Here is a 56592-nt window from a genome sequence, read left to right as displayed (position 1 = left end):
ATGATGATCTGATGCTCGCCGCTAGCCAGCGCCAGGCCCAGCGCCGACAGGCACGACAGCAGCATGTACGCCAGGATCGTGTACTTGCGGCCGATCTTGTCGTTGAAGTACGCGGCCGAGAAGTAGCCCGGGATCTGCGACAGGTAGATCAGGATCGTGTACGAGAAGCTCTTGGTGATGGTGAAGCCGCGCTCGACGAGCAGGCTGGGGATCCACACCAGGAAGGCGTAGTAGCAGAACAGCACGGTGATCCAGAACACCCACACCAGCGCGGTGGTGCCCAGGTATTGCTTGGAGAACAGCGACGCCAGCTTGGCCATGGCGGTCTGCTGGTCTGCGGGCGAGGACGCAGCCTTGCGCGTGGCGACAGGCGTGGGCAGCGGGCGGCCGGTGCTTTGCTGCACTTCGGCTTCGATGGCTTCGCAGATGCGGTTGGCCTCGGAAGTCTGGCCGGTGTGTTCAAGCCAGCGGGGCGACTCGAACAGCGACTTGCGCCACCACAGCAGGAACACGACCGGCACCGAAGCGATGATCATGATGTAGCGCCAGCCGTCGTCGCTCATCGGGACGATGAAGTAGCCCAGCAGCGCCGACATCACGAAGCCGAACGAGAAAAATCCCGCCAGCGCGCCGGTGAAACGGCCGCGGTACTTGCTGCTGACGAACTCGGCCAGGTACGGCGCGATGATGGCGCCTTCCGCGCCCATGCCGATGCCGGCGATCATGCGCAGGATGTAGAACTCGTGATAGTTGCGCGCAAAGGCGTTGACGAACGTGGCGACGCAGAACAGCAGCAGCGCCCACATCATGATCTTCTTGCGGCCGTAGCGGTCGCCCAGGATGCCGGAGAACAGCGCGCCGACCAGGAAGCCGACGTACGTGCTGCTGGCGATCCAGCCGATCTGGCCAGTGGTCAGGCCCCACTGCGTGCGCAGCGAGGGAATGATGAAGGCGATGATGCCGGCGTCCAGTGCTTCGAAGGCGAGCCCGAGGCCGCCGATCATCAGCAGCCGGAAATGAAAGCTGCTGAAGGGCAACCGCTCCAGGCGGTCGGATACGGAAAACATGATGGGGAAGTTCCGGAGATAAAAGGAAGGGGACCGTCAGCAGGCGTTCTTGTGCAGCAGGCCGCGGTTCATGATGAGCTTGATCGAATCGGGCTTGGTCAGCAGTTCGATGTCGTCCAGCGGATTGCCATCGATCAGCAGCAGATCGGCGTAGGCGCCTTCGCACACTTCGCCCAAGAGGCCTTCCTGGTTCAGGATCTCGGCGCCGATCAGCGTCGCCTGCTGGATGACCTTGGCATTGCCCAGCACGCGGCTGCGCAGGACCAGTTCGTCGGACTGCATGTAATGGGTCTCGCCCAGCAGGTCGCTGCCGTAGCCCATCTTCACGCCGACTTCGTCCAGGATCTCCAGCGCGGTCAGGCCTTGCGTGCGCACGGTGGCGATCTTCTTGACCGAGTCCAGCGGCAGGCCATAGCGCTCGCCGTCGTTGGCCAGGCCTTCGTAGGTGATCAGCGTGGGCACCATGTAGGCGCCATGTTCCTTCATGACCTCGGCGGCCTCGCGGTCGACGAGGTTGCCGTGCTCGATGGTGCGCACGCCGCACCGCACGGCGCGCGTGATGGCGCGCGGGGTGTAGGCGTGGGCCATTACGTAGGTATTGGCGTTATTGGCCTCTTCGACGATGGCGATGAGCTCGGCCTCGGAGAAGCCCAGGTTCTGGATGGGGTCGTTGGGCGAGGCCACGCCGCCAGACGCCATGACCTTGATCTGCGTGGCGCCCTTCAGGATTTCCTCGCGCACGGCCAGGCGGCAGTTGTCCACGCCGTCGACCACGCGGCCGATGTTGCCGATCTTGACCGAGCAGGGGCACGGATCGAGTTCGTCGTTGCGCTGGCGGAAGTCGCCGTGGCCGCCGGTCTGGGACAAGGCCTTGCCCGAGCAGAAGAGACGAGGGCCGTCGATGGTGCCGTCCAGCACTGCCTGCGCCAGCGCCCAGTCCGCGCCGCCCGCGTCGCGCACGGACGTGAAGCCGCGGTCCAGCATGCCCTGCATGATGGGCAGCGCGCGCAGCAGCGCCAGCGCGTTGGGCAGGGACGCGACGCGGCCCAGGTTGAACGACGACGCCACGACGTGCACGTGGCAGTCGATCATGCCGGGCATCAGGGTCATGCCCTTGGCGTCCACCACCTGCGCATCCGCGGCAGCCGGTTCATCGGCGCCAATGCGGATGATCACGCCATCCTCGACCAGCACGGTCGCGGCGGCTTCAAGGGCCAAGGTTCGGGTATTGAGGATCCTGCAATTCTTGATGACAACCGGCTTCATAAATCGACCACGTAAACAGTTCAAAACGCCGGGAAATCACGGCATGCCGAACTCTACCGGTACAATTCGGGGGTCCGATACCGGGTCTCCCCCTATGCGTTCGACACAAATTTGAACAGCCTTATGAGCATTACTCATACCCCCCCTATGAGACGTCGCTGCCCCACCCTTTCCGAGTTGAACGCGTTCTCCGCGGCGGCCCGGCACCTGTCGTTTTCCAAGGCGGGCAAGGAACTGTTCGTCACGCAAAGCGCCATCAGCCGGCATATCGCCACGCTGGAAAGCTATCTTGGGCATGCGCTGTTCATCCGGGGCACCAATGGGCTGCAGCTCACCCGCATGGGCGCCACCTATCTCAGCCTGATCCGGCCGGCCCTGCACACGCTGGAAAGCGCCACGTCGCAGGTCATGGCGACGCAGCAGTCGGCAAAATCCCTCAACGTATCGGCCGCGCCCACCTTTGCGGCGCAATGGCTGTTTCCACGATTGAAGACGTTCCGCGAGGTCAACCCGGACATTTCCATCAATTTCGTGCGCTACAGCGTGGCGGATTACAAAAGCACCGAGCTCGATTTCGATGCGTCGATCCAATATGGGTATGGCGATTGGCACGACGGCGACGCCAAATACCTGACAGGCCGCGAAACGCGCCTGGTGTGTTCGCGGGAATATCTGGATCAGCACCCCATCGGCAGCCTCGAAGACATCAAGCAATGCACGCTGCTGCAGCACATCGAGATTCCGCTGTCCTGGGAATATTGGTTCTCGACCTACCTGGGGGATTATGACCGCGCACGGTTCGGCCCGGGCTTCAATCTGTTTTCGATGATTATCCAGGCCGCGTCTTCGGGCTTTGGCGTGGCGCTGATGCCGCATTGCCTGATCGAAAAGGAACTGGCCACCGGGCAACTGGTGGACATTTTCGACCGGACGTTTGAAAGCCCGCTTGGCTATTATCTTTGCGCGCCGAACTGGCGCAGCAACATGGAAAGCTACGAACGGCTAAGCCAGTGGCTGGCGCACGAGTGTTTTCATGGCGGGCACGGCGGCGACGCCGCCATGCCCACTGACGTGCGGCCCGCGCCGGGAAAGCCGGCTGCTGGACGGATGGCGCCCGCGCAGCCCGGTGAGTCCGACTGCCCGTATTGCGGGGCGGCAGCCTAATCGTCTGACGCAAACGCCCGTCCCCGCGCCTTACCCCAGCTTCGCGCAAGCGCGCTTGATGCGCGCGCAGCCCTCTTCCAACTGTTCCATCGACGCCGCGTACGAGATCCGGAAGAACGGCGACACCCCGTACGCCGCGCCTTGCAGCACCGCCAGGTTCTCCTCGTCCAGCAGGTACATGATGAAGTCCTCGTCGGTCTTCAGTTGCTTGCCGGCGGGCGTGGTCCTGCCCAGCAGCCCCTCGCACGACGGAAACACGTAGAACGCGCCTTCCGGCACATGGCAGTCGATGCCGTCGATGCGGTTCAGGCTGGCCACGATCATGTCGCGGCGTGCCTGGAAGATGCGGGTGCGTTCGGCCATGAAATCCTGCGGGCCCGACAACGCCTCCTGCGCGGCCGCCTGGCTGATCGAAGACGGGTTGGACGTGCTCTGCGACTGCAGCTTGGTCATCGCCTTGATCAGGTCGGCCGGCGCCGCCCCGTAACCGATACGCCAGCCGGTCATCGCATAGGCCTTGGACACGCCGTTGATGGTGAGGGTGCGCGCCTTCAGGTCGGGGGCCACCTGCGCCAGCGTGGCGAACTGCCGGCCGTCGTACAGGATGTGCTCGTAGATGTCGTCAGACATCAACCAGACATGCGGATGGCGCCGCAGCACTTCGGCCAGCGCCAACAGCTCTTCGCGAGAATAGGCCGCGCCGCTGGGGTTATTGGGACCATTCAGGATCACCCAGCGCGTGCGCGGCGTGATCGCCTTGTCCAGGTCGGCGGGCTGCAGCTTGAATCCCTGCGCGGGCGGGCAGGCCACGAAGACCGGCGTGCCGCCCGCCAGCAGCACGATGTCGGGATACGACACCCAGTACGGCGTGGGCACGATCACCTCGTCGCCCTCTTCGACGGTGGCGAGCAGCGCGTTGAAGATGATCTGCTTGCCGCCGTTGCCGACGATGATTTCGCTGGCAGCGTAGTCCAGGCCATTGTCGCGGCGGAATTTCTCGCGGATGGCGGCCTTGAGCTCGGGCGTGCCGCCGACATCGGTGTACTTGGTGCGCGACCGCGCCATCGCACGCACGACCGCCTGCGTGACGTTGTCGGGCGTATCGAAGTCGGGCTCGCCGGCCGTCAGCGCGACGATGTCTCGGCCGGTGGCGCGCAGTTCACGGGCCCGCTGGCCCGCCATCGAGCTGGGCGAGGGTTTGATGCGCTGGATGCGCGCGGCGGTCTGGATCATGGAAGGTCCTGGAATTGACGGGTTGCAAGCAGGTAGGGTGCGCGGGCAATCAGGCTGGCGTTACTGCCGCCACTGCCGCAGGTAGTCAAGAAAGATCCGGTCCACGCGCGCCTCGTTGCCATCCGAATGGCCCGCCGAATGCGGCGTGACGAATGCGTTGGGCAGCGTCCATAGCGGCGATTCGGCATCCAGCGGTTCGTGCTCGAACACATCCAGATACGCGCCGGCCAGTGTCTTTGCGCGCAGGGCTTCGATCAGTTCGGCTTCAGCCACGATCTCGCCACGCGCCACGTTGACGAGCCGGGCGTGCGGCGCCATGGCGGCGAGCACACGCGCGTTTACCAGCCCGCGTGTGCGATCGCTTAAAGGGCAGGCCAGCACCAGCCAGTCGGCGCGTCCGCCAATGCGTGCCAGATCCTCGAACGCGTAGGTTTCGACGCCATCGGCGGGCGGCGTGGCGGCGCTGCGCACGGCGATGACGTTCAGGCCCAACATCCGCAGATATCCGGCAAGCGTCTGGCCGATTGGCCCCCATCCCACTATCACGGCGGTCTGCCCGGCCAGGTCGCGCGGCAGCAATCCTCCGATCAGTGGCGTCCACGTGCGCGCCCGCTGGGCGTCGAACAGGCGGGGAAACTCGCGGGCCAGCGACAGGATCGCGGCCAGCGCCGTCTGCGCCACCACCTGCGCATTGGCCCCGGACGAAGTCGTGACGCGCACGCCGCGCGCCTTCAGTTCGCCGAAGATCGGCCGGTCGGCGCCGGCCGAATGCACGTGCACCCAGGCCAGCTTCGGCGACCGGCGCAGCGTGACGTAAAACGCCTCCAGTGGTTCCAGGACGCGATGCTTGGTCGACAGGCCCGTCACGTCGCGCGAGATGAATGCGACATCCACATCCGCCGGCTCATTGCCGTGCGCCTGGGCCGCAATCACGGCCTCGAAGGGGCGCCCGTCCAAGGCCTGGCTGATAGCGTCGCCGATCCGGTCCCGCGTCGATGCGGACATGAGGATGCGCAAGGGTTGTGGTGTGCTCATGTGGGCAATACGCCTGCAGCGCTCATTTCAGTTCGCTCCCTGTTGCGTGCGATGGAGACGGCGCGATGCGCCAGATCGAAGGAAATTCTAGAGCGCGGTTTTCTTCACTACAAATTGTTGGTTTTTGCTTATTATTCGGTTTCACCAATATATGAAACGGTGGGGAGCATGACGGCCAAACGCAGCATCACCCTGCGGCACTTTCGCAGCTTCGTCGCCGTGGCCAACACGGGTTCGTTCACCGTTGCCGCGTCGCAATTGTTCCTTACCCAGTCTTCGCTGACGGCAACGATCCAGCAGTTCGAAGACGCGGTAGGCGTCAAGCTGTTTGACCGCAGCACACGGCGCGTGGCGATGACGCCGGAGGCCGCGCGCTTCAAGGCCGAGGCCGAGCGCATCCTCAGCCAGTTCGACGGCGCCTTGAGCGACCTGGAAGCGTTGTCGCAAGGGCGTCAGGGGCATGTGCGGATCGCGGTGGTCGCGTCGGTCACCAACTACTTCCTGGGCGACGCCATCGCGGCGTTCCGCCAGGCTTATCCCAAGATCACGTTCTCGTTGCACGACGCCGGCTCGGAACAGGTGGAAAAGATGATCGCAAACGGCGACATCGATTTTGCGATTTCGACGTCGCATCATGGCTTTGACGAGCTGGTCTACACGCCGCTGTTCGAGGACCGCTACGGCGTGATCTGCGCGGCGTCCTATCCGTACGCGCAAGGCGCCAAGCCCTTGAAGTGGGCGGACCTGGATCCGGCGGAATATGTGGGGTTTACCGAGGACACGGGCATCGGGGCGTTCCTGCGCGCGCATGCCGGCAAGCCTGGGTTCTTCGAGCAGCAGCACGATGAAGTGTCGCGGACGTCGTCGCTACACGCCGTGCTGCGCGGCGGCGGGCGCTATTCGATTCTGCCGGCGCTGGCAGCAAGTTCGATCGCGCCGCCGCAGACGCGGGGGACCGAACCGGGGACGTTCGTGTTTCGGGAATTGAGTTCGCCCCGGTTGTCGCGCGAGGTCTGTCTGATTACGCGGCGGCTGCGGTCGCTGTCGGCAAGTTCGGAGCTGTTCCTGCAGTACATGCGGGACGTGATCAACGAAAAGCTGGTGCCGGCGGGGGTGAAGGTGTCGGGGAAAAAGACCAGGAAGGCGGCGTCTGCCGGTGTCTGACACCCACGTCAGTCGGTCTGCATCTTGAACCGCTGCCGCAGGGGTGTCAGACACCTTTTCTGCACGGGTGCCGGACACCCACGCCGGTGGCTACTGCACTGCGATCTTCGCTTCCTTCACCAGCTTGCCCCATTTGGCGCGTTCGGCTTCGATGTGCGCGGTGAAGTCCTGGGGCGAGCCGCCCGTGGCCTGCGCGCCCAGTTCGGTGAGCTTCTTGCGCACGGCCTCGTCGGCCAGGATCGCGTTGACCTCCTTGTTGAGCCGGTCCACCACGGCCTGCGGCGTGCCGGCGGGTGCGACCACGCCGGTCCAGGACAGGGACTCGTATCCCTTCAGGCCCGCCTCGGTCAACGGCGGGATCCCCGGCAGCACCGACAGCGGCGTGGTGCTGGTGACGGCCAGCGCCTTGACCTTGCCGGATTGCGCCAGCGGCACCGCCGACGGGGCGTTGTCGAAGATCATGTTGATCTGGCCGCCGACCAGGTCCACCAGCGCCTGGCCACTGCCCTTGTACGGCACGTGCATCAGGTCCACGCCCGCCATGTTCTTGAACAATTCGCCCGACAGGTGCGTGGAGCTGCCCGCGCCCGAGGACGCAAAGGAATACTTGCCGGGGTTGGCCTTGGCCAGCTTGATCAGGTCGTCCACACTGGACACCGGCATGTCGTTGTTTACGATCAGCACGTTGCTGATGGACGCGGTGTACACCACGGGCTTCAGGTCGCGGTCGGCCTTGTAGCCCGGGTTGTTGTACAGGAACTCGTTGATGGCCAGGATGCCTGTCGTGCCAAAGAGCAGCGTCTGGCCATCGGGCGGGGACTTGGCCACCATGGCCGCGCCGATGTTGCCGCCCGCGCCCGAGCGGTTTTCGACCACCACCGGCTGCTTGAGGGCCACCGCCAGCCGCTCGGCCAGGAGCCGTCCGATCACGTCCGTCGACCCGCCGGGCGCGAAAGGCACGACCAGCGTGACCGGGCCCTTCGGATAGGCGGTTTGCGCGCCCGAGGCCGTGGCCACGCAGGACAGCACGGCCAGCGCCGCGCCGGCCAGTTTCCACTTCTTCATTTTTTTTCCCCTTGATTTTTGGGTTGCTGGTGAAGCAACCCTGCCGATCATAGGGAGCGCAATCCTGCGCCACAAATGAGAAATTCCAGTGGATTAATCGGTGCAATCAATATATTCGGGAATGCCCGGATGCTTAGCCACGTTGCGGCCCGGCGCCGCGCAGCAGTTTGCCTGGGAGCTCGCCGGTGGCCTGTCCGCGTTCGAAGATCGGCCGGCCGTCGACCAGCGTGGCCGCGTAGCCATCGGCACGCTGCACCAGCCTGCGCCCGCCGCCCGGCAGGTCAAAGACCATTTCCGGGCAGTGGACCTTCAGCGCATCGGGATCGATGACGTTGATGTCGGCCTTGTAGCCGGGCTGCAGCAGCCCACGATCGTGCAAGCCATAGACCAGCGCGGTGTCGCGGGTTTGCCGGCGAACCACGTGTTCCAGCGGCAATAGCGGGCCGCGGCGGCGGTCGCGCGTCCAGTGGCTGAGCATGAAGGTCGGCATGCTGACATCGCAGATGTAGCCGCAATGCGCGCCGCCGTCGGACAGGCTGTTCACGGTGTTGGCGTGCTGCATCAGCTGGTGCAGGTGATCCAGGTTTTCATAGGCGTAGTTGAAGGACGGGTAATAGAGAATGGCCCGCCCCTCGTTCTCCAGCATCAGGTCGTACACCAGCTCCAGCGGCGGGCGCCCGGTGCGCGCCGCCATGGCCGCCACGCTGTCTTCGGGTAGCGGTTCGTAGTCGGGATCCTGGCCCAGCCGGTAGATCTTGTGAAAACTGCTGAAGAGCGTTTCGGCCCGGCGGTCCAGCAGGCCACGCTGCTCGCTCATGATTTTTTGGCGAACCTGCGAATCGCGCAGCTGCGCGAGCTTTTCCGGCAGGGGCAGCGCGTGCAGCGCCTGATAGGTCGGATGGGCAATGAAGGGGTGCAGCGAGCTCTGCCAGGAGAACAGGATGCCGAGCGGCCGGCCACTGATGCCCGCCATGAGCGGCACGCCTTCGTCGCGCGCCTTGTCCAGCGTGCGCACGATCTGCTTCCAGACGTCTGGCGCGCCGTCGGTCTGCTGAAGGTTGAACAGCACCGGCAGACGATTGTGGCGGGCAAGCTGTTCCAGCCAGGGGATCTCGCCTTCCATCGCGGGATGGTTGGCCGTCATCTGGAACACGCCGTGGCCGACCTCCCCCATGACCGATCCCAGGGCGCTGATCTCTTCGCCGGTGGCGAATGTGCCCGGGGGATACTTGCGCTCGTCGTACTTGTGCAGGAACGTCCGCGACGTCGAAAAGCCGACCGCGCCTGCCTGCAAGGCGGCCCGCACAACCTCGCGCATGGCCAGCAGGTCCGCGGGAGACGCCTCGTCGTGATGAATGGCGCGATCGCCCATCACGTACGCGCGCACCGCGCTGTGCGGAATCTGCGCGCCGATGTCCAGCGCCTTGGGCCGCCGGTCCAGCGCGTCCAGGTACTCGGGAAAGGTCTCCCAGTCCCATTCGATGCCTTCCGACAGCACCGAGCCCGGAATGTCCTCGACGCCTTCCATCACCTTGATCAGCCATTCGCGCCGGTCGGGCTTGACCGGCGCAAAGCCCACACCGCAGTTGCCCATGATGGCGGTGGTGACGCCATGCCATGTCGACGGACTGAGATACGGATCCCATGTCGCCTGGCCGTCGTAATGGGTATGGATGTCGACCCACCCCGGCGTCACCAGCGCGCCCGCCGCGTCGATTTCTCGCCGCGCCGGGCCCGCCTTGCCCCCGGCCTGGACGATCGTGCCGCCGTCGATGGCCAGGTCGCCCACCCGGGCGCTAGCGCCCGAACCGTCCACCAGCGTGCCGCCGCGTATCACTACATCGTGCATCGTTGTCTCCCGGGGCCCGCGGGCCCGTCAGCCTTATTCCAATACCAGCCCGATCCGGCGGATCACGTCGCCCCACCGCTCGCTGTCGCGCTGCACGATGGCCGAGAATTCCTTTGGCCCCGCGCCGCTGACCTCGTTGCCCTGCGACAGGATGGTCTGGGTGATTTCAGGGGTCTCCAGCGCGGCGCGAAACACCTGGGCGATGCGCTCGGCCAGTGCGGGCGGCATGTCGCCCGGGCCGAAGATGCCTTGCCAGCCCACGATGTTCAGTCCCTCGATCCCCTGCTCTTCCAGCGTGGGCAGTTCTGGCAGTACGCTCAGGCGCCGGTCCGTGGCCGGGCCCAGCAGCTTGACCTTGCCGGCACGCGCGTTCTCGACCGCCGTGGCGGTGCCGTCGAAGTAAACCTGTACGTCGCCCGCCAAGAGCGCGCGGCTGGCGTCGGCGGTGCCTTTGTAGGGCACGTGGACGATGTCGGTGCCCGTCTTCATCTTGAGAATCTCGCCATTCAAGTGCGAGGTCGATCCGGCGCTGTACGAGGCGTAGTTGAGCTTTCCGGGATTTGCCTTGGCGTAGGCGATCAGCTCGGCCGTCGTGGAGAACGGCGTGTTGTTGTTGGCGACCAGCACGGTGGCCGATCTGACCGCCTGCAACACGGGCGTGAAGTCCTTGACCGGGTCGTACGGCAGCTTTTTGTAGAGGTGCGGATTCTGCGTGTGCGTGACCACGATGGTGTACAGCAGCGTATAGCCGTCCGGCTTGGCGCGCGCCACGTCCTGCGCGCCGATCATCGTGCCCGCGCCCGGCTTGTTGTCGATGATGACGGAAGCGCCCGTCTGCTGCGATACCTTGGCCGCCAGCATGCGCGCCAGCGAATCCGACCCCGACCCCGCCGGGAATGGCACGACCATGCGTATCGGCTTGCCCGCGGCGGGCCAGGCGTCGGGTTGCGGGGATGGCGCCGCGACGGCGGCCGTACAGGCCAGCATGCTCAGCGCGGCGGCCCAGCCCGCCAGATGGAAGATCGGCTTGCGGTTCATGTTGTCTCCTCCTGCGAGGTTGGCGTGTCGCGGGGCCGCGCAGCGCTCTGTGTCGTGTTTTCCCGGGTTCTTGCAGCGTTTTCACCGACCCGTGGTCAAGCTGTTTTAGTCTTGCAATTGACCCGAATCAATTGCATATTTGGCGCAATTCCGATGAGAAAAATACATGGGCCTGACGATCCGTTCGCTCCAGCACTTTTCCGTCCTTGCCGAAGAGCGGCACTTCTCTCGGGCGGCCCAGCGGCTGCATCTGACGCAGTCGGCGCTGACGCGCAGCATCCAGTCCCTTGAAGAGACGTTGGGGCTGGTGCTGGTGGATCGCGCGTCGATCGGCGTGACGCCGACGCAGGCGGGAAAAATGGTTCTCGATCGTTCGCGCCGCATCCTGGGCGAAGTCCTCGCCCTTCGGCGCGAGGCCGAATTGATGAGGGGCCATGACACGGGACGCGTGAGCTTCGGCGTCGGGGCCTTTCCGGCGGCGGGGTTTCTGTCGCCGCTGCTGGTCCGTCTGGCGCACGATCATCCCGGCCTGAGCGTGCATGTCGAGATCGAAAGCTGGCAGCGTCTGCTCGACAAGCTGTTGCAGGACAAGCTGGACTTTGCCGTGGCGGTGACGCACAGCCTGCCGCCGCCGGCGGACTTCATCGTGCGTGCGCTGCCGCCGCAGCACGGCGGCCTTTTCGTGCGGGCCGGACATCCGCTGCAATCGGCGCGAAAACCCAAGCTGCGCGCCGCCTTGGCGCAATATCGCCTGGCCGCCACCGACCTGCCGCAGCGCGCGCGGGAGTATCTGGCCAAGCTGTATCAGGTGGCGGGCGTGGATGAACTGCCGATTGCGTTTGAATGCGACAGCGTCAGCGCGCTGCGCGACGTAGCCGTGGGAAGCGACGTGGTGCTGTTCTGCACACGCGAGGCCATCGTCGCCGAACTGGCACAAGGAACGCTCGTGCCATTACCGCTGCCGTACCCGGCGTCAGGTCCGCTGACCTACAGCGTCATCCATCGCGCCCGGCGCAGCTTGTCGCCTACCGCGGAACGCATCATCACGTTGGTGCAGGCGTATCTGGCCGGCGAAGGGGGGGATGATGCGGCGCCGCCGCGCGGGCGGCGGCGAAGTGCCGGCGCGAAATCGACCGCGAAGGGCTGACACCCGCGCCGCATCACGACATTCAAGTCCCCGCGCCGGGTTCCTGTTCGCGCCGCTCGGCCGCTTCCTGCGCGGCGACGTCTTCCAGCTTGACCTGACTGGTGCTGCCATGCGTGGCAGCGCATTGGGCGGGATTCTGGGTGCTTTTGACACACTCAGCAAAAGCCAGCGCCGCGTCGACGGTCGCGAAGTGATACGAATGACCCTCGGCGAACGCGACCTTTCCTTCAACAGAACAATCCATGAGTGCCTCCAGGTTGCGCAAACACCCATCCTATCCGAGCCGGCAGGGAAAATCGACCTCCGCGGCGTCCAGCCGGCGCAGGACGGCGGTCAATTCACCCGCTGCGGCAACACCGCCCGCATCCAGCGCGACAGCGTCGGGCGGATGCGTTGGCTGTGCAGCAGCACGGCGCCAAGCACGCCGATGAATGCCCCGAGCGCCGTGTCCACGAAGCGCGCCTCGATCACGTCGACGGGATAGCCTTGCCCCAGATGCGGCGCCTCGGCCAGAAAGATGGTCAAGGGCGTGATCAGCGCCACCGCGCTGGCGTAATGGCGCACCACCAGCGTTTCGATGCCGAACGACAGCGCCATCATCACCAGGCTCAGCGTCCAGACATTGAGCGGCAGGCTGAGCAGCGCCCAGGCCACGCACAGGCCCACGGCGGTGCCCAGGATGCGGTGCATCTGCCGGCTCCACGCCGCGCGCAGGCTGGCGCCCTGGATGATCGCCAGGCAACTGACAGGCACCCAGTACGGCCGCTGCAGTTGCAGCAGTTCGGCCACCAGCAATGAGATGCCGACGAACAGCCCGATGATGACGGAGTCGTACACCACGAAATCGAACGTGGGCTTGGGCAGTTCGACATGCGGCGGCGGCGGGGCAACGCGCGTCATGTGCAGCGAATACGCAAAGGCCACCAGGCAGGCGACCAGACAACCCAAGGCCACCATGCCCACGCGCAATGGCACGTCTTCGATGGTGCCCGGCGTGTAGGCGGCGATCGCCGTGGCCATGATGAAAAACAGGCTGCCCGGCGGGCCCAGGCGATAACAGCGGCACACCATGTTCACCACCATCGCGATCAGCGTCAGCGCCGCGATCGTGGCGGTCGGCCAGAACTGCGTCAGCGCGCCCAGCGCATAGCAGGCGACCATGCCGAAGGATGCCGCCAGCAGCATCATCATGCGGATCTGCAACGAGGCGTTGGGCAGGCTCAGGAACACCATGCCGCCCAGGCTGGACATCAGTCCGTAATCCATGCGCACGAAATACGCGCCCACCATCAGCGGTAGACCGGACGACAGCGCGGCGGCCAGCGGCATTTCCCAGCGGCGGTCGCTGGCATTGACCCGGGTCAGCTCGGTCCAGGTGCCGTGCAACTGCTCCTTGACGAAGGCGAACGGGCGCCTCGGGCGGTCGTCTGGACCTGCGGGGTCGTCATGTCGATTCATAGGCTGGCGTGGCGGTGTGGCGTTTTCCGGCCGCTGGCGGCCGAGAAGCAGGCGGCAGGCCGGGCATGCCCGATTCTATCCCCATCAAATTCCGCCTCCCGGATTTAACGGGAATTCCCTGATTCTCCCTCCCGGACCCACTGGTACTATGCGCCGCACTTCAGCCTTCGGCTGAACGATAAACATGCGCCATGCGGCGCGGAGACACCATGAAAGCACTCAAACTGGCTGCGGCAGGAACCGCCTTGTTCATTTCGTCCTGGACCGCCCACGCCGGCGCGACCTTCGAGGCGGTCAAGAGCAAGGGCTTCGTACATTGCGGCGTATCCACGGGCGTCGCGGGCTTTTCCGTGAACGACAGCAAGGGCGGCTGGATCGGCCTTGACGTCGACCTGTGCCGCGCGCTGGCCATCGCTCTGTTCGGCGACGCCTCCAAGGCCAAGATCCAGGCGATCAGCGCGGTCCAGCGCTTTACCGCCCTGCAATCCGGCGAAGTCGACGTCCTGACCCGCAACACCACGCTCACCCTGACCCGCGACACGACGCTGGGCCTGATCGGCGTGGGCGTGAACTACTACGACAGCCAGGGCATCATGGTGAACAAGTCCCTGGGCGTGAAGAGCGCCAAGGAACTGGAAGGCGCCACCGTCTGCGTGCAGCCCGGCACCACCACCGAACTGAACCTCGCGGACTGGTTCCGCTCGCAGAACGTGAACTTCAAGCCGGTCGTCGTGGAGCGCCTGGACGAGATCATCCGCGCCTTCGCCGTGGGCCGCTGCGACGCCTTCACCGGCGACAAGTCGCAATTGGCCGCCGCGCGCAGCAACCTGGAGAATCCGGAAAAGTACGACATCCTGCCGGAGAACTTCTCCAAGGAACCGCTGGGCCCGATGGTTCGCCAGGGCGACGAGCAATGGTTCAACCTGGTCCGCTGGACCATGAACGCCATGCTGGAAGCCGAGGAATACGGCGTCACGTCCAAGAACGTGGACGAGATGCTGAAAAGCACCAACCCGAACATCCAGCGCCTCTTGGGCGTGACGCCGGGCATGGGCAAGAATCTGGGCGTCGATGACAAGTGGGCCTACAACATCATCAAGACCGTCGGCAATTACGGCGAGAGCTTCGAGAAGAACCTGGGCCCGAACAGCCCGCTGAAACTCGAGCGCGGGCTGAATGCGTCGTACCGCAACGGCGGGCTGATGTACGGCTGGCCGGTGCGCTGATAATCGGGCCGCAAGGCCCAAAACGACTCCCCTAGGGTAAGCCGCAATTTGCGTGCTCTCGCGTGGCCCGTACCGTACGAGAAATATGTTTATCGTACAAAGTTCGGATCACATTTTTTGGAGCAGCACGTGAAGCAGTAGGTCTATAACCCAAGGGGAAGTCGTCATGAAACGTCGTAGTGCGTTGAAGCTGATGGGGGCCGCCGCCGGCCTGCACCTTACCGGCGCAAGCTGGGCACAGAGCGGGCCGTATCCGTCCCGCGTCATCAAGATCATCGTCTCTTCCACACCAGGCAGCGCCACCGACCTTGCAGGACGGCTGGTGGGCGACCTGCTCTACGCCAAGTACGGCCAGAGCGTGGTGATCGAAAACCGCGCCGGCGCGGGCGGGGTCATCGGCATGCAGGCGGCCGCTGCCTCACGGCCTGACGGCTACACCCTCACCACCGGGGGCCTGGGCCACAACGTGCTGCCGCCCGCCACGCTGCGCGGCCTGCCGATCGACATCCCCACCGCGCTTCTTCCCATCGCTCAGGTGGCCGAGTTCGTCAACGCCCTGGTCGTGCGCGTGGACCACCCCGCCAACACGGTGCCTGAACTGATCGAACACCTGCGCTCCACCAAGCGCAAGCCGCTGTATGGCAGCAACGGCGTCGGCAGTTCGTCGCAGATGACGGCCGAGCTCTTTGCCATGCGCACCGGGTTGAAGTTCGACCATGTGCCGTACAAGGGCGCCAGCGAGGCGCTGGTCGGGACGGCCAATGGCGACCTGGATCTCTGTTTCATGAACCTGCCGCCCACGCTGCCGATGGTGGACGGCAAGCGTCTGAAGGCATTGGCTGTGACCAGCGCCTACCGCGCGCGCCAGCTGCCCAACGTGCCGACCATGCAGGAACAGGGCATGAAGGACTTCGACGTGACGAGCTGGCTGGGCATGTATGCGCCCGCACAGGTTGATCCGGCGATCATTGCGCAGCTGTCCAACACCATCGTCACGGGACTGGCCGCGCCGGAATACCAGACCCGCATCATCAACGCCGGCTTCGAACCCAAGCTGCGCGACGCGGCGCAGTTCCAGGCGTTCTCCAAGGCGGAACTCAAGCGCTGGACCGAGGTCGCGCAGCAGGCGGGGATCGTGGTGGATTACGGCGGGAAACAGGGATAAGGGGCCGCGAAGGCGGGGCTGCCTCGGCGGCCCTACCTAGGCGGCCCCACCTTGCGGGCCTTCGTTCATTGGCCCGTTGCTTTGCCTGGCGGACGCGTCAGGCGCGCGCCTGCCAGACCTCGGGGTTGACCATCGCCTGCGGCGCCTTTCCGCCCAGTGCATCCATCAGGTTGGCCACCGCCAGGTCGATCATCGCGCGCCGCGTCTCGTGCGTGGCGCTGCCCACGTGTGCCTGCAGCACCACGTTGGGCAAGGCGCACAGCGGGCTGTCGGCCGGCAGGGGTTCCTGCTCCATCACATCCAGCCCCGCACCCGCGATGGTGCCGGCGCGCAGCGCTTCGATCAGCGCCGCCTCGTCGATGACCGGGCCGCGCGCCGTGTTGATCAGGTAGGCCGTTGGCTTCATCAAGCCCAGCTCGCGCTTGCCGATGGAATGGCGTGTTTCCGCGGACAGGGGGATGTGCACGCTCAGCACGTCCGACGACTTGAAGAGTTCGTCGCGCTCGACATAGGTGGCCAGGCCTTCGGCCTGTGGATCTTCGCGGCGGTTGTGATAGATGACCTTCATGTCGAAGGCCTGCGCCGCGCGGGCCACGACACGGCCGATGCGGCCCATGCCCAGCAGTCCCAGCGTCTTGCCGCGGATGTCCCGCGTCAGCGGGAACGCGCCCTTGGTCCAGGCGCCGCTGCGCACGAAGGCGTCGCCCGCCACCAGATTGCGCGACAGGCACAGCATCAGGCCGATCGTCACGTCGGCCACCGCGCCATCCAGCACGCCGGGCGTGTTGCAGATCAGCACTTTGCGCTGTGTGGCGGCCGCCAGATCGACGTTATCGAATCCCACGGCGAAGTTCGAGCTGACCTTCAGCGCGGGCAAGGCGTCCAGCAAGGCTTGATCGACCTTGGTGCGCACCGTGCAGACCATGCCTTCGATATTCGCGCGCGCATCCGCGCCCAGCACCTCGGCCGGATTCTGTCCGGTGGGCACTTCGACGATTTCGCAACGCGCGGCTAGCTGCTCGCGCAGATCGGGTGGCACGGGCGCGGAGACGATGACTTTGGGTTTTTGATTCATGGGGGCTCCAGAGGGTTCAGGGTTCGATTGCTTCGACGTCGGTGGCAAACACCTGCTGCTCACCGGCGTCGACCAGCGCGGGTTCGGCGGGATGGTCCAGGTACCGGACAATCAGCCAGAAGCCGTCCTGCGGGTTCTCGACGATCTCGGCCAACGCGCCGCCCGCCATGCGCACGCGCACGCCGGGTTGCAGATCGACGAGGTTGATGGATTTGTTGTCGGCCATGCGGTTGCTCCTTGGGGTTCGGACGCGCTGGCTACAGCTCGAGCTGCGATGACGGCACGCGTACGCGGATGCCGTCCAGTTCGGGCGTCATGATGACCTGACAGGACAGGCGGCTGGTCGGGCAGCGCTCGGGCACCACTTCGAGCAGCGCTTCCTCGGCCATGCCGGGCGGCTCCAGCCGCGCGTGCCAATCGGCATCCACCTGCACGTGGCAGGTGCCGCAGATGGCGCCGCCGCCGCATTCGGCGACGATGCCTTCCAGGCCATCGCGCCGCGCGGCTTCCATCAGCGACCAGTCATCGGGCACATCCAGCACCTGTTCGGCGCCATCGGGCAGTTCAAATATCGCAACGGGCATGTTGTCTCCAGAAGGTTTGATCACGCCGTGGCCGCAGCCACTTCGGGCGCGCCGATGCGCGGCACGCCCTTGATGAACTCCACCGGGCTATCGACCGCCTCGATCGCGGCCAGACGGCCGTGCTGATAGCGCTCGACGAGCCATCCCTTGGCCGTGGGCAGCAATACATCGCGGCAAGGCACGGCCGGATCGACCAGTCCGGCCATCTGCAGACGGCGACCCTGTTGTTCGGACCAGAACGTCGGCGGGCGCGACGCGGGCGGCGCCTTGCCCGCGATGGCGGCGGCCGCCGTGCGCGCCTGTGCCAGCGCGTTCTGCACGCTTTCAATCCGGGCATAGCGCTGCAGCTCGCCCCGAAAGGCGCTGGCGCAGTCCCCGATGGCGTAGACGTCGGGCGCCGACGTCCGGCAGCATTCGTCCACGACCACGCCGTCCAGGCAGATGAGTCCCGCCGCCTCGGCCAGCGACGTCTCGGCCACCGCGCCAATCGACACCAGCACCAGGTCGGCATCGATGGCCTCGCCCGTTGCCAGATGCGCGCGCCATCCGGATGCCGTGCGTTCCCAGCGCTGAACCGCAGCGCCGTGACGGATCTCGATGCCGGCCTCGCGGTGCAGGTCGCCCAGCCGCGTGGCCGTGGGCTCGGACACCTTGCCCGCCATCACGTTGCCGCCCTGCTCCAGCACCAGCACTTGCGCGCCCAGCTTGCGCGCCGAGCAGGCCGCTTCCAGTCCCAGATATCCGGCGCCGACCACCAGCAGCCGGATGCCCGGCCGCAGCGCCTCGCGCAGCCGGTGCGCGTCGTCCAGGCCGCGCACCGAGAACACCTGTTCGCCTGCCACGTCGGCAATGCCGCGAGCGCTGGCGCCCGTGGCAAGCACGCAATGCTCATACGCCACGACGCGGCCCGACGCCGTGCACAGCGTGTGCGCCGCGGTATCGATGGCGGCCACCGGGTCGCCCGCCACCACGATTACGCGCGACTTTTCGTAAGCGCTGCCCGCACGCAACGCGATGCGCTCGGCGCTGGTCGAACCGGTCAGCAGGGCCTTGGACAGCGGCGGCCGTTCGTAGGGTGCATGCGTTTCGGCGCCAAAGAGCGCCACGTCGCCTTCCACCCCAGCCGCACGCAGGGCCCACGCACACTCCACGCCCGCATGTCCCGCACCGATGATGGCGGTGTGAACCCGCTGCAGGGCCGATGTCGTTTCCATGATGCTCAGGCTCCGAATTTCAGGGAGATGCTGGCCTTGGTGGCGACCTGCTTCCAGCGCGCAAGTTCGGCGCGGTTCAGTTCCGCAAACGCATCCGCTCCCGTGGCCCTGGGCTCAAAGCCCGCGGCGCTCAAGGTTTCCACCGACTGCGGCAGCGCCATGCCTTCCTGCAGCGCCGCGCTCAGCGTCTGCACCACCTCGGGCGGCATGCCAGCCGGGCCATACAGTCCCAGCCAGCTCGTCACATCGAAATCCGCCACGCCTTGCTCGGCCATCGTCGGCACTTCCGGCAGCTGCTTGCTGCGATAGCTGCTGGTGACGGCGATCGGGCGAATCGACCCTTTGCGGATCAATCCCATCACCGGCGGCAGATTGCTGAAACTGAAGTCCAGGTTGCCGTTGACCACGTCCACCAGCATCTCGCCGCTGCCCTTGTAGGGCACGTGCAGCAGATTGGTGCCGGTGTGCTGCGCAAAGAACGCGGTGGTCAGGTGCACCGACGAACCGATGCCGTTGGAGCCGTAGTTCAGGCCATCCTTGCTGCGCTTGCGCGCCGTGGCGATCAGGTCGTCGACGCTGCGTATCGGCGAGTCGGCCCGCACGATCAGCACGTTGATGAATTCGGCCATCTGCGCGATCGGCGTGAAGGCGCGCGACGTATCGAGCGGCAGGCCGGTCACCGTGGCCATCGGCAGCACCATGCCGCCCAGCCCATTGAGCAGCAGCGTGTAACCGTCCGCCGGCGCGGAAGCCACCTGCTGGCTGCCGATCATGCCGTTCGCACCCGGCCGGTTCTCCACCACCACCGGCTGACCAAACTTGCGCGTGAGGATTTCTCCCGCCAAACGCCCCGCCACGTCCGTGACGCCGCCCGGCGGATACGGCACGATCAGGCGGATCGGCTTGCTCGGATAAGCGGCGCCGGCGCCCCACGACACTCCCGCCGCCGACATCGCGGCCGCGCTGGCCATGGCCTTCAGTACAGTACGTCTTTGCATGCTGCAACTCCAGGTATGGGCGAGCGCGTCCTGTCGGCGGTCAGGCCCCGAGTGGAAGGAAAACCATCGAATGCCGGCAGAAGGGCCGGCTCCGGCAACGGCGCTAGAAGAAGATCGTCAGCGCCTTCGACAAGAGGACGTTCTGGTCCAGGTGAATTTCGCGCGACAGAATGGTGAAGCGCCCGTCGCGCCTGCGCAGCACGTCCTCGCGCTTGCCCACGAACAGGTTCACTTCGGACTGCAGGCGGTTCTGGTAGATCAGAAAGCGTGAACGCACCCGCACCAAGTCGCCGCCGCCGTCGTCCGGCGTCACGTCCAGCACGCGGATGTTGGTCACCAGATGCGATACGCGCGAGGCCGGCTCTTCGGCCCAGTGAATACCCGTCTTGATCTGCGCCACGCGCTGGCGCAGCGTATCGATACCTTCGTCGAACCACGCCGCGTCCTGCTTGCCGGAGTATTCCTGCGCCATCGCGTCGCGGCGCACGTTGCGCGTGAGGGGCATGCGGTACGTGATGTCCTCGTCCAGCAGGCCCAGCCACTTGTCGAACTCACGATGGTCCAGCAGGTCGGCCTCGAAATGCAGGAAGCGATGCGCCTCCCACCAGAGCAGCATGTCGTCCACGCTGTCGTCCTGCGCCACGGGCGGCGCGTTTTCCACGGTTGCGTTCATGCCGCCTCCTCCAGGCGCACCGCGCCCGCCATCAGTTGGTCCCATGACAGGCCGTTCATGAACTGCGCCCAGCGCCGGTAGTAGATGCGGGCGTTTTCCTCGGTGTATTCACCGTTGACCGCACAGCCCGGGATCTCGGGCACGTCCTGCCGGTGACCCACGCCCATCTGGTAATTGAAGTACAGCTCGCGCGACATCGCGCCCATGCTGGCCTCGGTGGCGCCCGTCCAGTTCTCCATGTCGTCCGATTCCGTCATGCCGCCCGGGCCGGAGTAGCGCAGGAAGTAATGGCGCGCCGCTTCCTTGACCGCTTCGGGCGCGTCCTTGTCCACCAGGTACATGCGCCACATCTCCATCTCGGTCGAACTGATCGGATGAAACACCGCCAGCGTGCGCGGCTGACGGCCGTGGAAGGACATATTCGGGAAGATCGTGCCCACGCTGGTCTGCACGCGCATCGCCGAGCCCAACGTGCGCTCGCGGTGTTCGTGGATCTCGCGGTAGTACGCCTCGACTTCCGGATAACGCGCGTATTGCGGCGCGTACGGCCCTTCCTCGTAGAACGGCAGCCGGCCCAGCAGTCCGTGGCCCAGTTCAGGAAAGCAGATTGCCGAGCGCGTGGCGGATGCATCGCGCCGCCCCTTGCCGCCGCCCGGGCCGATGCCCACGATGTCCACGGATCGGTGGCTGATGTCGTGATACAGGTCGCCAATGAAATTCTCGGGCGCGAATTTCCAGTTGCACTTCACGCGCCACTTCTGCACGCCGCCGATCACCTCGGAGCCGCCCGGACTGCCGTTGCGATGGTCCAGCGCCGCGTCCAGATACAGCCGCATGTTGCCGATGTAGTCCAGGAACGGCGGCGCGTTGGGATCCCACGTTGCCCAGATGGCGCCCTTGTAGTTCACCACCTGCGCCACCGTTTTCAGGCCCCATTGCTTCTTGTCCAGTTCGCCCTTGTAGTGCGTGGCGTGGCCGGGCACGCCGACCAGCTCGCCGGGCCGTTCCACCAGCTTGCCGTCGGTGGAAAAGCTCCAGCCGTGGTACGGACAGGTAAACGTCCGGTTATTGCCGTGGTCGTAGCGGCACAGCTTCATGCCGCGATGCGCACAGCTGTTCAGCATGACCTGAATTTGCCCCTGCCGGTCGCGCGTCAGGATCACGGATTCCGTGCCCATGCGCGAAACAAAGTAGTCGTCCGGTTTGGGCACCAGGCTTTCGTGCCCCACGAACAACCACGCGCGCGAGAAGATCTGCTTCAGTTCCTGCTGGAAGATCTCTTCGTCCACGAAGATGGACCGGCTGACCAGTCCCTCGTCGGCGCGCACCAACTCATCGATCGTCTTCTGACCCATCACCACTTCCCCTTGGAGGATGCCCTTAGTGGGCGCCTACGGCTTGTCGGCCGTGGCCGCCGCTGTACGCAGACGTGCTTCCGTGTTGTCGACGTGCGTGCGCGCGTGCTGCCGTGCAAGTTCCACGTCGCCCTTCTCGATGGCGGCAAACAGCGCCTCGTGCTCCTTTTGCGCCTGCGCCCCGCGCCCTGCGATCTTGGCCGACCGCGAACGCGACACGCGCAGGTTCTTTTTGAGCAACACCGCCAGGAAATCGAAGAAATTCAGATAGTGTTCATTGCGCGTCGCACGCGCCACGCAGCGGTGGAACTCCATGTCGGCATCGACGCCCACCGCTACATCTCCGGACGCAATCGCGTCGGCCATCTTGCGCAGCGCCAGCCGCATGGCGGCCAGATCGTCCTCGTCACGCCGGGCCGCCGCCAACGGCGCGGCCTCGATCTCGAAGCCCCGGCGCAATTCCACGATACGCAGCACCTGATCCGCATCGCCAATGTCCGCGGCCTGCATGCGCAACACCGACGGCCGCGCCGTCTGCATGACGGTCAGCCCGCGGCCCTGCTTGCTCTGCACGATGCCATCGCCCTTCAGGCGGGAAACCGCTTCGCGCAGCACGGTGCGCGAAACGCCAAGCCGGGTGGCGATGGTCTGCTCTGGGGGCAGCACCTCACCGACCTGGTAATCGCCGCTGGTGATCTCGTCCAGCAGCATCTCGGTCACACGATCCGTCAGATTGGGCTCCGACGTAAACGGCACGACCGCGTCTTTTTTCAACAGTACTCGGGAAGCTGAATCAGGCATAGGAAGTCTCGTCCGAAAACGTGCATCTCATTGCCAGCCCGCGTTGCCTCGGCTGTGGACACGCCCGGGGTGGGGTGTGTTGAAAATACGATAATCGTATAAGGATATGAGGGGGTATTAGGGGAAGTGCGGGGGTGTGCCCCCTTCGCGCTTACCGTCTGTGACCCGGGGCCGCATCACTCCCCGTTTATGATGCCGGGGTAGCGAGTTCACGCGAATGCGTTACTCTCCCCTCCCCAAATCAGTCTGCAAGGAGTTCCCCTCATGGCACAAGCCTCCGCCCGTCACATCCTCGTTTCCACCGAAGCGAAGGCCAACGAACTCAAGACCGCCATCGAGAATGGCGCTGACTTCGCCCAGCTCGCCAAGGAAAACTCGAGCTGCCCGTCGAGCCGCGACGGTGGCAACCTGGGTACCTTCGGCCCGGGCCAGATGGTCAAGGAATTCGACACCGTCGTGTTCAGCGCCCCGGTCGGCCAGGTGCAAGGTCCGGTCAAGACGCAGTTCGGCTACCACCTGGTTGAAGTGACCAGCCGCAAGGACTAAGTCCTCGAAGCCGTTCGGCAAAAGCCGCCGCCAGGAGCGATCCTGGCGGCGGCTTTTTTTCGTGCTCCGGCCGCGTGAATGGCACGCTGCAGCGCAGCACCGGATTCCCTATCAATTGATAATTTCTGTTCAGGTGACAGGACCCGAAGCCCTGCGACAGAATGGCCCACACCCGGAGGAGACAGCCGGGGCCATAAAGATCCGTAGCGACATATTCACAGCGGCAACCTGCCGCGCGCCAGAGGCCCATGAAACAGTCCAGGAAGGTCATCATCACCTGCGCCATCACCGGTTCGGTCCATACGCCGTCGATGTCGCCCCATCTGCCCGTCACGCCTGAAGAGATCGCCCGGTCGGCGCTTGATGCCGCCAAGGCGGGTGCGGCGATCGTGCACCTGCATGCGCGTCAGCCGGACACGGGGCAACCCACCCAGGATCCGGCGCTGTACGCGCAGTTCCTGCCGCGTATCAAGGAAGCATCGAACGTGGTGGTCAACATCACGACGGGCGGATCGCCGGTGCTGCCGATTGCCGAGCGCATGGCGCCGGCGTTGCAATTCAAGCCGGAAGTGGCGTCGCTGAACATGGGGTCGATGAACTTCGGGATGTACGAGCTGCTGGAGCGGTTCAAGACGTTCAAGCAGGATTGGGAGCGGCCGTATCTGGAGGGCAGCAACGACCTGATCTTTCGCAACACGTTCAAGGACATCGAGCACATCCTGTCGTCGTGCGGCGATAACGGCACGCGCTTTGAGATCGAGTGCTACGACATCGGCCATCTTTATACCGCCGCGCATTTCGTGGACCGCAAGCTGCTCAAGCCGCCGTTTCTGATCCAGTCGGTGTTCGGCATCCGCGGCGGCATCGGCACGCACCCCGAGGACGTGATGACGATGAAGCGCACGGCGGACCGGCTGTTCGGCGACGACTACATCTGGTCGGTGCTGGCCGCCGGCCGCAAGCAGACGCCGCTTGCGACGATGGCGGCGACGATGGGCGGGAACGTTCGCGTGGGCCTGGAGGATTCATTGTGGGATGGGCCCGGAGAACTGGCGAAGTCCAACGCGGACCAGGTACGCCGCATCCGCCGCATTCTGGAAGACCTGTCCTTGCAGATCGCCACGCCGGACGACGCGCGCGAGACGCTGCAACTGAAGGGCCGCGACCACGTCGCGTTCTGAACACACACATCCACGTAGTGGGGAGACAAGACATGAAAAAGACGTTGCGCGCGACGGCATTGGCCGCGCTGTTGGGAATGGCAGGTGCGGCACAGGCCGATGACGGCGTTATCCGAATCGGGTTCATCACGGACATGTCCGGGCTGTCCGCGGACGCCGACGGACCTGGCGGCGTCGAGGCGATCAAGATGGCGATCGCGGACCTGGGCGGCACGGTGGCTGGAAAGAAGGTGGAGGTACTGGTTGCGGATCACCAGAACCGGGCCGATATCGCGTCGTCCCGCGCGCGAGAATGGCTGGACCAGCGCGGGGTGAACATGCTGATCGCGGGCGCGAATTCGGCGGCGGCGCTGGCGATGGCGAAGGTGGCCGAGGAAAAGAAAACGCCGTTCTTCGTAGTGAGCGCGGGTGCGTCCGAACTGACGAACGCGCAATGCACGCCCTACACCGTGCACTACGTGTACGACACGGTGTCGCTGGCGCGCGGTACGGCGCGCGCGATGATGAAGGAAGGCAACAAGGATTGGTATTTCCTGACGGTGGACCACGCGTTCGGCCATGCGCTGGAGCGCGATGCATCCAAGGTGGTGCAGGCCGACGGCGGCAACGTCAAGGGCCGGGTGCGGCATCCGCTCAACACCGCGGACTTCTCGTCGTTCATCCTGCAGGCGCAGGCCTCCGGCGCGCAGGTGCTGGGCTTGGCCAATTCCGCCAGCGACACCAGCAATGCGGTCAAGGCGGCCAACGAATTTGGCCTGACGCCCAAGATGAAGATCGCCGGCCTGCTGGTGCTGATCACCGACGTGCACGCGCTGGGCCTGCCGGCGGCGCAGAACATGTATTTGACGACCGCATGGTACTGGGACCAGGACGACGCGTCGCGCAAGTGGGCATCGCGCTTTGAGGCCGTGATGAAGAAAAAGCCCTCCATGCTGCAAGCCGGCGACTATTCCGCCGCGACGACATACCTGAAGGCGGTGGAAGCCACCAAGAGCACCGACGGCGACACCATCATGAAGTGGCTGAAGGCCAATCCCGTGAACGACTTCTTCGTCAAAGACGGCAAGATCCGCGCGGACGGGCTGATGGTGCACGATATGTTCCTGATGCAGGTGAAGACGCCTGCGGAATCAAAGGCGCCTTGGGACTACTACAAGCTGGTGGCGCGTGTGCCAGGCACCCAGGTGTATACGTCCCCCGAGGAATCGACCTGCCGCCTGATGAAGCCCTGAAGCCCTGACGCCATGAATCAATCCGGAAATCCCATGACGACACCCGAGGCGATCGCCGCCCTTCCTGTTGACCTGTCTGGAAAGCGCGTCATCGTGACCGCGGGCGCGTCCGGCATCGGCGCCGCGCTGGCCGACGCCTTTGCAGAACGCGGCGCCCGCGTTCACTTGTGCGACGTCGATGAACAGGCGCTGGCCAGTTGCCGGCACCCGTGGGCGCGCGCGGACGTGGGCAGCCGCGATGAGATCGACCGCTACATGCAGACCGCGCTAGCGCATCTGGGCGGGCTGGACGTGCTGGTGAACAACGCCGGCATTGCCGGGCCCACGGCAGGCATCGCCGACATTACCGCACAAGAGCTGGATGCCACGCTGGACATCAATCTGGCCTCGCAGTTCCACACCGTGCGACACGCGTTGCCCGCGCTGCGCGCGTCGGGCGGCGGCAGCATCATCAACATCAGCTCAGTGGCGGGACGGATGGGCTTGCCCATGCGCACGCCGTATGCGGCCACCAAATGGGGCGTGGTGGGGCTGACGCGTTCGCTCGCGATGGAGCTCGGGCCGCTCAACATCCGCGTCAATGCACTACTGCCGGGGCTGGTGGCCGGGCCGCGCATCGACCGGGTGATTGCCGCTCGCGCCAAGAACATGGGGTTGTCCGTCCAAGAGCAGACACGGCTGGAGCTGTCGGGCGTCAGCCTGCGGCAGTTCGTGCGCGCCGCTGACATCGCAAACATGGCGCTGTTTCTCGCAAGCCCTTACGGGGCCATGGTCAGCGGCCAGGCAATCAGCATCGACGGCGATCTGCAATCGCTGCCGTGGCAGCCGCCGGCGCAATAAGCCCTCGACGCAATTCCCGCTATTGCAGCAACGCGATTGTCTCTGCATACACGCCCTGCCGCCGCGCCTGCGCCGTGGATCGCAGGGCGTCCAGCAGGCGCGCGGTCAGCTCGTTGTTGCGGGACTCGGTGCGGGTGATCAACAGGAAATCGAACCATTGCCGCGAGGCGAGCGGCACGGCCACCAGATCCGGGAACGACGTCACGATGTCGGACGCGGACAGCGCGTTGACCAGGCTGATGCCCTTGACGGCGCGCACCGTGCCGGGCAGCAGCGACATATGCGCCTGCATGCCGGAGCGCAACAGCAACGAATCGGCGATGTCACCCTGCGCCACGACATAGTCGGACCACAACGGCTTGACGTAGGTGTCCGGCGGAATATCTAGCACCGTGATGGCGTCGCGCCCGGCCAGCGGATGTTCGCGATGCGCGATCGCCATGACGTCCGCACGCAGGAATGGCGTGAACGTCAGCCGCGTGCTGTCCCGGCCGACAGCGCCCAGGCCGAAGTCGGCGCGCATGGTTTCCACGGCGCTGATGACCTGCATGGACGACTCGACGTCGATGGAGAACGGGCGCGTGCCATTGATGTCCAGATAACGGCGCACTGCGTCGGGCGCGTAGCCCAGCGCCAGCGCGGGTGACGAGGCGATGCGCAGCCCGCGGCCGCCGAACTGTTCGATGCTATGCAGGGCTTCGTCGATGCGCACCAGTTCGTCCAGCACGAACTTGGCTTCGCTGTAGAGATACTGCCCCGCTTCCGTCGGACGCAGCGTCTTGTGCGACCGGTCGAACAATTGAACGCCCGTGGCGCTTTCCAGGCGCGATATCGCGTGGCTGATGGCGGGCTGCGTCAGGTGCATGGCCAGCGCGGCCTGACGCGTCGAGCCGGTCATGACGACGGCGTAGAAGATTCGCAGGTCGTGGATGTTGAAGTTGCGCTTCATGCGGCGCGCCTATTGTGGCGTGGGTGGCGATTTGGGCTGAGACTTTAGCGGCGGCTTCGGTGGCACCTTCGGTGGCACCTTCGGCGCCGCTTTGGGCGCGTTCATGCCGCCAAACGCAAACAGCCCCATCTGCGCCCCGGTCGCGCGTGCCAGATAGTCGTTCTTCAGCTTGTCCCGGTCGCCGAACAGCGCCCCGGCATCGGCGCCCTGCGCCGCGCGGTTCTTGTCGATGTCGTTCTGGCCATCGTGCATGCCCTCTTGCAGCGCGCGCCGCAAAGCGGGGTTGAGCGTGGCGGTGTCGTAGTCCTCGCCGGGGCGCAGGCCCAGGGTGGCCATGCGTTCGCGCAACGCGGCCTCGGACTTGTGTGCCGGTGCGAACCGCAGCAGGAAGGCCAGTTCGTCATAGAACTCGAGCGACGAATACATCTGCGCGCGCGGAACCGGCGCCTTCCATTCCACCTTGGCAGGGGCGGCGGGCGCGACCCGGTTGCGGAACGCCGATAGCGGCTGCACCTTGAAGCGCGCCTGGATGCGCTTGGCGTTTTCCTGGTCGGCGGGATTGAACCGCTGCGTGCGCGCCACCAGCGTGGCAAGCTGCGTCTCCGACCGAATCACCTTGGTGATGCCCGGGGGCACCTTGCCTTTCCAGGAGGGCCCCGCCACGAGAAAGACGCCACCGCCCAGGCCGCGCGAGCCCAGGTCGCCGATGTGGTGCATGTACAGGTCCATGACCTGCAACGAGGCGTCGCGCCGCTTTTCGACGCGGGGCACGAAGACGACGACGGGTTCGGCGCGCAGGTCCAGGGCGGCGTAGGAATACAGATAGGCGGGGTCCAGGCCAGCCGCGGCAGCGGACGCGGTGCCGACCGGATTGATGCTATTTACCGGCCCCTTGTATTGCGCCCCCTGCTTGTCCAGGCTGTAGGCATACATGGCCTGGTAGCTGGCGACCATGGGCGCGCCGTAAAGGTAGGATTCGCGCGCGATGCCACGCGCCTGTTGCGCGGTGAGGCCCTCGATGCCGACAGACTGCCCGGCAGCGGCGTCGTGCGACGGGACCGCACAGCCGGACAAGACGCCCGCCACGACGATGGCGGCAACCAGCCCCATGAACGGACGGCAGGCGGCGCGGCAAAATCCGGTGCTAATCTGGCGGTGGCGCATTCAGGGCTCCGACATGACGGGATGGCGCAGGCGCCCGAGGGCGGCGGCGGATTGCGCCAGGGCTCGAATTCCGGGGGATTCTGTCATATTTCCCCGGCATGTAGAAGTAACAGTGCACCACCACGGTGCGACAGGAAAGACACAGCAGCATGCCAACGCAAGACCCCAGCATGACCGGTCCGGACGGAGAGGCGTTCAACATTCGCGCGTCGTCGTACTTCGTGTTGCAGGCCGTGCACCGCTGCACCGCTTGCAACACGCTGTCGCGCGTGACGGCGCTGGCCGTGCCGCCCGGCCACGAAAGCACCGAGGGCGACCTGGAACTGGATGAGGACGACGCGGATAGCACGGGACTGGATCCGCTGGCGTTTCAGGACTGGCTGTTCGGACCCGCGCAATGGCAGTCGATGCCAGGTCCGGCCATGATCTCGTCGACACGGGCTCTTGCGCCCGACGTGGCGCAGACGCTGCATACGCTTGCGCCGACCTACCGCCAGAACCCCGCCCGGTCAGGGGAATGGTGCAATTTCTGCGAGCATTGCGATCACCCCATCTGGGATGGCGCGTTGTACCCGACGCCGGGACAGGCATTCTGTCCGCCCGATGCCGATGCCGCCGCACACATATCGGCGCAACGGGTCGACGCGCCGTTCGCGGCGTTTTTCGGCATGTGCTGGACGGACAGCTACCGCAACAAGTGGCCCTTGTTCGCGCGCCTGGGATTCGCGTGCAGCGAGGGGGACTGATTCCCCCGCCCTCGTGGCGCAATGTCAGGCGCTTTGCAGCAGATCCTGAGGCACTTCCAGTTGCCGCGGGGGGATGGCCGCGAAGGCGCTTTCCGTGGTGCTGGCGTCCGTGGTCAGGTGCTGGATCAGGTCGACCGTGGTGGATCGGCGGGTCAGCATCAGGCACGTAACCTCGTCGCCCGCCACGCGGGTGGCGTGCCAGCAGCCCGGCCGCATGCACACGCCCTGCCCCTGCGCCACATGAAAGGCCGCAAGCGTGGCCAGGTCGGGCGAGCCGTCCGCGGCGCTGCGCGCCACGATCTGGATGATGCTGCCCGTCAGCGGGACGATCGCCTGCTGCGTCAGCAGGTGCTTTTCCAGGCTGGCCACTTCCACGGACTGGCTTCGGTAATTGACCCAAAGCACCTCGGCGTCGCCGCCCGCGCCCGTGTTGAACAGGTGCTCGTGCCAGAAATCGGTGGCTGGGTTCGTAAACAGCGGAACGCCGTTGCCGTCCGGCATGGGCTTGCCCAGCATCCACCCGTAGGCATTGAAGGCATCAGGCGAAAGATCGTGGACTTCAAGCTGCGAATTGCTCGTCATGCGGGACCCTGTAATGGCTTAGCGCCGCGTTTGGGGAATTCGGCGTCGTAGTCGAAGTCGAAGTCGCCCCGCGCGATGGCCTCCAGGATGGCAACGCGCCGGTCGGCAGCGCGCTTGAGGTTGGCGGCGGTGGGCTTGACCCGGATACGCTCGACACAATGCCGGCCGTCATAGAAGAAGCCGATCTCGATGGACGATTCGGATGCGGGGCGCACCCCTTCGAATCCCGTGCTCATCGCGTGCTCTCCAAGTTGCCGATGGCAGACATGATAAACGCAACGATGTGACAGTCGTCGCTGGCATACACTGCCCTGATCCCCCCACCCGAGGACGCGCAACATGGCCATCGACCTGACGTCGCACTATGTGTATCTGGACGCCGCCGGCGCCGCCGCCACCGTGACGGGCGGCGACGCTTTCTGGTCCCAATCTCCGGAAGACCTTGAGCAATACGGGCGCGGCTGGCTTGTGTCCGAGTACGAATTCGCGGCCGACTGGCCGCAATGGGAGATGCACCCCGGCGCCGACGAGATCGTGCGGCTGATGTCTGGGGCCGCCGAACTGCACCTGGAATGGCCCACCGGCATCCAGATCGTGAAAATGCTGGCCGGCGATGCCTACGTGATTCCGAAGGGCGCGTGGCACACCGTCAAGGTCATTGAGCCCTGTCGCATGCTGCACATCACCATGGGTGCGGGCACGCAGCACCGGCTGGCGTAACGCCGCTTCCCGTCTGCGCCTAGCCAGCCGTGCCCACCGGCCGCGCGCGCTGGATCTCGCGGTCGTCGATGGGCCAGTGCAAGGCGGCCGACAGCACGCCCAGCGCCATCGCCCCCAGCCAGATCAGGTCATAAGAGCGGGTGGCTTCGAACACCACGCCGCCCAGCCACACGCCCAGAAACGAGCCGACCTGATGGCCAAAGAACACGAAGCCGAAGAGCGTGGTGATGTAGCGCACGCCAAATACCTGCGAGATCAGACCGTTGGTGAGCGGCACCGTGCCCAGCCACACGAAGCCCATGACCGCCGCGAACGCGTAGACCGACCACGTGGATAGCGGCACCAGGATGAAAAGCGCAATGGCCGCGGTTCGGATCAGGTAGATGCCCGCCAGCAGGTACTTGCGCCGGTGATGCGCGCCCAGGATGCCGCAGACATAGGTGCCCATGACATTGGTGAGCGCAATGATGGCCAGCGCCGCGACCGCGTCCGATGCGCGCAGGCCTTTGTCCATCAGGTAGGCGGGCAGGTGCGTGCCGATGAACGCCAGCTGGAAACCGCAGGCCAAAAATCCCAGGTTCAGCAGCCAGAAGCCGGGGCGCGTGAAGGCCTCGCGAAGGGCCTCGCGCAGCGACAGATTTGCGTCGGGCGCCCCGGCATCGCGCAGGCGGTTCGCCGGCTCGCGCAGCGGAAACGCCAACGGCAAGAGGATAGTCAGCGCCACGGCAAAGGCCAGCAAGGCCGCGACCCAGCCCCAGCCCCCGATCAGCCATTGCGCCGCGGGCACCATCGTGAACTGTCCAAGGCCGCCGACGGCTCCCGCCACGCCGAGCGCCCAGCTTCTGCGTTCGGGCGGCACCAGACGGCTGAGCGCGCCATAAATGGCCGCGAACGCCGTGCCGGACAGCGCGATGCCGATGCACACCCCCGCCGTCCACATGAAGCCCGCAGGCGTCGTGGCGTGCGCCATGCCGGCCAGGCCCACCGCATAGAAGACCAACCCGCCAGCGATCACCTTGGCCGAACCATAGCGGTCGGCAATCATGCCGGTGAAGGGCTGCACGATGCCCCAGGTCAGGTTCTGCACGGCCAGCGCGATGGCGAAGGTCTCGCGGCTCCAGCCGCGGTCCATGGTGACGGGCAGAAGAAACAGGCCCTGAACATGGCGCACGCCCAGGGCAAGGCCCATGACGACGCCACCGGCCAGCACCAGCAGCCACAACTGCGATGCATCCAGGGAAGATTTTTGGGGGGTGGACATGGCGAACCTCTTGCAAGGAAACGTCGCCCCCGTTCAGGCGGGCATCGGCTCTATTACAGGGTCGCCAGACGCGAGGCTCAACCGATTATTTTTTGCCCGCTGCATGCGTGGAGGGAATGTCACCGCCGCATTCCGCCTCGCGCTGATGACCGCGCAGGCCGCCTGAAACGGAACGTGTGCAACGCAGACAACCGACGCACGTAAAAAGAAATTGATCGATTTTTTTGAAATTTGACCGAAATTAGCGCAATTATCGGCCCACAGCCGCGACATGTTAACGCTTCGTTTTTGATGGTTACATCTCCCGATCCGTCCCCGGGCACCGCTGAGTACAGTGGCTGCCTTCCCAATCCTTCGGCAGGCATCGACTCATGTGGCACGCCCGGTCCGGCACGTTCGTTTCCGCGGTTGTTAACCGCGCCCGCAACCCATGACGGCGGCGCCCATCTTCAAGCCGCTGGCGCTTGCAGCGGCGCTGGCGGGCATCGCGCTCCTGGCGCCGGTCAATACGCACGCGCAGACCAACTGGGCGCAGCAGTGCGCGTACAACAATTTTGGCGAAGGCGCGGGCACATCGTGCCACCAGCCATTCCAGGAAGGCCTGGCGGCCGTGCTGGTGGGCACCGCCGACGGCGATTCCGCTGCCTGGGGATTTATCGACAAGCAAGGCGTCATGGCCATCGCGCCGGCGTATTCGGAAGCCCGCTCCTTCCAGAACGGGTTGGCCGCCGTCAGCCAGCAGGATCTCTGGGGTTACATCGACACCCGGGGACGCTGGGTCATCCCGCCGCGCTTTAGCGACGCGACCGGATTCAACGCGCAAGGCACGGCGCTGGCCGAAGAAGACGGACGGGATGTGCTGATCGACCGTCAGGGCAAGGTCGTGAAGACCTTTCCGCTGGGCACGCGCACCTCGGGCTTTGAGCCCGGCCAGAAGCTGGCGGCGATGGAAATTCCGACGCCGCCGCGCTTGGTGAACACCGTAACCGGCAAGCCTGCCGCGCTGCCCGAAGGGGTGATGGCGCTGGCCGCGCCGACCAGCGGCCAACTGCCCGCGCAGACGCGCGATTCGCGCTACGGCGGCTGGTGGGGTCTGCTGGATCAGAACGGCACCTGGGCAATCAGCCCGCAAGTGTTGCGCTCGCTGGCCCCGCCGGTGCGCGATGGCGATGTGGTGGCCGTGAACCGCGAACGGGCATGGGAATTCGTGGATGTGCGCGGCGAGGCGCTGTCGGCCGAGCGTTACGAACGCGTGGAGCGGGTGGCGCCGGGCATATGGCTGGTGCGGGCCGCGGATGGCGGCACGTTGCTGCTGGATGGCAAGCTCCAACCCATGCATACGTTCGAAAGCGACTATGTGGGTGTGCGGGAGCAAGACGGCTGGCGCTTTGCCGCCGAGCCCGGCATGACGCTGCTGATCGATCCCGAGGGCCGGCTGCAGCTGATCCCCTTGCGCAGCGGCGAGGTCAAGATTCATCACGGGCGCGCGTGGGTTTATGGCGCGGCGCGGCGCCCGGCCGGCGTTGCCGACGCGGCTGGCGATGCGATGAGCGCGGAAGATCAAGCCCATGCCGCCGACGCGGCGGCTGCCGTGCAGGCGGCGTCCGAAGCGGAGACTGCGGCGGCTTTCCAGGCCCCGCCGGTCGCCGCCGATGCCGCAACCGATATTGCCGAAGCGGCAACGGTGGCAGACGCGACGCCTACCGAGGCGACTCAAGCTGAGGCTGCGGCAGCCGATGCTGCGGCAGCCGATGCTGCGGCAGCCGGTGCTGCCGCAGACGACGCCATGGCGGCCGACGCAATGCAAGCCGATACCGCGGCAGATGCCGCCATGGATGCGGCCACCGCCGCGGCAGACGCCGCACAAACGACCTCCAGCGCCAACGCAGACGAATCGCTTTACCAGGTCTACGGCCGGGACGGCCTTGGCATCCTTGACGAGGCCACCCTCGCGCAGCTGCGCGCCTACGACGTCAGCGAATTCCACTACGCGCGCACGACCGCCCGCGATGCCGATGCCCCGCTGGCGCTCCTGCGTCCGCACGACTACGGTCAGCCGACAGGCATCCTCACGGCGGCGGGCAAGATCGTCACGAATCCGGATTGGGCGAACATCGACACGTACGATGTCACGCTGCCCATCGTGGCGCGCACCAGGAACTACCAAGCCGGTGCGATCGGCGTGGACGGCGCATGGGCCATCGAACCGCGATACACCGAGATCCGCCCCTTCAAAGGCCCCTACACCTGGGCCCGTACGAAGGACATGCTGCGCGGCGACGCGCTTCTGATCGATGCCCGCGGGCAGGAAGTATCGGTTCCCGCCCATGTGCTGGAAGACGCCTCGCGCCTTGACGGCGAACTGCTGCACTACTCCGCCAGGAACGAAAACCGCCAGCGCCGCTCCGGCCTGTGGAACGTGCGCAAGGGCGCGCCCGCGCTCAAGCCGGCCTACGAGCAGATACAGGAGTTCGAGGACGACTGGGCCAAGGTCCAGGAGAAGGACCGCTGGGGCGTGGTCAACCGCGAGGGCCAGTGGGTGGTGCCCGCCCGCTACAACGGCGCCTACGACCTGGAGTACTTGGGCAACGGCCTCATGCTGGCCGAAGCGCCAGAGGCAAAGCGCAATCGCGGCGGCTACACCGAACGCGCCTACCGCGTCATCCACCTGCGCACCGGCAAAACGAGTGAACCCGTGGTCGGCAAGCCGCAGAAGCTTGTCGATGGGCGATTTCTCGGCGAATTGGCCGACGCAAGCGCTGTCCTGATCGATGCAGAGGGCGCCTCCATCCGCTTGTCGGAGGGCCGGCCCAACAACAAGCAGCAATTCGGCGACTGGCTTTACATCGACTTTGACGAACGCGAAGGCGCCATCGACGCGCGCGGCAACATGAAGGTGCCCGCGCAGTATGGCGAATTCAATCCGTTCTTCACGCAGCCCGAAGGCCTGGCGCGCGCCAACATCGGCGCGGGCTATCGCGTGATCGATCAGACCGGCAAGACCCTGCTCGAAAAGTGGGGCGACGCCACGCCGCTGGCATCGATGCAGCGCGTCGTCGTCAATGACGACGAGAGCGGATCGAGCATTCTGGTGGACCTGCAAGGCCGCGAGGTCACCCGCCTGCCCGGCCGCTACGCCATCGACAGCGACAGGGCCAGCGAGGGCGTGGCGCCCTACAGCGACGGCGACAACAAGTACGGATTCATCGACGCAAACGGCAAGCGCGTCGTGGGCGCGCACTTCAACCAGCTTGGCCGCATGAAGGACGGACTGGCGCGTGCGCGCCGCCTGGAGCGCACGGGCAAGCTGTACGGCTACATCGATCTGACCGGACGCTATGCGATTGCGCCGGCGTTCACGTGGGCCGGCGACTTTTCGGAAGGCCGCGCGCTGGTGCGGCGCAATCGGCTCATCGAGTACATCGATACCCAGGGCAAGACCACCGCGCTGTTCGGCGTGCTGTGCGACACGGTGGTGATCGTGGATGCAGAGGACCGGCAGAGCTGGCCGCCCCGGAAACTCACCTGCCCCGAGGCCGCCGGCATCTCGCCGCCGGCAGTCGACAACGCCAACGCAGAATGATCATGACGTCACGCGTGCTACGAACCACCCGCCTCGCCTGCGCATTGGCCGCGCTGGGCGCATCCCTGTCCGTTCAGGCGCAGACCGGCTACGTGCAGCCGGGCCACATCTATTGCCTGGGCGAATCCGATTACCCGATCTATCCGGCTGCCGACGACATCTCCGCGCGCAACCCCTTCAGCAACGGCTGCATCCGGGATCTACAGGACGGCCGCGCCGCGGTGCTGCTGCCGTCAGCCATCGAGAACATCGACCGAGTGCCGCGCGACAACTCGCTGCGCCGCCACGCATGGGGCTTTCTGGACCGGAACGGCCGCGTCGCGATCGAGCCGATCTTTGAGGAAGTGGGCGATTTCCGCCACGGGCTTGCCGCCGTGCGGTGGCAAGGCAAGTGGGGCTACATCGACCGCAATGGCCGCATGGCCGTGCGCCCGCGCTACGACGCGGCGCAGGACTTTGTCGAGGTCGGGCTGGCGGCGGTGACGCTGGACGGCAAGCCGATGCTGATCGACCGCCAGGGCAATCCGGCGGGCGAGCCGTTCGACGAGGTGGTGCGTGCCGTGCGCCTGTTCGATGGCGTGCCCGCGCGGGCCACGGTTCAGTACAAAGAGGAATACCGGTCAACCAGCGGCGAACGCCGCTTCGGCGGGAACGGTGTCGTCATCACGCGGCCGCTGGGCGACAAGGGTCTGTACATCGCCACCAATGGCCAGGCCAAGTACGGCGTGGTGGACAAGGACTGGAACTGGGTCGTGGACCCGGAGTTCGACGACATCTCCTTGCAGGACGACGGCAACCTGGCCTCGGGCTACGGTCCGGACGGCTCCGTCCTGGTGACGGCGGACGGCAAGCTGATCGGCGCGGACCAGCAGTACGAAAGCATCCTGCCCGTGGGCAAGGCTTTCTACAGCGCGCAGCTGCCGCAGCGGGGCGGTTTTGCGGTGATGGACCGCACCGGCACGATCGTGGCCACGCTGACAACCGAAGAAGGCCAGACGTCGCAGCGCCATGCCGACACCATTGTGTATCGGTCGGGCGACAAGCTGATGGCGCTGGTGCCCGGCCATGCCGCGCCGGTCACGTTGGGCGCGGGGCTGTCGGCCGGCGACGAACTTGAGGGCTATGTCCTTTTCGTGGACGAATCCCGCCGCCCCGCCGGTTTGCTGACGCCGACCGGCGCGTGGCTGCACGGCGCCACGGCGCCCGCATGGCTCGGGGACGCCCGCCGCCTGCAGACGCGCGAAGGCAATCTGTGGCTGTCCGACGAGCAAGGCGCCCTGCTCAATGTGATGGACAAGGACGGCAAGCCGCTGCTCAAACCCGAGACGGTAGCGGCGCTTCAGAACCAGCAACTCCAGCCGCTGCCCGCCGGCGTCCCGGGCGGTCCGCTGGGCCTGCTGGGTCAAAGCCACTGCAATTGCGACGACACACAGGTGGGCTTGCTGCTTGCCGATGGCAGCATGGTCACCGATCCGTCCTGGTCTGCCGTGACGCCGCTGGACGACACCGACCATGAAAACGCCGCAGCCCTGACAGCGGACCAGTTGCGCTACGCGGCCGAAACCGACGACGGCATGGTGCTGCTGGACGCGCGCGGCAAGCGCATCGACCTGCCCGCGCAGCAGCACATCGGCATGTTCCGTCATGGCTACGCGCAGGTGTATGGCGACGGCGTGGTGCGCATGATCGACCGCGCGGGCAAGACGTTCGAGCTGCCCGAGAACTTCGATACGCAGGTCGTGGCGCCCGGCGTCGCGCGCTTTGTGCAAACGGCGGCCGACGGCGCGCCGTGGGGTCTGTACGATTTTGCGGCCGGCAAGCTGCTGGCCGCCCCCACGTTCCGCAGCATCGGCGAATTCCAGAATGGCCAGGCAATCGCATCGCTGGGCGCGGGCCGGGTCGGGGTCATCGACCTGCAAGGCAAGTGGGTCGTGCCGGCCAGCCACCACGGCGTGGAACGCGTGAACGACACGCTATGGCGGGTGACGCAGCCCGGCAAGCAAGAAGACGAGTATGACCGTCCCGCCGCAGTGTTCAATACGCGCGGCCAGGCGCTGACCGCCTTCATGCGCGGATTGCAGGTGGGCGATTTTGGGGATGGCTCGGTCAGCGCGGGCAACAGCGAGCGCCGCTGGATCATCTCGCCGGACGGCTCGGACGCTCTGGACATGAAGGATGCCGACTACCTGCGGCTGGGCGACTGGATGGAGATCCGCCGCGCCGACCGCGAAGGCTACCTGAACGGCAAGGGCGCGTGGCAGATCGCGCCGGCAGCCCGCACCGGCACCCTCTTCCAAGGCACGCCGGCGCGCGCGCTGACGTCCAACGCCAAGGGCACGCAGGTCATGGACGCCAACGGCAAGATCCTGGCCACCCTGCCCCGCGGCGAATGGACGTGGCCGCCACGCTCCGACCTGCTGATCCGCTATTACTCGGCCGACCGGGGCACCATGACGGACTACACGGACTTGTCCGGCAAGACCCGGTTGACGGTCGAAGGGTTTGGATCGGGGTTCTCGGAAGGCCGCGCCGTCACGCATCTGTCTGGCGGCGGCATGCGCTGGGTGGATGCCAAGGGCGTGCTGACGGGGCCGGCGTTCGACGCGCTGGGTACGCTGCGCGAAGGCCTGGCGCCAGCCGCCAGCGACCGGCGCTACGGCTATGTCGATAGCACGGGCAAGTTCGCCATTCCGGCGGAATACCGGGCCTTGTCCGGATTTGAGAACCAGCGTGCGGTGGTGTCCACGGAAGACGACTCGCGGATCATCGACAACGCCGGCAGCCTGGTCGCACAGGTCAGGATGCAATGCGGCATCCGCACCCTGTACGGCGCGGCCGGCCAGCGGCTGTGGCCGCTGCGCATGCCGCACGGCTGCAAGCGTAGCGAGGCGTCGCGCGCCTACTGAGCATCCAGCGCCAGATAGCGGCCGGTCTGCACGATTGCTTCGCGTTCCTTGAAGCTGGTCAGCCGGTCCGCCATTGCGCTGCTGTCGCCCGTCAGCCGGATCGCGCGAAGCGTCTCCTGCATCGCGTGGATCGCCGCGCGCTGCAGGTCCGACGGAATGATCGCCAGGCGGTAGCCCATCGCCGTCAGGTCCTGCAGCGGCACCAGCGGCGTCTTGCCGCCGTAGAACATGTTGATGAGCTTCAAGCCCGGCAACCGCTCGGCAATGGCGCGGATCTGCGCCAGCGTCTCCGGCGCCTCGACAAAGATCATGTCGGCGCCGGCCTTCAGGTACAGCTCGGCGCGGGCGATGGCCGCGTCGAACCCTTCGACCGCGATGGCGTCGGTGCGCGCGATGACCAGCGTGTCGGCGTCGGCGAGCGTCTGGCGAGCAATGTGGACCTTGCGGGCCATCTCGCCGGCATCGACCAGGCTCTTGTCGTCCAGGTGGCCGCAGCGCTTGGGAAAGGTCTGGTCTTCGATATGAAACGCCGCCACGCCCGCGCGCTCCATCAGGCGCACCGTGCGCTCCACGTTGGCCGATCCGCCAAATCCGGTGTCCGCGTCCGCCACGACAGGCAGGCCGCTGGCGTCGACGATCTTTTCCACGCGGTCCATCACTTCGGTGAAGCTGAGCAGACCGATGTCCGGGTAGCCGGCGGCACGCGCGATGGCGCCGCCGCTGGCGTAGACCGCCGAGAATCCGGCCGCGGCAACCAGGCGGGCCGACAGGCCGTCATAGGCGCCGGGCGCCACGACGATGTTTTCAGAGAGCTGCTGGCGCAACCGCGCGCCGGGGGATAAGTGGGCAGTCATGGGGATCCTTCAAGAGAAAAGGTTCATACCCGCATGATCTGCGCCGGCCATTAGAATGTCCAATATATGGAATATTGCCGATCAGTACTCTTTAGATATCAATATGGAACTGCGCCATCTTCGCTATTTCGTCGTCACAGCCGAGGCCCAGCATTTCACGCGCGCGGCCGAGCTGCTGGGCATGGCACAGCCGCCGCTCAGCCAGCAGATCCGCCAGCTTGAACAGGAAGTGGGCACGCCCCTTTTTGACCGCACGGGCCGCGGGGTGACGCTGAACGACGCCGGACGCGCATTCCTGGCGTGCGCGCAGGACATCCTGCAACGCGCCGATGCGGCCGTGCGCACGGCCCAGCGCGCCGCGCGCGGCGAGGTGGGCGAACTGACGTTGGGGTTCACCGAGTCGGCGTCTTTCAACGGCGTGGTGACCGAGCTGATCCGCCAGTACCGCGAGCGCTACCCGGAAGTTGAAATGACGCTGTCGCAGGGCGATAGCGAAACGCTGGTGGCGCAACTGCGCGACGGCGCGATCGACGCCGCGTTCGTGCGCCCGCCCTTCGCGCTGGACGGCGGATTGACGTTCACGCAACTGGTGGAGGAACCGCTGGTGGTCGCGATGCCGCTGGGCCATGCGCTGGCGCGCCGCAAGCGGCTCACGCCCGCCGACCTGCAGCAGGAGACCTTCATCCTGTACTCGCGCAAATCGGGCTATGGCCTGAGTGCAGACATCATGGCGGCGTGCCGGCAGCACGGGCTGAGCCCGCGCATCGGGCAGCAGGCGCCGCAGTTGTCGTCGGCCGTGAACCTGGTGGCGGCGGGGATGGGCGTGGCGATCGTGCCGGCTTCGCTGCGCCCCCTGCGCCCGGATGGCGTGCTCTACCGGCCGTTAGCGCTGGATTGGCCGCGCGCGGTGCTGGGCCTGGCCGTGCGCGATGCGACCGGTGCACGGGCCGCCAATCTGCTTGCGCTGGCGCGGGCTCGCCGCAAGCCCTGATGCGTTTTGCTGGCCCGCACGCTCAATCGTCGTGCGATTCGTGCACGGCAATTGCGCCGCGCTTCCAGTAGCTGGCGGCGCGGATGCGGCTCTTGTCGATGCCGTGCTGGGCCACCATGATCTCGCGCACCGCTTTCGCGGTGGCCGATTCCGCCGCCACCCACACATAGCCTTCGCCCTGCGGCAACGTCAGTTCGCGCGCGGCTTGCAGCAAGAGCGTGCTGTAGCCCGGCGCGGTCCCGTTGCGATGCAGCCAGCGCACCGACGCCTTCGCGGCCGTTTGCAGCGGGATTTCATTCTCTGCTGCCGGCACTTCGATCAGCACGAGCGCCTGCGCCGAGGCGGGCAGTTCTTCCAGCCGGCGCGCGATGGCGGGCAGCGCGGTCTCGTCGCCGATCAGCACATGCCAGTCGAACGCTGTGGGCACCACAAACGAACCGCGCGGTCCGCCGATGCCCAGTTGCTGGCCGGGCGCGGCCTGTTCGGCCCAGGTCGAGGCGGGGCCGTCGCCGTGCAGCACGAATTCGATCTCCAGTTCCTGGCGCGCGGTGTCGAACCGGCGCGGCGTGTAGTCGCGCGCGGCGGGCCGGGGCACGCCGTCTGGAAACTTGATGCCGTCCGGCCCGGCAGTGGGCAGCACGGGCGGTTGCGAGGGATCAGCGGGGAAAAAGATCTTCACGTGATCGTCGAAGGACGCGGACACGAAGTCCTGCAAGTCTTCGCCGGTGAACGTGACACGGGCCAACAGCCCGGCGATGCGCTCGACGCGCGCCACCGTCAGCGTGCGCATCTTGAGGGTATGGCGCACGCGCGCCACGGTGAGGTCGCTTTGATTCATGGGTACTCCAGTCAGTTGGGACGGGATCAGGCGCTGGACTTGCCGTTGATCTCGTCGGTCGCACGCGCCAGGATGCCGGCGATGCGTCGTTGTTCGGCGGGCAAGGCGTCGGTGCGATCCAGCAACGCGCGCTTGAGCGCCTGGCGCGCCTCGACGAATTCGGGCAGCCAGCCGGTGCGGGTGTCCTCGCCCTCGGGGCCGGTCTCGCGCGGCTGGCCGCTCCAGGCCTGGCGCATGTAGTCCATCTTGCGCGCCACGTGCTTGAGCTTGTTGAACATCAGCGTCAGGCGCTCGCGGTTGGCGTCCAGGTGCGTCTTGCCGGGTTCCGCGAGGTGATAGCGCTTCTTGGCGCCTTCCTGTTCGACGGTGGCGTAGCCCAGTTCTTCCAGATAGGTGAGCGCGGGATACACCATGCCGGGGCTGGGAGTGTAGAAGCCGTTGCTGAGCGCGCCCAGCGCCTTGATGAGTTCGTAGCCGTGGCTGGGGTTCTGCTCCAGCAGCCCGAGCAGCATCAGTTGCAAGTCGTCGCTGGACACCTTGCGGCTGCGGGTGAAGCCCCGGCCGTCGCCGCCGAAGCCGTCTGCGTCGCCGCGGCCGTGGGCGCCACCCGAGAACCAATCACCGCCCGCGCTGGCGTGACGCGGATGGTGATCATGATGATGGCCGCCGTGATGGCCGGGATGCGGGGCGTGGGGATGGGCGTGGCCGTGGCGACCATGATGCTGACAATGGCCGTGATGGCCATGGGCGCGGCGTCCGCCGGCAGCGCGCTGGACGGCGGCGATGAACGAAAAGGGGGACATGAATGCCTCTTACGATATGTCTTACGATAGCTCGTACGATATACCTGCCGCTTTGGCGGCGTCAACTCCCCCGTTTTTTCCGGCGCCGGCAGGACGTCAGCGCGTCTTATCGCAGCGGCTCGCCCGGCGCGGTGGCACCCATCAGTACCCATCGGGCGAAGTCCGCCGCCTTGGGTTCGTCCGGCGCGGGCGCATAGACCACCAGCCGCAAGTGACGGCTTTCGTCGACGCTCAAGGTGGCGTGCTCGAATGCGATGTCGCCCAGTGATTCCACATGCAGCGTGCGCAGGCCCATGCACGAACCATGCACGTCGTGTTCGCGCCACCAGGTCCGGAAATCGGGCGACACCCGTTCCAACTCATCGACCAGTTCGGCGATGTCAGGCACCCCGGCGGCGCTGGCGAAATCGCGCCGGAACGAGGACAGCATGCGAGGCGCCTGCGCCGTCCAGTCCACGAAGCGCTCGCGCATCGCGGGGTCCACGAACAGCATCCACAGCAGGTTGCGGCGGCCCGGCGCCTGCCCGGAAAAATTGAACACCTTGTCCGCGGCGGCGTTCCACACCACGACGTCCCAGCGCAGATTCAGGATGTACGCGGGGCGCGCGGGCAGGTCATCCATCAGGCGGCGGACCTGCGCGGGCACGGTGCACCACGTGCGGCCCGTCTCGGCTGGCGGGCGCTGATGCGCCAGCAGGTAAAGGTGGCGGCGCTCGGCATCGTCCAGCCGCAACACGCGCGACAGGTTTTCCAGAAACGCCGCCGACACGCTGATGTTGCGGCCCTGTTCGAACCACGTGTACCAGGCCAGCCCGACACCCGCGAGCGCCGCGACCTCCTCGCGCCGCAGCCCCGGCGTGCGGCGGCGGCGGCCGGGCGGCAGCCCAAGGTCGGCGGGGGTCAGCCGCTCGCGGCGCAGCCGCAGGAATTCGGAAAGATCGGCGCGGGTGCGGTCCAGACGGTGCGCCGTAGCCGGCGCGGACGGGGTTGAAGGCAGGGATGCGGTCATGACGCTGTTGCAGGCAGTAATAGCATAAACAGCTAAATTGTATAAGGCTGAAGGTCCGACCAGAATAGCGCCGATCCTGACTTTCCGGCCTTTTCCATGTCGACCTCCTGCCTTCCCGCCACGCCCTCCCCCGCCCTCCCCCACGCCGATTCGCCGCGCCTGGGCAATCTTGGCCTGGCGGTGCTGCTCTCCGGCGGATTCATCACGATCTTCGACCTCTTCGTCGTGAACGTGGCCATTCCCAGCATGCAAGCGACACTGTCGGCCAGCTTCGCGCAAATCAACTTCATCATCGCCGCCTACGAACTGGCGTACGGGGTGCTGCTGATCGCGGGCAGCCGGCTGGGCGACCGGCACGGCAGGCGGCGGCTGTTCATGCTGGGCATGGCGGGTTTCGCGTTGGCATCCGCGTTGTGCGGCCTGGCGCCCACGCCGGACACGCTGATCGCCGCGCGCATTGTGCAAGGCGCCGCGGCGGCCCTGCTGTTTCCGCAGGTGTATGCGCTGATCCGCGTCAGCTTCGAGGGCCACGCGCGGCGGCGGGCGTTTGCGTGGCTTGGCATGACGCTGGGCCTCGCGGCCATCGCCGCGCAGGTGCTGGGCGGATGGATCGTCCATGCGGATCTGTTCGGCCTGGCCTGGCGCACCATCTTCCTTGTCAACCTGCCGCTGGGTCTGTTGGCTTGCTGGCTGGCGCGTCACATCCCTGAATCCGCCGAACCTTCCGGCGCGGCGATGGATTGGGCTGGAGCCGCCCTCGTGGGGCTGGGATTGGCGTTGCTGCTGCTGGCGCTGATCGAGGGTCCGGCACGTCAATGGCCGGCCTGGACGCTCGCCTGCGGCGCGGCATCGGTGGCCGCGTTGACGGCATTCGTGCGGTTGCAGCGCCGGATCGCCGCGCGCGGCGGCGCGCCGCTGGTGGACATGGCCTTGCTGACGCAGCCGCGCTTTGCGGCCGGTTGCCTTGTCGTGATGCTGGTGTTCTCCACCGCCAGCGCCATGTTTCTTTGTTATGCGCTGCTGGTGCAGACTGGCTTTGGACGCGATGCGCTGACGGCCGGCCTGATCTTCGCGCCGGCCAGCGTCGGGTTCGTCGCCGGGTCGATGGCCGCGCCACGGCTGGTTGCCCGGTATGGGACGCGGGCGATCGCGCTGGCCGCGCTGCTGTACGGCGGCGCGACGGCCGCCCTGATGCTGCACACGGAACTTGCGGGCGCCGATCTGGACCCTTGGGCGCTCTTGCCCGCGCTGGTGTGGCTGGGTGCGGCCCAAGGCGCGGTCAACACGCCGCTGGTGAACCTGGCGATGGGACTGGTCCAGGACCGCCAGGCCGGCATGGCCGCCGGCGTGGTGTCGACCCTGCAGCAGGTGGGCGCGGCGCTTGGGGTATCGGCCGCGGGCATGCTGTATGGCGGTGCGCTGCAAGCCCATGCGGATGCGGGCGTGGCCGAGCGCCATGCGCAGGCATTCGCGTCAGCCATGCAGTTCAACGTCGCGGCCATTCTTTTGGCGGCCGCGCTGTTGTGGCGGCTGGGCCGTCAGCGCTGACCGCGTTCGGACTTGCGGCGCGGCCGTGCCGGCGCGCTTAGCCCGCGGACAGTTCGCGAGCGCGCTGCTGCGCCTTGTGCACCGCCTGCGTGATGGCCTCGGCCACGCCCGCCTGCTGCATGTGCGACAGCGCGGCGTAGGTGGTGCCGCCCTTGGACGTGACGCGTTCCTGCAATTCGGTTAGCGGCACGTCTTCGCTGGCGGCAAGCTCTGCCGCGCCGCGGAAGGCGGCGACCGCCAGCCGGCGGGCGTCGGCAGGCGTGAAGCCCAGCTCGACAGCGCCCTTCTCCAGCGCCGCCATGAAGTGAAACACGTAGCCGGGACCGCTACCGGTCACCGCGGTGACGGCGTCGATCATGGCTTCGCTGTCGGTCCAGATGCGCTCACCGACGGCCGCGAAAAGCGCGTCGACCTGATCGCGCTCGGCCTGGCCGCAGGCCGGGGTGGCGTACAGGCCAGTCATGCCCAGCCCCACCTTTGCGGGCGTATTGGGCATGGCACGCACGATGCGCGCGTGGCCGCCCAGCCAGTCCGACAGCGCTGCCAGTTCCACGCCCGCCGCGATGCTGACCACCGTGGCGTCGGCCGGCAGATGCTGACGGACCTGGCCACACGCCTCGCGCAGCACCTGCGGCTTGGTGGCCAGCACGCACAGGCCCGCGTCGCCGATGTCGCTGCTGACCTGCTCCAGGCACGGCAAGCCGCGCGCGACCAGCGCCTCGCGCGTGGGCGCGTAGGGCTCGATCACCAGAAAATCGGTCAGCGCCCGGCCCTGGCCGAGCAGCCCGTCGATGATGGCGGAGGCCATATTGCCGCCGCCGATGAAGACGATCTTTTCACGCATGTTGCTTCAGTTCCAAAGAGGGATTGCGGACCGGGCCGGCATGGTTGCCATGCCGGCGCGCGGGATGGGGATTCGACAGTCTACGGGCATCGCGAGGCATCACGCCTTCGTCAGCGCCACGCCTGCCTGCGACGACGAACGCGTGCCCGGCACCGGATGGCAAGACTCGGGGTGATAGGTGTGAACCACCGACAACTTCACGCGGTCGCTGCTGTTGCCCTGCGCGGCGTGCAAGGTGCGGCAGTGAAAGAACACGACGTCGCCCGCCTGCAGTTCCGGGCAGACGGCGCGCGCGATCCATTCGGCGTTCTGCGGCACGTCCTCGCGGAAGAACTTCTTTTCGTCGAATTGTTCCGGCGTATAGGCCGCCTTGTGCGAACCGGGAATGAACGACAGGCCGCCGTTGGCGCGCGTCTCTGGCCCCAGGGCCAGCCAGCAGGACACCAGATCCGTGTCCGAGAAAGACCAGTAGCGGATGTCCTGGTGCCAGCCGGTCAGGCTGCCATACGCGGGATGCTTGGTCATCACGCAGTTGTGGTGCACGGTGGACAGCACGGGCGTCTCGTTGAAGTAGCGCTGCAGCCACTGCCCGATGCGCGGGTTGGTGGCCCATTGCGCGAACAACGGGTCGCGCGCGTAGGCGTTGAGTAGCCGCCGCACCGTCAGGCCGCCTTCGGCGGTGCGGGATACCGGCGCGCCGGGGTAGCGCAGGTCGGCTTCGTATTCGATGGGTGCAACGTGATCGCGCAAATGGCGCTCGGCCAGCGCGCGCAGCGCGGCGACCTCTTCGGGGTTGGCGAACTGGCGCGCCACCACGAAGCCCTGCTCACGCAGCACGGCTATCTGATCATCTGGCAATAACCCGGACATCTCGATCCTCACAGCCCGCGTCGGAAAGCGGCGCGTCTGCGGGCGGGCAGGCGCGCACCGGCAAGGCGCCGGTCACGCGGGATGGCTAGATTACCAAAACGGCCTCAGCCCGCGGGGGTCTTCTCGGGGTGGACGGCAGGCGCGCCCAGCCGGGCGGCGTCGCGCTCCTGGACTTCGTGGTGGACCCATTCGCGCCAGACGGCCACCAGCAGCGCCATCAGCACCGGGCCCACGAACAATCCCACGATGCCCATGGTCTTCACGCCGCCCACCAGGCCGAAGAAGGTCGGCAGGAACGGCAGCTTGACCGGGCCGCCCACCAGGCGCGGGCGCAGCGTCTTGTCGACGATGAAGAGTTCGACACTGCCCCAGACCATCAGCGCGATGCCCGCGACCACATGGCCCGAGCCCACCAGATACAGGGACACCAGCGTGAACGACAGCGGCGCGCCGCCTGGGATCAGGGCCATGAACCCGGTGACCACGCCCAGCAATACGGGAGACGGCACGCCCGCGACCCAATAGGCGATGCCCAGCACGACGCCTTCGCCCAGCGCGATCAGGCCCATGCCGGTGACGGTGGAATTGATGGTGGCCGGCACCACGCGCGAAAAGCGCTGCCAGCGCGCCGGCAGGATGCGTTCGCCCAGCACATCCAGCTGCGCGACCATGCGGATGCCGTCCTTGTAGACGAAGAACAGCGTGATCAGCATGAATAGGACCGTCAGCAGCAACTGGAAGACGTTGCCCGTGGCGGCCAGCGCCATGCGGTAGATGTTGCCCAGGTGCTCGCCGCTGACCGCTTCGACCAGCGCGCCCAGCGCGTGGGGCTGGCCAATATAGGATTCCCAGTATTGCGCCAGGCGGTCGCCCACGACCGGCATCGAGGAAATCCACGCGGGCACGTCCACGCCATGCCGGTTGGCGGCGATGGCCCAGGCGACGAACGCGCTGGCTTCCTTGATGGCATAGGACAAGGCCAGCGACAACGGCACGATCAGCACCACGACGACGACCAGCAGCGCCAGCGACGCGGCCACTGTTGTACGGCCGCCGCACCGGACGACGAGGCGTTGATACAAGGGCCAGCTGGCCAGGCCGATGATCAGCGCCGCCAGGGCCGGGACCAGGAATCCGCTAAGAAAGTAAACCCCCGCCAACAGCACAAGCAGCAACAGCCATCGGGCAATGAGGTAAGCGGGTAGAACAGGCTGCATAGCGCGAATCGACTGTAAGGGCGTTGTAGGCTTTGACTGTCGGACTATACAGACGTTTCATGCGATTCGAGGGACGTAAGGGCTGTATTTACTACGGGGTTTCCCGCGCTTAACGCACATGGCGGACCCGAGGGTCCGCCATGTCGTTGCGCCGGACGCGATGGCTTACAGCAGGTATTCGGCGGCTTCTTCGCGAGCGGTGCGGCGGCGCGGGGCCATGTCGGCCAGCGCCGGGATGGCCGGCACAGGCGGTTGCGCCGGCGCGGTCTGACCCTGGTTGCGCTGATACACGGCGCAAGAAGCGGCAGCCGGATCGGTCTCGTCGCGGCCGCTGAGCAGCGGGCAGCCGGCGAACAGGTCGGCAACCCAATCGGTAAAGGCCCGCACCTTGGGCGACAACTGCCGGCTCTGCGGATACAGCACCGAAATGGCCGTGGAGCTGGGTTTCCACTGCGGCAGGATCTCGATCAGCTCGCCCGATTGCAGGTACGGCAGCGCCATGTAACGCGCGGTCTGGATCAGGCCGAAGCCTTTCAGGCCGCAATCCAGGTAGGCGCCGGCTTCGTTCACGGCCACCGTGCCCTTCATGTCCACTTCCTGGTGCTTGCCGTCCACCTTGAAGTCCCAGGCGCAATTGCGGCCGGTGCGGCTGGAAAAATAATGCACCGCATGGTGATCGCGCAGCGATTCGATGGTTTGCGGCATGCCGTGGCGCGCCACGTACGTGGGGGACGCGCAGGTCACGGTCTGCAGGGTGCCGATGCGGCGGGCGACCAGGCTGGAGTCTTCGAGGTCGCCGGCGCGGATCACGCAGTCCACGGCTTCCTGGACCATATCGACCGGACGGTCGCCCAGGCCCAGCACCAGCTCGACGTCGGGGTATTTGTCGTGGAAATCACACAATGAGGGGATCAGGATCAGCCGGCCGATGCAGGTGGGCACGTCGATGCGCAGGCGGCCCTTCAGACGCAGGGCGGCTTCCTGGAAGCACGCCTCGGTTTCTTCGACGTCGGCCAGGATGCGCACGCAATGCTGGTAATAGCCCGCGCCGTCGGGCGTCAGGCCAATGCGGCGGGTGGTGCGGTTCAGCAGGCGCACGCCCAGGAGGCGTTCCAGATTCTGAATGATGGTGGTGACGGTGGTGCGCGGAAGCGATAGGCTGTCGGCCGCCCGGGTGAAGCTATTGGCGTCCACGACGCGCACAAACACCTGCATAGCCTGAAAGCGGTCCATGGCAAGGGTGTCCTTAGGCAAATAAGTCGGGGTGAACGGAGCATAACCCGATTTCGCCGCTGATTAGTCATTCTCCACGAACAGTGTTGCCGGGAAAGACAGGTTTATCCGCCCGGACAAAACACTCAGAATGCAAACCATCTTGAAGTGCCCTTGCCGCCCGGCGCAAGAAAAGGGCATGTCAATCCTCAGATTCCGCACCGCAGCGGCCCGCCCTTACCCGGCGGCCACCGCCTCCAGATCAGCGACCCCGGTCGATGCTGCATTGCAGCATATTCATATGACCCTGGATTCTTAGGCTTGGCATCCCCGCACCGCCGTCTTCTGTGTTCCCGCATTCCGGGCAAGCGCGCTTCCGCCTCTAAAGAACCACTCAAGGAAACACCATGGTTTCGCGTAAACGTATTGCTGTGCTCGTCGTATTTGCAGCCGTGCTGGCGGCCGGTGGCGGCTACGCCCTCACCCGCGGTCCCGCGGGCGGCAATGTCGCCATGGCGCAGGGCGCCCCCGCCGCGCCCCCGGTCGAGGTGGCCGAGGTGGTCAACAAGACCATCGTCGACTGGCAGCGCTATTCCGGCCGCCTGGAGGCCATCGACCGTGTGGACATCCGGCCGCTCGTGTCCGGCACGCTGACCGCCGTCCACTTCAAGGACGGCAGCATCGTCAAGAAGGGCGACGTGCTCTTCACCATCGACCCGCGCCCCTACGCGGCCGAGGTGGACCGCGCCGCCGCCGCGCTGACGGCCGCCAAGGCCCGGGCCGCCTACACGGCGTCCGAACTGGCCCGCGGCCAGCGCCTCTTGGCCGACAACGCCATCGCCCGCCGCGACTTCGAGGAAAAGCAGAACGCCGCCCGCGAAGCCGCCGCCAACCTGCAAGGCGCGCAGGCCGCGCTGGACTACGCCAAGCTGAACCTGGGCTACACCCGCATCGAGGCGCCCGTGGACGGCCGCGTGTCGCGCGCCGAGGTCACGGTAGGCAACGTGGTGGCCGCCGGCGCCGCGTCGGTGCCGCTGACCACGCTGGTGTCGGTGTCCAAGATGTACGCATCGTTCGACGTGGACGAACAAACGTTCCTGCGTTACGTGAACCCGGTGCGCAACGGCCGCGCCGGCGCGGTGCCGGTCGAACTGGGCCTGGCCAACGAAGACGGCTACTCGCGCACGGGCGCCGTGCAATCGGTGGACAACCGCCTGGATGCCACCTCCGGCACCATCCGCGTGCGCGCCGAATTCGACAACGCCGACGGCACGCTGCTGCCCGGTCTGTACGCCCGCATCCGCCTGGGCGGCAGCGAGCCGCGCGCGGCCGTGCTGATCGACGAACGCGCCATCGGCACCGACCAGGACAAGCGCTTTGTGCTCGTCCTGGACGACAAGAACCACGCCGTCTACCGCCAGGTGAAGCTGGGCGCCAACCAGGAAGGCCTGCGCGTGGTGGATTCGGGCCTGGCCGCCGGCGAGCGCATCGTCGTCAACGGCCTGCAGCGCATCCGCCCCGGCGACGCCGTGACCCCCACTGTCGTCCCCATGGTTGCGGCCAAGCGTACCCCCGGCAACCCGGTCAAGACCGCCTCGGCACAGAACTGAGCCGACGCGTCGAACGAGAACGTTTATGAATATCTCGAAATTCTTCATCGACCGGCCGATCTTCGCCGGCGTCCTATCGATCCTGGTGCTGCTGGCGGGCCTGTTGGCCATGTTCCAGCTGCCCATCTCCGAATACCCGGAAGTCGTGCCGCCGTCGGTGGTGGTGCGCGCGCAGTACCCGGGCGCCAACCCCAAGGTCATCGCCGAAACCGTCGCCTCGCCGCTGGAAGAATCCATCAACGGCGTGGAGAACATGCTGTACATGCAGTCGCAGGCCAATAGCGACGGCAACCTGACGCTGACGGTGAACTTCAAGCTGGGCGTCGACCCGGACAAGGCGCAGCAGCTGGTGCAGAACCGCGTGTCGCAGGCGCTGCCGCGCCTGCCGCCGGACGTGCAGCGTCTGGGCGTGACCACGGCCAAGAGCTCGCCCACGCTGACGCTGGTGGTCCACCTGATCTCGCCCAACGACCGCTACGACATCACGTACCTGCGCAACTACGCGATCCTGAACGTGAAGGACCGCCTGTCGCGCATCACGGGCGTGGGCGAAGTCACGGTGTGGGGCTCGGGCAACTACTCCATGCGCGTGTGGCTCGATCCGCAGAAGGTCGCCCAGCGCGGCATGACCGCGTCCGAAGTCGTCAACGCGATCCGCGAGCAGAACGTGCAGGTCGCGGCCGGCGTGATCGGCGCCTCGCCCACGCAAGGCGACGTGCCGTTGCAGCTGAACGTGAATGCGCGCGGCCGCCTGCAGACCGAAGAGGAATTCCGCGACATCATCCTGAAGACTTCGCCGGACGGCGCGGTCACGCACCTGTCCGACGTGGCGCGGGTTGAACTGGACGCGCAGGAATACGGCCTGCGCTCGCTCTTGAACAACAAGCAGGCGGTGGGCATGGGCATCATGCAATCGCCGGGCGCCAACGCGCTGGACGTGTCCAGCCAGGTGCGCGCGGCGATGGCCGAGCTGGCCCAGGACTTCCCGCCGGGCGTGGAATACCGCATCGAATACGACCCCACGCAGTTCGTGCGTTCCAGTATCGAAGCCGTCGTGCACACGCTGCTCGAAGCCATCGCGCTGGTCGTGCTGGTCGTGATCCTGTTCCTGCAGACCTGGCGCGCGTCCATCATTCCGCTGCTCGCGGTGCCCGTGTCCATCGTGGGGACGTTCGCGCTCTTGCTGATGTTCGGCTACTCCATCAACGCGCTGTCGCTGTTCGGCATGGTGCTGGCCATCGGGATCGTGGTGGACGATGCCATCGTGGTGGTCGAAAACGTCGAGCGCAACATCGCGGCCGGCTTGAGTCCACGCGACGCGACCTATCGCGCCATGCGCGAGGTCAGCGGTCCCATCATCGCCATCGCGCTGACGCTGTGCGCCGTGTTCGTGCCCCTGGCCTTCATGACGGGCCTGACCGGCCAGTTCTACAAGCAGTTCGCCATGACCATCGCCATCTCGACGGTGATCTCGGCCTTCAACTCGCTGACCCTGTCGCCCGCCTTGTCGGCCCTGCTGCTCAAGAGCCACCACGACAAGCCCGACTGGCTGACCCGCGGCATGAATCGCGTCTTCGGCCGCTTCTTCAACTGGTTCAACAACATGTTCGGCCGCGCGTCCGAGTCCTACGGCACGGGCGTGGCCAGCGTCATCCGCCGCAAGGCCGGCGCAATGGGCGTCTATGCCGTGCTGGTCGCCGCGACCCTCGGCGTGTCGTACCTGGTGCCCGGCGGCTTCGTGCCCGCGCAGGACAAGCAGTACCTGATCGGCTTCACGCAGCTGCCCAACGGCGCCTCGCTGGATCGCACCGAAGACGTGATCCGCCGCATGAGCGACATCGCCCTGAAGGAACCCGGCGTGCAGTCGGCCATTGCCTTCCCGGGCCTGTCGATCAACGGCTTCACCAACAGTTCCAGCGCGGGCATCGTGTTCGTCACGCTCAAGCCGTTCGACGAACGCCGGGGCGCCGAACTGTCCGGCAACGCCATCGCGGCCTCGCTGAACCAGAAGTTCGCAGCCATCCAGGATTCGTTCATCGCCGTGTTCCCGCCGCCGCCCGTCATGGGCTTGGGCACGCTGGGCGGCTTCAAGCTCCAGCTGGAAGACCGCGCGGCGCTGGGCTACGCCGAACTGGACAAGGCCAAGCAGGCCTTCCTGGAAAAGGCGCGTCAGACGCCCGAACTGGGCCCCACGTTCTCCAGCTACGAGATCAACGTCCCGCAGCTTGACGTGGACCTGGACCGCGTCAAGGCCAAGCAGCTGGGCGTGCCGGTGACCGAAGTCTTCGACACCATGCAGATCTACCTGGGCTCCATGTACGTCAACGACTTCAACCGCTTTGGCCGCGTGTTCCAGGTGCGTGCGCAGGCCGACGCGCCGTTCCGCGCGCACGCCGACGACATCCTGCAACTGAAGACCCGCAATGCCGCCGGCGACATGGTGCCGCTGTCCTCGCTGGTCACAGTCAAGCAGACTTTCGGGCCGGAAATGGTCGTGCGCTACAACGGCTACACCGCCGCCGACATCAACGGCGGACCGGCCCCCGGCTTCTCGTCCGACCAGGCGCAGGCCGCGGCCGAGCGCGTCGCCGCCGAAACCCTGCCGCGTGGCGTCAAGTTCGAATGGACCGACCTCACGTATCAGCAGATCCTGGCGGGCAACGCCGGCCTCTGGGTGTTCCCGATCAGCGTGCTGCTCGTGTTCCTGGTGCTGGCCGCGCTGTACGAAAGCCTGACCCTGCCGCTGGCCGTGATCCTGATCGTGCCGATGAGCATCCTGGCGGCGCTGACCGGCGTCTACCTGACCGGCAACGACAACAACATCTTCACGCAGATCGGCCTGATGGTGCTGGTGGGGCTGTCGGCAAAGAACGCGATTCTGATCGTGGAGTTCGCCCGAGAGCTCGAGATGAACGGCCGCACGCCGCTCGAAGCCGCCATCGAGGCCAGCCGCCTGCGTCTGCGCCCCATCCTGATGACGTCCATCGCGTTCATCATGGGCGTGGTGCCGCTGGTGTTGTCGTCGGGCGCCGGCTCCGAAATGCGCCACGCCATGGGTGTCGCCGTGTTCTTCGGCATGCTGGGCGTGACCCTGTTCGGCCTGTTCCTCACGCCGGTGTTCTATGTCCTGCTGCGTTCGCTGGGCGGCAAGAAGCTGCACTCGGCCGCGCCGCACGAAGCGCCCGTCTGCGTGCCGCACATCGACCCGAACGCGCCGCCCGCCCCGCAACACCACGCGTAGGCCGGCAAACCAGAGTAGCCAGCGCGTCCTGTCCAGTGGGATGGGACGCGCGCCAAAGAGAAACGTCATGATGATGAAAAGACTGACCCGAGGATCCGCCCTGCTCGCCCTGCTGCTGGTGCTGGCCGGCTGCGCGGTGGGTCCCACCTACGAGCGGCCCTCGGCCGACACGCCGGCGGCCTTCAAGGAAGCCGCCCTGCCCGCGTCCGAAGCCGGCACGTGGAAGCCCGCCGAGCCGTCCGAAGACGCGCTGCGCGGCGCCTGGTGGAAAGTGTTCGGCGACGAAGGCCTGAACCAGCTCGAAGAGGAAGCCCAGCGCGCCAACCAGGACCTGCAGGCCGCCGCGGCGCGGCTGACGCAAGCGCGCGCCCTGCAGCGCGAAGCGCGTTCCGGCTTCTTCCCCACCCTGGACGCCGGCTTCGGCCCCAACCGCCAACGTCCGTCGGCCGTGTCGCAAGGCCTGCCCGATGGCACGTCCACGTCGCCCGTCACCACGTGGCGCGCCCAAGGCACCGTGTCCTACGAGGCCGACCTCTTCGGCCGCGTCGCATCGACCGTGGACGCCGCCACCGCCGACGCGCAGCAAAGCGAAGCGCTGTACCGCTCGGTGCTGCTGGCCCTGCAGGCCGACGTCGCCACCACCTACTTCCTGGTGCGCGAACAGGACGCCGAATCGCGTCTCTACCATCAGACCGTCAAGCTGCGCACGGACACGCTGCAACTGATCCAGCGCCGCTACGACGCGGGCGACATCAGTGAACTGGATCTCGCGCGCGCCAAGGCCGAACTCGCGTCGGCGCAATCCGAGGCCCTGGGCATCGACCGCCGCCGCGCCACCGCCGAACACGCGCTGGCCGTGCTGCTGGGCCGCGCCCCGTCGGAATTCACGATGCCGCCACAGCCCATCGAACAGATCGCGCTGACCATCCCCGCCGGCCTGCCGTCCACGCTGCTCGAACGCCGCCCCGACATCGCCGCCGCCGAACGCGCCATGGCCGCCGCCAACGCCCGCGTCGGCGCCGCCAAGTCCGCGTTCTTCCCGCGCCTGGACATCACCGGCGCCTTCGGCTACGAGTCCTCGGAGCTGGGCAACCTCTTCCAATGGTCCAGCCGCACGTTCCTGCTGGGCCCCCTGGTCGGCGCCGCCCTGTCCATGCCCATCTTCGACGGCGGCCGCCGCCAGGCCGGCCTGGACCGCGCCCGCGCCGTCTACGAGGAAGACGTCGCCGTCTACCGCCAGACCGTTCTGAACGCGTTCCGCGAAGTCGAAGACAACCTGGCCAACCTGCGCATTCTGGCCGACCAGACCAAGGCCCAGAACGCCGCCGTGGAAGCCGCCGCCCGCGCCGCAAAGCTCTCGCACACGCAGTACCGCGAAGGCTCCATCAGCTACCTCGACGTGATCGAAGCCGACCGCAGCGTCCTCCTGCAACAGCGCGTCGCGGTCCAATTGACCGGCGAACAGGCCCGCTCCACAGTGGGACTGATCCGCGCCATCGGCGGCGGCTGGGAGAATCCGGTGCCGCCGGAGAAGGTGGCGGCGAAGTAAGCGTGGCGCGGCAGCAGCACCTGCTCGTGTCAGGTGTCCGGCGCCCGTAAAGATTCAACCGAAGAGCCCGGTGTGGCGTGGGCCTGGGGTGGGCGGGGGCGTTTAGAAAAGAAAAGAGGGAGTGTCCGGATTTTTGTGTGCAGGCCTATGATGGTTTTCAAGGAGACCGACCATGGCACGCACCCCGAAGTCCGCGAAGCAGTCCAGCAAGCCGGCGCTGCCGGCCAGTGCTGAGCGGTACTCGATGAGCTTGTAACCGGACCGATGACGGCTGNGGGAGTGTCCGGATTTTTGTGTGCAGGCCTATGATGGTTTTCAAGGAGACCGACCATGGCACGCACCCCGAAGTCCGCGAAGCAGTCCAGCAAGCCGGCGCTGCCGGCCAGTGCTGAGCGGTTACTCGATGAGCTTGTAACCGGACCGATGACGGCTGAGGCGGTCCAGGACACGTTCATGCTGCTGAAGAAGGCGTTGATTGAACGGGCGCTGGGCGCCGAGCTGGGTCAGCACCTGGGATATCCGGCAGGACAGGCCCGTCCCGAGGCGTCCAGCAACCAGCGCAACGGCAAGAGCCGCAAGACGGTATTGACCGATGACGGGCCCCTGAAGCTCGATATCCCGCGTGATCGGGACGGCAGCTTCGCCCCGATCCTGATCCCCAAGCACGCCCGGCGTTTTACGGGGTTCGATGACAAGATCATCGCGATGTACGCCCGAGGCATGAGCGTGCGCGAGATCCGGGCATTTCTGGACGAGCAATACGGCACTGATGTGTCGCCGGAATTCATCAGCTCGGTGACCGATGAAGTCATGGAAGAGGTGCAGGCCTGGCAGAACCGGCCGCTGGATCCGATGCTGCCGGTGGTGTTCTTCGACGCACTACGGGTCAAGATCCGGGATGAAGGCCTGGTTCAGAACAAGGCGGTATATCTGGCGCTGGGCGTGCTGCCGGATGGCTCACGCGAGATTCTAGGCCTGTGGATCGAGACCACTGAAGGCGCCAAGTTCTGGATGCGGGTGTTCAACGACCTTAAAACGCGAGGCGTGCAGGACATCCTGATCGCGGTCACCGACGGTTTAAAAGGGATGCCGCAGGCGCTAGAGGTCGTGTTCCCGGCCACGACGCTGCAGACCTGCATCGTGCACCTGATCCGCAACAGTCTGAGCTACGCGGGCTGGAAGGAGCGGCGCACCATCGCCGCGGCACTGCGCCCGATCTACGCCGCCGTGAACGCTCAGGCCGCGCAAGAGGCGCTCGATGAGTTCGCTGCGAGCCCATGGGGACTGAAATACCCCATGATCGTCAAGGCCTGGAAGGACGCGTGGGAGCAGGTCATCCCATTCTTCGTGTTCCCGCCCGCGATCCGCCGCGTGATCTACACGACCAATGCGATAGAGAGCGTAAACGCGCAGCTTCGCAAGATCATCAAAACGCGCGGCCACTTCCCCACCGACGATGCAGCCATTAAGCTGCTCTGGCTGGCGCTCAGAAACATCGCCGTCAAATGGGGATCGGCCACACACCATTGGACCGAGGCCATGCAGCAGTTCGCCGTCCTCTATGAGGAACGATTTACCCGGCCCCGTATCGACTCACAGCCGGCGGGCTAGCTAATGATGCAACGTCAGAGCAAATGCCTAGAACACAAAAATTCTGACACTCCCAAAAGAGGGAGTGTCCGGATTTTTGTGTGCAGGCCTATGATGGTTTTCAAGGAG

At 66.2% G+C, this 56592-nt stretch carries 49 protein-coding genes (1 of these 49 only partly in view); 19 read left to right on the top strand and 30 right to left on the bottom strand.

Going from position 1 to position 56592, the window contains the following annotated elements:
* On the bottom strand, window positions 1-1067 hold the 5' portion of the coding sequence (locus ASD87_RS18335; RefSeq protein WP_056324799.1) for an MFS transporter. Its footprint begins 289 nt before the window's first position; 1067 of the gene's 1356 nt are visible here — the first part of the coding sequence; its start codon is at window positions 1065-1067; its stop codon lies off the left edge, out of view.
* A gap of 36 nt (window positions 1068-1103) precedes the next feature.
* Complete coding sequence (locus ASD87_RS18330) at window positions 1104-2333, bottom strand: amidohydrolase family protein (RefSeq protein ID WP_056324797.1); 1230 nt, start codon at window positions 2331-2333, stop codon at window positions 1104-1106.
* A gap of 177 nt (window positions 2334-2510) precedes the next feature.
* Here ASD87_RS18330 and ASD87_RS18325 point away from each other — a divergent pair, with 177 nt between their 5' ends.
* On the top strand, window positions 2511-3497 hold the full coding sequence (locus ASD87_RS18325; RefSeq protein ID WP_056324794.1) for a LysR substrate-binding domain-containing protein: 987 nt from the start codon (window positions 2511-2513) through the stop codon (window positions 3495-3497).
* Window positions 3498-3527: 30 nt separating this feature from the next.
* Here ASD87_RS18325 and ASD87_RS18320 read toward each other — a convergent pair whose 3' ends face one another.
* Window positions 3528-4730 carry a pyridoxal phosphate-dependent aminotransferase gene (locus ASD87_RS18320; RefSeq protein WP_056324791.1) on the bottom strand — a complete coding sequence of 401 codons (1203 nt, stop codon included), beginning with the start codon at window positions 4728-4730 and terminating at the stop codon, window positions 3528-3530.
* 60 nt (window positions 4731-4790) lie between these two features.
* Complete coding sequence (locus tag ASD87_RS18315; RefSeq protein ID WP_056324789.1) at window positions 4791-5765, bottom strand: D-2-hydroxyacid dehydrogenase; 975 nt, start codon at window positions 5763-5765, stop codon at window positions 4791-4793.
* A gap of 168 nt (window positions 5766-5933) precedes the next feature.
* On the opposite strand from ASD87_RS18315, the gene ASD87_RS18310 reads away from it, so the two are divergent.
* Complete coding sequence (locus ASD87_RS18310) at window positions 5934-6929, top strand: LysR family transcriptional regulator (protein WP_056324786.1); 996 nt, start codon at window positions 5934-5936, stop codon at window positions 6927-6929.
* A gap of 90 nt (window positions 6930-7019) precedes the next feature.
* Here ASD87_RS18310 and ASD87_RS18305 read toward each other — a convergent pair whose 3' ends face one another.
* From ASD87_RS18305 to ASD87_RS18295, 3 genes are all read right to left on the bottom strand, one after another.
* Window positions 7020-7994 (bottom strand): tripartite tricarboxylate transporter substrate binding protein, encoded by a 975-nt coding sequence (locus ASD87_RS18305; protein WP_056324785.1) that lies wholly within the window; start codon window positions 7992-7994, stop codon window positions 7020-7022.
* Between the two features lie 133 nt (window positions 7995-8127).
* Entirely contained in the window at window positions 8128-9843 is a 1716-nt protein-coding gene (locus ASD87_RS18300; RefSeq protein WP_056324782.1) for an amidohydrolase family protein, read from the bottom strand.
* Between the two features lie 33 nt (window positions 9844-9876).
* Window positions 9877-10881: a tripartite tricarboxylate transporter substrate binding protein gene (locus ASD87_RS18295; protein WP_056324781.1), complete on the bottom strand. Its 1005-nt coding sequence runs from the start codon at window positions 10879-10881 to the stop codon at window positions 9877-9879.
* A gap of 166 nt (window positions 10882-11047) precedes the next feature.
* Here ASD87_RS18295 and ASD87_RS18290 point away from each other — a divergent pair, with 166 nt between their 5' ends.
* Entirely contained in the window at window positions 11048-12028 is a 981-nt protein-coding gene (locus ASD87_RS18290) for a LysR family transcriptional regulator (protein ID WP_056324778.1), read from the top strand.
* Window positions 12029-12050: 22 nt separating this feature from the next.
* On the opposite strand, the gene ASD87_RS18285 is transcribed toward ASD87_RS18290, so the two are convergent.
* Both ASD87_RS18285 and ASD87_RS18280 read right to left on the bottom strand, forming a co-directional pair.
* Window positions 12051-12293: a hypothetical protein gene (locus ASD87_RS18285; protein WP_235512747.1), complete on the bottom strand. Its 243-nt coding sequence runs from the start codon at window positions 12291-12293 to the stop codon at window positions 12051-12053.
* 68 nt (window positions 12294-12361) lie between these two features.
* Window positions 12362-13486 (bottom strand): FUSC family protein, encoded by a 1125-nt coding sequence (locus tag ASD87_RS18280; protein WP_056324773.1) that lies wholly within the window; start codon window positions 13484-13486, stop codon window positions 12362-12364.
* Between the two features lie 209 nt (window positions 13487-13695).
* Between ASD87_RS18280 and ASD87_RS18275 the strand changes: the two genes are divergently transcribed.
* Both ASD87_RS18275 and ASD87_RS18270 read left to right on the top strand, forming a co-directional pair.
* On the top strand, window positions 13696-14712 hold the full coding sequence (locus ASD87_RS18275; RefSeq protein WP_056324770.1) for an amino acid ABC transporter substrate-binding protein: 1017 nt from the start codon (window positions 13696-13698) through the stop codon (window positions 14710-14712).
* A gap of 166 nt (window positions 14713-14878) precedes the next feature.
* On the top strand, window positions 14879-15877 hold the full coding sequence (locus ASD87_RS18270; protein WP_056324767.1) for a tripartite tricarboxylate transporter substrate binding protein: 999 nt from the start codon (window positions 14879-14881) through the stop codon (window positions 15875-15877).
* 97 nt (window positions 15878-15974) lie between these two features.
* Here the strand turns inward: ASD87_RS18270 and ASD87_RS18265 are convergent, their stop codons facing one another.
* The 8 genes from ASD87_RS18265 to ASD87_RS18230 all read right to left on the bottom strand — a co-directional run bounded on the left by ASD87_RS18265 (window position 15975) and on the right by ASD87_RS18230 (window position 22550).
* On the bottom strand, window positions 15975-16952 hold the full coding sequence (locus tag ASD87_RS18265; protein WP_056324764.1) for a 2-hydroxyacid dehydrogenase: 978 nt from the start codon (window positions 16950-16952) through the stop codon (window positions 15975-15977).
* 16 nt (window positions 16953-16968) lie between these two features.
* Window positions 16969-17178: a hypothetical protein gene (locus ASD87_RS18260; RefSeq protein ID WP_056324762.1), complete on the bottom strand. Its 210-nt coding sequence runs from the start codon at window positions 17176-17178 to the stop codon at window positions 16969-16971.
* A gap of 31 nt (window positions 17179-17209) precedes the next feature.
* Window positions 17210-17536: a 2Fe-2S iron-sulfur cluster-binding protein gene (locus ASD87_RS18255; protein ID WP_056324760.1), complete on the bottom strand. Its 327-nt coding sequence runs from the start codon at window positions 17534-17536 to the stop codon at window positions 17210-17212.
* Window positions 17537-17556: 20 nt separating this feature from the next.
* Window positions 17557-18750, bottom strand: coding sequence for an FAD-dependent oxidoreductase (locus ASD87_RS18250; RefSeq protein ID WP_235512746.1), 1194 nt, complete (start codon window positions 18748-18750; stop codon window positions 17557-17559).
* A 5-nt stretch (window positions 18751-18755) separates the two neighbouring features.
* Window positions 18756-19748, bottom strand: a complete 993-nt coding sequence (locus ASD87_RS18245) for a tripartite tricarboxylate transporter substrate binding protein (RefSeq protein ID WP_056324758.1) — start codon at window positions 19746-19748, stop codon at window positions 18756-18758.
* A 103-nt stretch (window positions 19749-19851) separates the two neighbouring features.
* Entirely contained in the window at window positions 19852-20421 is a 570-nt protein-coding gene (locus ASD87_RS18240; RefSeq protein WP_056324755.1) for a 3-phenylpropionate/cinnamic acid dioxygenase subunit beta, read from the bottom strand.
* Window positions 20418-21776: an aromatic ring-hydroxylating dioxygenase subunit alpha gene (locus tag ASD87_RS18235; protein ID WP_056324752.1), complete on the bottom strand. Its 1359-nt coding sequence runs from the start codon at window positions 21774-21776 to the stop codon at window positions 20418-20420. Before ASD87_RS18235 ends, ASD87_RS18240 begins: the two co-directional genes overlap by 4 nt.
* Window positions 21777-21812: 36 nt before the next feature.
* The gene (locus ASD87_RS18230) at window positions 21813-22550 is read right to left on the bottom strand and encodes a FadR/GntR family transcriptional regulator (RefSeq protein ID WP_223573290.1); all 738 of its coding nucleotides are present in this window, start codon (window positions 22548-22550) and stop codon (window positions 21813-21815) included.
* A 291-nt stretch (window positions 22551-22841) separates the two neighbouring features.
* Here ASD87_RS18230 and ASD87_RS18225 point away from each other — a divergent pair, with 291 nt between their 5' ends.
* The 4 genes from ASD87_RS18225 (at window position 22842) to ASD87_RS18210 (ending at window position 26376) form a co-directional block, all read left to right on the top strand.
* On the top strand, window positions 22842-23123 hold the full coding sequence (locus tag ASD87_RS18225) for a peptidylprolyl isomerase (RefSeq protein WP_056324750.1): 282 nt from the start codon (window positions 22842-22844) through the stop codon (window positions 23121-23123).
* A 248-nt stretch (window positions 23124-23371) separates the two neighbouring features.
* Window positions 23372-24304 (top strand): 3-keto-5-aminohexanoate cleavage protein, encoded by a 933-nt coding sequence (locus ASD87_RS18220; protein WP_056324748.1) that lies wholly within the window; start codon window positions 23372-23374, stop codon window positions 24302-24304.
* Window positions 24305-24336: 32 nt separating this feature from the next.
* Window positions 24337-25536: an ABC transporter substrate-binding protein gene (locus tag ASD87_RS18215; RefSeq protein ID WP_056324745.1), complete on the top strand. Its 1200-nt coding sequence runs from the start codon at window positions 24337-24339 to the stop codon at window positions 25534-25536.
* Window positions 25537-25569: 33 nt separating this feature from the next.
* Window positions 25570-26376 carry an SDR family oxidoreductase gene (locus ASD87_RS18210; protein ID WP_056324743.1) on the top strand — a complete coding sequence of 269 codons (807 nt, stop codon included), beginning with the start codon at window positions 25570-25572 and terminating at the stop codon, window positions 26374-26376.
* Window positions 26377-26395: 19 nt separating this feature from the next.
* On the opposite strand, the gene ASD87_RS18205 is transcribed toward ASD87_RS18210, so the two are convergent.
* Window positions 26396-27325, bottom strand: a complete 930-nt coding sequence (locus tag ASD87_RS18205) for a LysR family transcriptional regulator (protein WP_056324740.1) — start codon at window positions 27323-27325, stop codon at window positions 26396-26398.
* A gap of 9 nt (window positions 27326-27334) precedes the next feature.
* On the bottom strand, window positions 27335-28489 hold the full coding sequence (locus ASD87_RS18200) for a DUF1254 domain-containing protein (RefSeq protein ID WP_056324739.1): 1155 nt from the start codon (window positions 28487-28489) through the stop codon (window positions 27335-27337).
* A gap of 149 nt (window positions 28490-28638) precedes the next feature.
* Between ASD87_RS18200 and ASD87_RS18195 the strand changes: the two genes are divergently transcribed.
* On the top strand, window positions 28639-29235 hold the full coding sequence (locus ASD87_RS18195; protein WP_056324736.1) for a hypothetical protein: 597 nt from the start codon (window positions 28639-28641) through the stop codon (window positions 29233-29235).
* Between the two features lie 24 nt (window positions 29236-29259).
* Here ASD87_RS18195 and ASD87_RS18190 read toward each other — a convergent pair whose 3' ends face one another.
* Together ASD87_RS18190 and ASD87_RS18185 are read right to left on the bottom strand one after the other, a co-directional pair.
* Window positions 29260-29817: an ureidoglycolate lyase gene (locus ASD87_RS18190; RefSeq protein ID WP_056324734.1), complete on the bottom strand. Its 558-nt coding sequence runs from the start codon at window positions 29815-29817 to the stop codon at window positions 29260-29262.
* Window positions 29814-30053 carry an Arm DNA-binding domain-containing protein gene (locus tag ASD87_RS18185; RefSeq protein WP_056324731.1) on the bottom strand — a complete coding sequence of 80 codons (240 nt, stop codon included), beginning with the start codon at window positions 30051-30053 and terminating at the stop codon, window positions 29814-29816. Before ASD87_RS18185 ends, ASD87_RS18190 begins: the two co-directional genes overlap by 4 nt.
* A 103-nt stretch (window positions 30054-30156) precedes the next feature.
* Here ASD87_RS18185 and ASD87_RS18180 point away from each other — a divergent pair, with 103 nt between their 5' ends.
* Complete coding sequence (locus ASD87_RS18180; protein ID WP_056324729.1) at window positions 30157-30537, top strand: cupin domain-containing protein; 381 nt, start codon at window positions 30157-30159, stop codon at window positions 30535-30537.
* A 19-nt stretch (window positions 30538-30556) separates the two neighbouring features.
* Here ASD87_RS18180 and ASD87_RS18175 read toward each other — a convergent pair whose 3' ends face one another.
* Window positions 30557-31798: an MFS transporter gene (locus tag ASD87_RS18175; protein ID WP_056324726.1), complete on the bottom strand. Its 1242-nt coding sequence runs from the start codon at window positions 31796-31798 to the stop codon at window positions 30557-30559.
* A 430-nt stretch (window positions 31799-32228) separates the two neighbouring features.
* Here ASD87_RS18175 and ASD87_RS18170 point away from each other — a divergent pair, with 430 nt between their 5' ends.
* Together ASD87_RS18170 and ASD87_RS18165 are read left to right on the top strand one after the other, a co-directional pair.
* Entirely contained in the window at window positions 32229-35381 is a 3153-nt protein-coding gene (locus tag ASD87_RS18170; RefSeq protein WP_056324723.1) for a WG repeat-containing protein, read from the top strand.
* A 2-nt stretch (window positions 35382-35383) separates the two neighbouring features.
* Entirely contained in the window at window positions 35384-38287 is a 2904-nt protein-coding gene (locus ASD87_RS18165; protein WP_056325917.1) for a WG repeat-containing protein, read from the top strand.
* On the opposite strand, the gene ASD87_RS18160 is transcribed toward ASD87_RS18165, so the two are convergent.
* Window positions 38281-39141, bottom strand: coding sequence for an oxaloacetate decarboxylase (locus tag ASD87_RS18160; RefSeq protein ID WP_056324719.1), 861 nt, complete (start codon window positions 39139-39141; stop codon window positions 38281-38283). The two genes, ASD87_RS18165 and ASD87_RS18160, sit on opposite strands and share 7 nt — an antisense overlap.
* A gap of 103 nt (window positions 39142-39244) precedes the next feature.
* Here ASD87_RS18160 and ASD87_RS18155 point away from each other — a divergent pair, with 103 nt between their 5' ends.
* Window positions 39245-40132 carry a LysR family transcriptional regulator gene (locus ASD87_RS18155; RefSeq protein ID WP_056324717.1) on the top strand — a complete coding sequence of 296 codons (888 nt, stop codon included), beginning with the start codon at window positions 39245-39247 and terminating at the stop codon, window positions 40130-40132.
* Between the two features lie 22 nt (window positions 40133-40154).
* On the opposite strand, the gene ASD87_RS18150 is transcribed toward ASD87_RS18155, so the two are convergent.
* From ASD87_RS18150 to ASD87_RS18140, 3 genes are all read right to left on the bottom strand, one after another.
* Window positions 40155-40970, bottom strand: coding sequence for a siderophore-interacting protein (locus ASD87_RS18150; protein WP_056324715.1), 816 nt, complete (start codon window positions 40968-40970; stop codon window positions 40155-40157).
* Between the two features lie 26 nt (window positions 40971-40996).
* On the bottom strand, window positions 40997-41773 hold the full coding sequence (locus ASD87_RS27365; RefSeq protein WP_235512745.1) for a PadR family transcriptional regulator: 777 nt from the start codon (window positions 41771-41773) through the stop codon (window positions 40997-40999).
* Window positions 41774-41879: 106 nt separating this feature from the next.
* Entirely contained in the window at window positions 41880-42782 is a 903-nt protein-coding gene (locus tag ASD87_RS18140; protein ID WP_056324712.1) for a helix-turn-helix transcriptional regulator, read from the bottom strand.
* Window positions 42783-42878: 96 nt separating this feature from the next.
* Between ASD87_RS18140 and ASD87_RS18135 the strand changes: the two genes are divergently transcribed.
* Window positions 42879-44330: an MFS transporter gene (locus tag ASD87_RS18135; RefSeq protein WP_056324710.1), complete on the top strand. Its 1452-nt coding sequence runs from the start codon at window positions 42879-42881 to the stop codon at window positions 44328-44330.
* A gap of 37 nt (window positions 44331-44367) precedes the next feature.
* On the opposite strand, the gene proC is transcribed toward ASD87_RS18135, so the two are convergent.
* From proC to ASD87_RS18115, 4 genes are all read right to left on the bottom strand, one after another.
* Complete coding sequence (gene proC, locus ASD87_RS18130) at window positions 44368-45174, bottom strand: pyrroline-5-carboxylate reductase (RefSeq protein ID WP_056324707.1); 807 nt, start codon at window positions 45172-45174, stop codon at window positions 44368-44370.
* A gap of 99 nt (window positions 45175-45273) precedes the next feature.
* The gene (locus ASD87_RS18125) at window positions 45274-46044 is read right to left on the bottom strand and encodes a phytanoyl-CoA dioxygenase family protein (RefSeq protein ID WP_056324705.1); all 771 of its coding nucleotides are present in this window, start codon (window positions 46042-46044) and stop codon (window positions 45274-45276) included.
* Window positions 46045-46148: 104 nt separating this feature from the next.
* Window positions 46149-47261, bottom strand: coding sequence for an AI-2E family transporter (locus ASD87_RS18120; protein ID WP_056324702.1), 1113 nt, complete (start codon window positions 47259-47261; stop codon window positions 46149-46151).
* Window positions 47262-47426: 165 nt separating this feature from the next.
* Window positions 47427-48494 carry a LysR family transcriptional regulator gene (locus tag ASD87_RS18115; RefSeq protein ID WP_056324699.1) on the bottom strand — a complete coding sequence of 356 codons (1068 nt, stop codon included), beginning with the start codon at window positions 48492-48494 and terminating at the stop codon, window positions 47427-47429.
* Window positions 48495-48880: 386 nt separating this feature from the next.
* Between ASD87_RS18115 and ASD87_RS18110 the strand changes: the two genes are divergently transcribed.
* The 4 genes from ASD87_RS18110 (at window position 48881) to ASD87_RS18095 (ending at window position 56484) form a co-directional block, all read left to right on the top strand.
* Window positions 48881-50083 (top strand): efflux RND transporter periplasmic adaptor subunit, encoded by a 1203-nt coding sequence (locus ASD87_RS18110; RefSeq protein WP_056324696.1) that lies wholly within the window; start codon window positions 48881-48883, stop codon window positions 50081-50083.
* Window positions 50084-50108: 25 nt separating this feature from the next.
* Window positions 50109-53324, top strand: coding sequence for an efflux RND transporter permease subunit (locus ASD87_RS18105; RefSeq protein ID WP_056324693.1), 3216 nt, complete (start codon window positions 50109-50111; stop codon window positions 53322-53324).
* A gap of 67 nt (window positions 53325-53391) precedes the next feature.
* On the top strand, window positions 53392-54873 hold the full coding sequence (locus ASD87_RS18100) for an efflux transporter outer membrane subunit (protein ID WP_162256797.1): 1482 nt from the start codon (window positions 53392-53394) through the stop codon (window positions 54871-54873).
* A 330-nt stretch (window positions 54874-55203) separates the two neighbouring features.
* Window positions 55204-56484: an IS256 family transposase gene (locus ASD87_RS18095; RefSeq protein WP_056324690.1), complete on the top strand. Its 1281-nt coding sequence runs from the start codon at window positions 55204-55206 to the stop codon at window positions 56482-56484.
* Window positions 56485-56592 lie beyond the last annotated feature (108 nt).

This window comes from Achromobacter sp. Root170 (assembly GCF_001428165.1).
Taxonomy (GTDB): Bacteria; Pseudomonadota; Gammaproteobacteria; order Burkholderiales; family Burkholderiaceae_B; genus Achromobacter; species Achromobacter mucicolens.
The sequence above is the reverse complement of the archived record's forward strand: the minus strand, read 5'-3'. Positions and strand labels throughout refer to the sequence as shown.

Bases quoted from the DNA above. Each gene is read 5' to 3' on its own strand.
- ASD87_RS18330 (WP_056324797.1), bottom strand. From the start codon at position 2,333: ATGAAGCCGGTTGTCATCAAGAATTGCAGGATCCTCAATACCCGAACC.
- ASD87_RS18320 (WP_056324791.1), bottom strand. From the start codon at position 4,730: ATGATCCAGACCGCCGCGCGCATCCAGCGCATCAAACCCTCGCCCAGC.
- ASD87_RS18315 (WP_056324789.1), bottom strand. From the start codon at position 5,765: ATGAGCACACCACAACCCTTGCGCATCCTCATGTCCGCATCGACGCGG.
- ASD87_RS18310 (WP_056324786.1), top strand. From the start codon at position 5,934: ATGACGGCCAAACGCAGCATCACCCTGCGGCACTTTCGCAGCTTCGTC.
- ASD87_RS18305 (WP_056324785.1), bottom strand. From the start codon at position 7,994: ATGAAGAAGTGGAAACTGGCCGGCGCGGCGCTGGCCGTGCTGTCCTGC.
- ASD87_RS18300 (WP_056324782.1), bottom strand. From the start codon at position 9,843: ATGCACGATGTAGTGATACGCGGCGGCACGCTGGTGGACGGTTCGGGC.
- ASD87_RS18295 (WP_056324781.1), bottom strand. From the start codon at position 10,881: ATGAACCGCAAGCCGATCTTCCATCTGGCGGGCTGGGCCGCCGCGCTG.
- ASD87_RS18290 (WP_056324778.1), top strand. From the start codon at position 11,048: ATGGGCCTGACGATCCGTTCGCTCCAGCACTTTTCCGTCCTTGCCGAA.
- ASD87_RS18280 (WP_056324773.1), bottom strand. From the start codon at position 13,486: ATGAATCGACATGACGACCCCGCAGGTCCAGACGACCGCCCGAGGCGC.
- ASD87_RS18275 (WP_056324770.1), top strand. From the start codon at position 13,696: ATGAAAGCACTCAAACTGGCTGCGGCAGGAACCGCCTTGTTCATTTCG.
- ASD87_RS18270 (WP_056324767.1), top strand. From the start codon at position 14,879: ATGAAACGTCGTAGTGCGTTGAAGCTGATGGGGGCCGCCGCCGGCCTG.
- ASD87_RS18265 (WP_056324764.1), bottom strand. From the start codon at position 16,952: ATGAATCAAAAACCCAAAGTCATCGTCTCCGCGCCCGTGCCACCCGAT.
- ASD87_RS18260 (WP_056324762.1), bottom strand. From the start codon at position 17,178: ATGGCCGACAACAAATCCATCAACCTCGTCGATCTGCAACCCGGCGTG.
- ASD87_RS18255 (WP_056324760.1), bottom strand. From the start codon at position 17,536: ATGCCCGTTGCGATATTTGAACTGCCCGATGGCGCCGAACAGGTGCTG.
- ASD87_RS18250 (WP_235512746.1), bottom strand. From the start codon at position 18,750: ATGGAAACGACATCGGCCCTGCAGCGGGTTCACACCGCCATCATCGGT.
- ASD87_RS18245 (WP_056324758.1), bottom strand. From the start codon at position 19,748: ATGCAAAGACGTACTGTACTGAAGGCCATGGCCAGCGCGGCCGCGATG.
- ASD87_RS18240 (WP_056324755.1), bottom strand. From the start codon at position 20,421: ATGAACGCAACCGTGGAAAACGCGCCGCCCGTGGCGCAGGACGACAGC.
- ASD87_RS18235 (WP_056324752.1), bottom strand. From the start codon at position 21,776: ATGGGTCAGAAGACGATCGATGAGTTGGTGCGCGCCGACGAGGGACTG.
- ASD87_RS18225 (WP_056324750.1), top strand. From the start codon at position 22,842: ATGGCACAAGCCTCCGCCCGTCACATCCTCGTTTCCACCGAAGCGAAG.
- ASD87_RS18220 (WP_056324748.1), top strand. From the start codon at position 23,372: ATGAAACAGTCCAGGAAGGTCATCATCACCTGCGCCATCACCGGTTCG.
- ASD87_RS18215 (WP_056324745.1), top strand. From the start codon at position 24,337: ATGAAAAAGACGTTGCGCGCGACGGCATTGGCCGCGCTGTTGGGAATG.
- ASD87_RS18210 (WP_056324743.1), top strand. From the start codon at position 25,570: ATGACGACACCCGAGGCGATCGCCGCCCTTCCTGTTGACCTGTCTGGA.
- ASD87_RS18205 (WP_056324740.1), bottom strand. From the start codon at position 27,325: ATGAAGCGCAACTTCAACATCCACGACCTGCGAATCTTCTACGCCGTC.
- ASD87_RS18200 (WP_056324739.1), bottom strand. From the start codon at position 28,489: ATGCGCCACCGCCAGATTAGCACCGGATTTTGCCGCGCCGCCTGCCGT.
- ASD87_RS18195 (WP_056324736.1), top strand. From the start codon at position 28,639: ATGCCAACGCAAGACCCCAGCATGACCGGTCCGGACGGAGAGGCGTTC.
- ASD87_RS18190 (WP_056324734.1), bottom strand. From the start codon at position 29,817: ATGACGAGCAATTCGCAGCTTGAAGTCCACGATCTTTCGCCTGATGCC.
- ASD87_RS18185 (WP_056324731.1), bottom strand. From the start codon at position 30,053: ATGAGCACGGGATTCGAAGGGGTGCGCCCCGCATCCGAATCGTCCATC.
- ASD87_RS18180 (WP_056324729.1), top strand. From the start codon at position 30,157: ATGGCCATCGACCTGACGTCGCACTATGTGTATCTGGACGCCGCCGGC.
- ASD87_RS18175 (WP_056324726.1), bottom strand. From the start codon at position 31,798: ATGTCCACCCCCCAAAAATCTTCCCTGGATGCATCGCAGTTGTGGCTG.
- ASD87_RS18170 (WP_056324723.1), top strand. From the start codon at position 32,229: ATGACGGCGGCGCCCATCTTCAAGCCGCTGGCGCTTGCAGCGGCGCTG.
- ASD87_RS18165 (WP_056325917.1), top strand. From the start codon at position 35,384: ATGACGTCACGCGTGCTACGAACCACCCGCCTCGCCTGCGCATTGGCC.
- ASD87_RS18160 (WP_056324719.1), bottom strand. From the start codon at position 39,141: ATGACTGCCCACTTATCCCCCGGCGCGCGGTTGCGCCAGCAGCTCTCT.
- ASD87_RS18155 (WP_056324717.1), top strand. From the start codon at position 39,245: ATGGAACTGCGCCATCTTCGCTATTTCGTCGTCACAGCCGAGGCCCAG.
- ASD87_RS18150 (WP_056324715.1), bottom strand. From the start codon at position 40,970: ATGAATCAAAGCGACCTCACCGTGGCGCGCGTGCGCCATACCCTCAAG.
- ASD87_RS27365 (WP_235512745.1), bottom strand. From the start codon at position 41,773: ATGTCCCCCTTTTCGTTCATCGCCGCCGTCCAGCGCGCTGCCGGCGGA.
- ASD87_RS18140 (WP_056324712.1), bottom strand. From the start codon at position 42,782: ATGACCGCATCCCTGCCTTCAACCCCGTCCGCGCCGGCTACGGCGCAC.
- ASD87_RS18135 (WP_056324710.1), top strand. From the start codon at position 42,879: ATGTCGACCTCCTGCCTTCCCGCCACGCCCTCCCCCGCCCTCCCCCAC.
- proC (WP_056324707.1), bottom strand. From the start codon at position 45,174: ATGCGTGAAAAGATCGTCTTCATCGGCGGCGGCAATATGGCCTCCGCC.
- ASD87_RS18125 (WP_056324705.1), bottom strand. From the start codon at position 46,044: ATGTCCGGGTTATTGCCAGATGATCAGATAGCCGTGCTGCGTGAGCAG.
- ASD87_RS18120 (WP_056324702.1), bottom strand. From the start codon at position 47,261: ATGCAGCCTGTTCTACCCGCTTACCTCATTGCCCGATGGCTGTTGCTG.
- ASD87_RS18115 (WP_056324699.1), bottom strand. From the start codon at position 48,494: ATGGACCGCTTTCAGGCTATGCAGGTGTTTGTGCGCGTCGTGGACGCC.
- ASD87_RS18110 (WP_056324696.1), top strand. From the start codon at position 48,881: ATGGTTTCGCGTAAACGTATTGCTGTGCTCGTCGTATTTGCAGCCGTG.
- ASD87_RS18105 (WP_056324693.1), top strand. From the start codon at position 50,109: ATGAATATCTCGAAATTCTTCATCGACCGGCCGATCTTCGCCGGCGTC.
- ASD87_RS18100 (WP_162256797.1), top strand. From the start codon at position 53,392: ATGATGATGAAAAGACTGACCCGAGGATCCGCCCTGCTCGCCCTGCTG.
- ASD87_RS18095 (WP_056324690.1), top strand. From the start codon at position 55,204: ATGGCACGCACCCCGAAGTCCGCGAAGCAGTCCAGCAAGCCGGCGCTG.